The sequence below is a fragment of the Comamonas odontotermitis genome, from assembly GCF_040396735.1.
In the GTDB taxonomy this organism is placed as follows: Bacteria; Pseudomonadota; Gammaproteobacteria; order Burkholderiales; family Burkholderiaceae_C; genus Comamonas; species Comamonas odontotermitis_C.
On sequence record NZ_JBEBNZ010000005.1, the window covers coordinates 55,855 to 112,050 of the forward strand.

The 56,196-nt window shown below is 64.3% G+C and carries 54 protein-coding genes (2 of these 54 cut by a window edge); 17 read left to right on the top strand and 37 right to left on the bottom strand.

Annotated elements, in window-relative coordinates; all coding sequences use genetic code 11:
• From ACH2DG_RS07020 to ACH2DG_RS07030, 3 genes are all read right to left on the bottom strand, one after another.
• Positions 1-716: the 5' portion of a SpoVR family protein gene (locus ACH2DG_RS07020; protein ID WP_395025209.1), read on the bottom strand. It extends 913 nt beyond the left edge of the window; the window shows 716 of its 1,629 coding nt (coding positions 1-716); the start codon lies at positions 714-716; the stop codon falls past the left edge of the window.
• A gap of 11 nt (positions 717-727) precedes the next feature.
• Complete coding sequence (locus ACH2DG_RS07025; RefSeq protein WP_395025061.1) at positions 728-1,996, bottom strand: YeaH/YhbH family protein; 1,269 nt, start codon at positions 1,994-1,996, stop codon at positions 728-730.
• Positions 1,997-2,057: 61 nt separating this feature from the next.
• Positions 2,058-3,980: a PrkA family serine protein kinase gene (locus tag ACH2DG_RS07030; RefSeq protein WP_395025062.1), complete on the bottom strand. Its 1,923-nt coding sequence runs from the start codon at positions 3,978-3,980 to the stop codon at positions 2,058-2,060.
• 520 nt (positions 3,981-4,500) lie between these two features.
• On the opposite strand from ACH2DG_RS07030, the gene ACH2DG_RS07035 reads away from it, so the two are divergent.
• Entirely contained in the window at positions 4,501-6,453 is a 1,953-nt protein-coding gene (locus ACH2DG_RS07035) for a PhoX family protein (RefSeq protein ID WP_395025064.1), read from the top strand.
• A gap of 82 nt (positions 6,454-6,535) precedes the next feature.
• Here the strand turns inward: ACH2DG_RS07035 and trxC are convergent, their stop codons facing one another.
• From trxC to ACH2DG_RS07100, 13 genes are all read right to left on the bottom strand, one after another.
• Complete coding sequence (gene trxC, locus ACH2DG_RS07040) at positions 6,536-6,973, bottom strand: thioredoxin TrxC (protein WP_395025065.1); 438 nt, start codon at positions 6,971-6,973, stop codon at positions 6,536-6,538.
• A gap of 130 nt (positions 6,974-7,103) precedes the next feature.
• A complete protein-coding gene (locus ACH2DG_RS07045; RefSeq protein WP_395025067.1) occupies positions 7,104-7,943 on the bottom strand; it encodes an endonuclease/exonuclease/phosphatase family protein in 840 nt (279 codons plus the stop codon).
• An 83-nt stretch (positions 7,944-8,026) separates the two neighbouring features.
• Positions 8,027-8,419, bottom strand: coding sequence for a VOC family protein (locus ACH2DG_RS07050; RefSeq protein ID WP_395025070.1), 393 nt, complete (start codon positions 8,417-8,419; stop codon positions 8,027-8,029).
• Positions 8,420-8,455: 36 nt separating this feature from the next.
• Positions 8,456-9,283, bottom strand: a complete 828-nt coding sequence (locus tag ACH2DG_RS07055; RefSeq protein WP_395025071.1) for a carbohydrate ABC transporter permease — start codon at positions 9,281-9,283, stop codon at positions 8,456-8,458.
• Entirely contained in the window at positions 9,280-10,179 is a 900-nt protein-coding gene (locus ACH2DG_RS07060) for a carbohydrate ABC transporter permease (protein ID WP_395025072.1), read from the bottom strand. The genes ACH2DG_RS07055 and ACH2DG_RS07060 overlap by 4 nt, the downstream gene beginning before the upstream one ends.
• 110 nt (positions 10,180-10,289) lie before the next feature.
• The gene (locus ACH2DG_RS07065; protein WP_395025075.1) at positions 10,290-11,588 is read right to left on the bottom strand and encodes an ABC transporter substrate-binding protein; all 1,299 of its coding nucleotides are present in this window, start codon (positions 11,586-11,588) and stop codon (positions 10,290-10,292) included.
• An 82-nt stretch (positions 11,589-11,670) separates the two neighbouring features.
• Positions 11,671-12,693: an ABC transporter ATP-binding protein gene (locus tag ACH2DG_RS07070; RefSeq protein ID WP_395025076.1), complete on the bottom strand. Its 1,023-nt coding sequence runs from the start codon at positions 12,691-12,693 to the stop codon at positions 11,671-11,673.
• A gap of 137 nt (positions 12,694-12,830) precedes the next feature.
• The gene (locus tag ACH2DG_RS07075; protein WP_395025078.1) at positions 12,831-13,361 is read right to left on the bottom strand and encodes a DUF2905 domain-containing protein; all 531 of its coding nucleotides are present in this window, start codon (positions 13,359-13,361) and stop codon (positions 12,831-12,833) included.
• Between the two features lie 180 nt (positions 13,362-13,541).
• Positions 13,542-13,748: a hypothetical protein gene (locus tag ACH2DG_RS07080; protein WP_395025079.1), complete on the bottom strand. Its 207-nt coding sequence runs from the start codon at positions 13,746-13,748 to the stop codon at positions 13,542-13,544.
• 449 nt (positions 13,749-14,197) lie between these two features.
• Positions 14,198-15,130: an ABC transporter permease gene (locus ACH2DG_RS07085; RefSeq protein ID WP_395025081.1), complete on the bottom strand. Its 933-nt coding sequence runs from the start codon at positions 15,128-15,130 to the stop codon at positions 14,198-14,200.
• Positions 15,131-15,140: 10 nt separating this feature from the next.
• Complete coding sequence (locus ACH2DG_RS07090) at positions 15,141-16,196, bottom strand: ABC transporter ATP-binding protein (RefSeq protein ID WP_395025083.1); 1,056 nt, start codon at positions 16,194-16,196, stop codon at positions 15,141-15,143.
• A 1-nt stretch (position 16,197) separates the two neighbouring features.
• Positions 16,198-17,331, bottom strand: coding sequence for an ABC transporter substrate-binding protein (locus ACH2DG_RS07095; protein WP_395025085.1), 1,134 nt, complete (start codon positions 17,329-17,331; stop codon positions 16,198-16,200).
• Positions 17,332-17,576: 245 nt separating this feature from the next.
• Positions 17,577-18,545, bottom strand: coding sequence for a TauD/TfdA dioxygenase family protein (locus ACH2DG_RS07100; protein WP_395025086.1), 969 nt, complete (start codon positions 18,543-18,545; stop codon positions 17,577-17,579).
• 368 nt (positions 18,546-18,913) lie between these two features.
• On the opposite strand from ACH2DG_RS07100, the gene ACH2DG_RS07105 reads away from it, so the two are divergent.
• Positions 18,914-19,852, top strand: coding sequence for a hypothetical protein (locus tag ACH2DG_RS07105; RefSeq protein ID WP_395025087.1), 939 nt, complete (start codon positions 18,914-18,916; stop codon positions 19,850-19,852).
• 35 nt (positions 19,853-19,887) lie between these two features.
• Here the strand turns inward: ACH2DG_RS07105 and ACH2DG_RS07110 are convergent, their stop codons facing one another.
• Positions 19,888-21,027, bottom strand: a complete 1,140-nt coding sequence (locus ACH2DG_RS07110) for a class I SAM-dependent methyltransferase (RefSeq protein ID WP_395025088.1) — start codon at positions 21,025-21,027, stop codon at positions 19,888-19,890.
• Positions 21,028-21,039: 12 nt separating this feature from the next.
• Here ACH2DG_RS07110 and ACH2DG_RS07115 point away from each other — a divergent pair, with 12 nt between their 5' ends.
• The 7 genes from ACH2DG_RS07115 (at position 21,040) to ACH2DG_RS07145 (ending at position 25,951) form a co-directional block, all read left to right on the top strand.
• On the top strand, positions 21,040-21,816 hold the full coding sequence (locus tag ACH2DG_RS07115) for an SDR family oxidoreductase (protein ID WP_395025090.1): 777 nt from the start codon (positions 21,040-21,042) through the stop codon (positions 21,814-21,816).
• A 28-nt stretch (positions 21,817-21,844) separates the two neighbouring features.
• Positions 21,845-22,219, top strand: coding sequence for a dihydroneopterin aldolase (locus tag ACH2DG_RS07120; protein ID WP_184708877.1), 375 nt, complete (start codon positions 21,845-21,847; stop codon positions 22,217-22,219).
• 4 nt (positions 22,220-22,223) lie between these two features.
• Complete coding sequence (ttcA, locus tag ACH2DG_RS07125; RefSeq protein WP_395025091.1) at positions 22,224-23,222, top strand: tRNA 2-thiocytidine(32) synthetase TtcA; 999 nt, start codon at positions 22,224-22,226, stop codon at positions 23,220-23,222.
• Between the two features lie 122 nt (positions 23,223-23,344).
• Positions 23,345-24,022, top strand: a complete 678-nt coding sequence (locus tag ACH2DG_RS07130; RefSeq protein WP_395025093.1) for a hypothetical protein — start codon at positions 23,345-23,347, stop codon at positions 24,020-24,022.
• Between the two features lie 4 nt (positions 24,023-24,026).
• Positions 24,027-24,668 carry a histidine phosphatase family protein gene (locus ACH2DG_RS07135; RefSeq protein ID WP_395025094.1) on the top strand — a complete coding sequence of 214 codons (642 nt, stop codon included), beginning with the start codon at positions 24,027-24,029 and terminating at the stop codon, positions 24,666-24,668.
• A 45-nt stretch (positions 24,669-24,713) separates the two neighbouring features.
• A complete protein-coding gene (locus ACH2DG_RS07140) occupies positions 24,714-24,902 on the top strand; it encodes a hypothetical protein (protein WP_395025097.1) in 189 nt (62 codons plus the stop codon).
• A gap of 86 nt (positions 24,903-24,988) precedes the next feature.
• Entirely contained in the window at positions 24,989-25,951 is a 963-nt protein-coding gene (locus ACH2DG_RS07145) for a LysR family transcriptional regulator (RefSeq protein WP_395025098.1), read from the top strand.
• A 58-nt stretch (positions 25,952-26,009) separates the two neighbouring features.
• Here the strand turns inward: ACH2DG_RS07145 and ruvB are convergent, their stop codons facing one another.
• The 4 genes from ruvB to ruvA form a co-directional block, all read right to left on the bottom strand.
• A complete protein-coding gene (gene ruvB, locus ACH2DG_RS07150) occupies positions 26,010-27,089 on the bottom strand; it encodes a Holliday junction branch migration DNA helicase RuvB (protein ID WP_395025100.1) in 1,080 nt (359 codons plus the stop codon).
• Between the two features lie 27 nt (positions 27,090-27,116).
• On the bottom strand, positions 27,117-29,000 hold the full coding sequence (locus ACH2DG_RS07155) for a trypsin-like peptidase domain-containing protein (RefSeq protein WP_395025104.1): 1,884 nt from the start codon (positions 28,998-29,000) through the stop codon (positions 27,117-27,119).
• Between the two features lie 206 nt (positions 29,001-29,206).
• Positions 29,207-30,685: a trypsin-like peptidase domain-containing protein gene (locus tag ACH2DG_RS07160; RefSeq protein WP_395025105.1), complete on the bottom strand. Its 1,479-nt coding sequence runs from the start codon at positions 30,683-30,685 to the stop codon at positions 29,207-29,209.
• A 234-nt stretch (positions 30,686-30,919) separates the two neighbouring features.
• Positions 30,920-31,492: a Holliday junction branch migration protein RuvA gene (ruvA, locus tag ACH2DG_RS07165; protein WP_377779603.1), complete on the bottom strand. Its 573-nt coding sequence runs from the start codon at positions 31,490-31,492 to the stop codon at positions 30,920-30,922.
• 159 nt (positions 31,493-31,651) lie between these two features.
• On the opposite strand from ruvA, the gene ACH2DG_RS07170 reads away from it, so the two are divergent.
• From ACH2DG_RS07170 to ACH2DG_RS07180, 3 genes are all read left to right on the top strand, one after another.
• The gene (locus ACH2DG_RS07170) at positions 31,652-32,629 is read left to right on the top strand and encodes a PhoH family protein (protein ID WP_395025211.1); all 978 of its coding nucleotides are present in this window, start codon (positions 31,652-31,654) and stop codon (positions 32,627-32,629) included.
• Between the two features lie 54 nt (positions 32,630-32,683).
• Positions 32,684-33,142: an rRNA maturation RNase YbeY gene (gene ybeY / locus ACH2DG_RS07175; protein WP_395025106.1), complete on the top strand. Its 459-nt coding sequence runs from the start codon at positions 32,684-32,686 to the stop codon at positions 33,140-33,142.
• Positions 33,143-33,450: 308 nt separating this feature from the next.
• Positions 33,451-34,200 carry a sulfite exporter TauE/SafE family protein gene (locus tag ACH2DG_RS07180; protein WP_395025108.1) on the top strand — a complete coding sequence of 250 codons (750 nt, stop codon included), beginning with the start codon at positions 33,451-33,453 and terminating at the stop codon, positions 34,198-34,200.
• On the opposite strand, the gene ACH2DG_RS07185 is transcribed toward ACH2DG_RS07180, so the two are convergent.
• Entirely contained in the window at positions 34,178-34,648 is a 471-nt protein-coding gene (locus ACH2DG_RS07185; protein WP_395025109.1) for a transcriptional regulator, read from the bottom strand. The genes ACH2DG_RS07180 and ACH2DG_RS07185 overlap by 23 nt on opposite strands.
• 141 nt (positions 34,649-34,789) lie before the next feature.
• Here ACH2DG_RS07185 and ACH2DG_RS07190 point away from each other — a divergent pair, with 141 nt between their 5' ends.
• Positions 34,790-35,572 carry a DNA methyltransferase gene (locus ACH2DG_RS07190; RefSeq protein WP_395025111.1) on the top strand — a complete coding sequence of 261 codons (783 nt, stop codon included), beginning with the start codon at positions 34,790-34,792 and terminating at the stop codon, positions 35,570-35,572.
• Positions 35,573-35,587: 15 nt separating this feature from the next.
• Positions 35,588-36,826 (top strand): DNA methyltransferase, encoded by a 1,239-nt coding sequence (locus ACH2DG_RS07195; RefSeq protein WP_395025113.1) that lies wholly within the window; start codon positions 35,588-35,590, stop codon positions 36,824-36,826.
• 30 nt (positions 36,827-36,856) lie between these two features.
• On the opposite strand, the gene ACH2DG_RS07200 is transcribed toward ACH2DG_RS07195, so the two are convergent.
• The 12 genes from ACH2DG_RS07200 to ACH2DG_RS07255 all read right to left on the bottom strand — a co-directional run bounded on the left by ACH2DG_RS07200 (position 36,857) and on the right by ACH2DG_RS07255 (position 50,271).
• Positions 36,857-37,771 (bottom strand): LysR family transcriptional regulator, encoded by a 915-nt coding sequence (locus ACH2DG_RS07200; protein ID WP_395025114.1) that lies wholly within the window; start codon positions 37,769-37,771, stop codon positions 36,857-36,859.
• A 112-nt stretch (positions 37,772-37,883) separates the two neighbouring features.
• The gene (locus ACH2DG_RS07205; protein ID WP_395025115.1) at positions 37,884-39,059 is read right to left on the bottom strand and encodes an acyl-CoA dehydrogenase family protein; all 1,176 of its coding nucleotides are present in this window, start codon (positions 39,057-39,059) and stop codon (positions 37,884-37,886) included.
• A 183-nt stretch (positions 39,060-39,242) separates the two neighbouring features.
• Entirely contained in the window at positions 39,243-39,626 is a 384-nt protein-coding gene (locus ACH2DG_RS07210) for a cupin domain-containing protein (RefSeq protein WP_395025116.1), read from the bottom strand.
• Positions 39,627-39,708: 82 nt separating this feature from the next.
• Entirely contained in the window at positions 39,709-40,683 is a 975-nt protein-coding gene (locus ACH2DG_RS07215; protein WP_395025117.1) for a Bug family tripartite tricarboxylate transporter substrate binding protein, read from the bottom strand.
• Between the two features lie 185 nt (positions 40,684-40,868).
• Positions 40,869-42,347 (bottom strand): amidohydrolase family protein, encoded by a 1,479-nt coding sequence (locus ACH2DG_RS07220; protein ID WP_395025118.1) that lies wholly within the window; start codon positions 42,345-42,347, stop codon positions 40,869-40,871.
• 23 nt (positions 42,348-42,370) lie between these two features.
• Positions 42,371-43,378: a MurR/RpiR family transcriptional regulator gene (locus ACH2DG_RS07225; RefSeq protein WP_395025119.1), complete on the bottom strand. Its 1,008-nt coding sequence runs from the start codon at positions 43,376-43,378 to the stop codon at positions 42,371-42,373.
• Between the two features lies 1 nt (position 43,379).
• Positions 43,380-44,651 carry an amino acid deaminase gene (locus ACH2DG_RS07230; RefSeq protein WP_395025120.1) on the bottom strand — a complete coding sequence of 424 codons (1,272 nt, stop codon included), beginning with the start codon at positions 44,649-44,651 and terminating at the stop codon, positions 43,380-43,382.
• A 10-nt stretch (positions 44,652-44,661) separates the two neighbouring features.
• Positions 44,662-45,681 carry an ABC transporter ATP-binding protein gene (locus tag ACH2DG_RS07235; RefSeq protein WP_395025212.1) on the bottom strand — a complete coding sequence of 340 codons (1,020 nt, stop codon included), beginning with the start codon at positions 45,679-45,681 and terminating at the stop codon, positions 44,662-44,664.
• A gap of 2 nt (positions 45,682-45,683) precedes the next feature.
• Positions 45,684-46,748, bottom strand: a complete 1,065-nt coding sequence (locus ACH2DG_RS07240) for an ABC transporter ATP-binding protein (RefSeq protein WP_224153199.1) — start codon at positions 46,746-46,748, stop codon at positions 45,684-45,686.
• A 62-nt stretch (positions 46,749-46,810) separates the two neighbouring features.
• Positions 46,811-47,716 carry an ABC transporter permease gene (locus tag ACH2DG_RS07245; RefSeq protein ID WP_395025121.1) on the bottom strand — a complete coding sequence of 302 codons (906 nt, stop codon included), beginning with the start codon at positions 47,714-47,716 and terminating at the stop codon, positions 46,811-46,813.
• Entirely contained in the window at positions 47,716-48,666 is a 951-nt protein-coding gene (locus ACH2DG_RS07250; RefSeq protein WP_395025122.1) for an ABC transporter permease, read from the bottom strand. The genes ACH2DG_RS07245 and ACH2DG_RS07250 overlap by 1 nt, the downstream gene beginning before the upstream one ends.
• Positions 48,667-48,696: 30 nt before the next feature.
• Positions 48,697-50,271, bottom strand: coding sequence for an ABC transporter substrate-binding protein (locus tag ACH2DG_RS07255; protein ID WP_395025123.1), 1,575 nt, complete (start codon positions 50,269-50,271; stop codon positions 48,697-48,699).
• 135 nt (positions 50,272-50,406) lie between these two features.
• On the opposite strand from ACH2DG_RS07255, the gene ACH2DG_RS07260 reads away from it, so the two are divergent.
• The 3 genes from ACH2DG_RS07260 to ACH2DG_RS07270 all read left to right on the top strand — a co-directional run bounded on the left by ACH2DG_RS07260 (position 50,407) and on the right by ACH2DG_RS07270 (position 52,529).
• Positions 50,407-50,793, top strand: a complete 387-nt coding sequence (locus tag ACH2DG_RS07260; RefSeq protein ID WP_184708833.1) for a RidA family protein — start codon at positions 50,407-50,409, stop codon at positions 50,791-50,793.
• Between the two features lie 132 nt (positions 50,794-50,925).
• Positions 50,926-51,894 carry a 2-dehydro-3-deoxygalactonokinase gene (locus ACH2DG_RS07265; protein WP_395025124.1) on the top strand — a complete coding sequence of 323 codons (969 nt, stop codon included), beginning with the start codon at positions 50,926-50,928 and terminating at the stop codon, positions 51,892-51,894.
• Positions 51,891-52,529 (top strand): 2-dehydro-3-deoxy-6-phosphogalactonate aldolase, encoded by a 639-nt coding sequence (locus tag ACH2DG_RS07270; RefSeq protein WP_395025125.1) that lies wholly within the window; start codon positions 51,891-51,893, stop codon positions 52,527-52,529. The genes ACH2DG_RS07265 and ACH2DG_RS07270 overlap by 4 nt, the downstream gene beginning before the upstream one ends.
• 70 nt (positions 52,530-52,599) lie before the next feature.
• Here the strand turns inward: ACH2DG_RS07270 and ACH2DG_RS07275 are convergent, their stop codons facing one another.
• From ACH2DG_RS07275 to ACH2DG_RS07285, 3 genes are all read right to left on the bottom strand, one after another.
• Positions 52,600-54,354: a dipeptidase gene (locus tag ACH2DG_RS07275; RefSeq protein WP_395025126.1), complete on the bottom strand. Its 1,755-nt coding sequence runs from the start codon at positions 54,352-54,354 to the stop codon at positions 52,600-52,602.
• 117 nt (positions 54,355-54,471) lie between these two features.
• Positions 54,472-55,416: a LysR family transcriptional regulator gene (locus ACH2DG_RS07280; protein ID WP_395025127.1), complete on the bottom strand. Its 945-nt coding sequence runs from the start codon at positions 55,414-55,416 to the stop codon at positions 54,472-54,474.
• Between the two features lie 15 nt (positions 55,417-55,431).
• On the bottom strand, positions 55,432-56,196 hold the 3' portion of the coding sequence (locus ACH2DG_RS07285) for a quinone oxidoreductase family protein (RefSeq protein ID WP_395025128.1). Its footprint extends 210 nt past the window's final position; the window shows 765 of its 975 coding nt (coding positions 211-975); the start codon falls outside the window, past its right edge; its stop codon occupies positions 55,432-55,434.

Sequence of the window (56,196 nt, forward strand, 5' to 3'; positions counted from 1 at the left end):
GCCTCGCGCTGCTCGCGCTCGGCACGCTCGCGCGCCAGGGTCTTCTTGGAGGGGCGGCGGTAGCGGTCCACGCCCAGGTTGGCCAGGGCGTGGCATGAATCCAGCCACTGTTCCACGGTATCGAGCCCGTGCTTTTCCTCGCACTGGGCGATGAAGTCGCGGGCATAGAGCAGGTAGTCGATGATGCTGCCCGCATCCGTCCACATGCCAAACAGGTAGTTGCCCTTGAAGAAGCTGTTGTGCCCGTACGCCGCATGGGCAATCACCAGAGCCTGCATGGCCGTGGTGTTCTCCTCCATCAGGTAGCTGATGCAGGGGTTGGAGTTGATGACGATCTCGTAGGCCAGGCCCATATGGCCACGGCGGTAGCGCCGCTCGGTGGCCAGAAACTCCTTGCCATAGCTCCAGTGGCGGTAGCCCACGGGCATGCCTACGCTGGCATAGGCGTCCATCATCTGCTCGGCCGAGATCACCTCCAGCTGATTGGGGTAGGTGTCGAGGCCATAGCGCTCTGCCGTGGCGGCAATGGCTGCGTGGTAGCGCTCGATCAGCTCGAAGGTCCAGTCGCTCGGGTCGGGCAGGGGCTGGCCCGGGCGCTTGCCCGCAGGCAGGGGCGTGGCAGGCACGTCGCGCTGGGAGCGGTCGCTGGAGAGCGCCAGTTTCCAGTGGTGCGAGCCCTTGCGCCGCGCCAGCACCGGGTATTGGGCAGGGTTCATGCGAGAAGGGTTCATACCGTCACCCCCTCCTTCTTGAACAGATCACGAAACACGGGGTAGATATCGCCGGGCTCTGACACCTTGCGCATGGCGAAGTGCGGAAACAGCGGCAATAGCTGGCTGTATTCCTCCCACAGGCTTTGCTCTTCCTGCACCACCTGCACGTAGGAAAAGTAGCGCACCAGCGGCAGAATCTTCTCGGCCAGCAGGCTGCGGCAGTTGCCGCCATCGTCGCCAAAGTTGTCGCCATCGCTGGCCTGGGCCACGTAGATGTTCCAGTCGGCCACGGGGTAGCGTGTGCGGATGATCTGGTCGAGCAGCACCAGCGCGCTGCTGACCACGGTGCCGCCGCTTTCGGTGGAGTGGAAGAACTCGTCCTCCCCCACTTCGGCAGCCTGGGTGTGGTGGCGGATGAAGACGATGTCGATCTTCTCGTAGTGGCGCGTGAGAAACAGGTACAGCAGGATGAAGAAGCGCTTGGCCAGGTCCTTGCGCGCCTGGTCCATCGAGCCCGACACATCCATCACGCAGAACATCACGGCCTGGCTGCTGGGCTCGGGCACCTTGGTGCGGCTGCGAAAGCGCAGGTCCAGCGGATCGAGAAACGCCACCTTGCCCATGCGTGCCTGCAGCCCGGCAATGCGCTGCTGCAGCTCGGCCACGGCCTCGCTCGTGCCGTCATCCTGCGCCAGCAGGGACGCCAGTTCGTCTTCGAGCGCCTTGAGCTCGCGGTGCGGCGCCTTGGTGAGGGCAATGCGCCGGCCCAGTGCGCCGCGCATGGTGCGCAGCACGGCCAGGTTGTGCGGCGTGCCGTCGTGGCTGTAGCCTGCGCGGCGCGTCTTGTACTGCAGCGTGCTGGCAATGTGGGTGCGCAGCAGGCGCGGCAGGGCCAGGTCTTCAAAGAACAGCTCCATGAACTCTTCCTTGGTCAGGGTGAAGGTGAAGTCGTCCTCGCCCTCCCCGCTGTCGCTGGCCTGCGAGCCCTGACCGCCGCCCCCACCCTGGGGGCGGGCAATGCGGTCGCCCCGCACATGTTCGGTATTGCCCGGGTGCACGGTGTCGCGCACGCCGCCCTGGCCATGGCGGAAGACGGGCTCGCGGATGTCCTTGCGCGGGATGGTGATGTTCTCGGCCTGCTCGATGTGGCGGATGTCGCGCTTGGAGACGGCGCGGCGCACCGCCTCGGCAATCTGCTCCTTGTAGCGGCGCACGAAGCGCTCGCGGTTGCCCACCGACTTGTTCTTGCCTGCGAGCCTGCGGTCGATGATTTGCAATGCCATCTATGCCCCCCATGCATGGTCGGCCCGGCGCGTTCGGTACCGGCGCGCCGTTCCCGCTGCCTCAGCTGCTCTTGCGCACGCGCAGGTACCACTCGCACAGCAGGCGCACCTGCTTGGGCGTGTAGCCTTTGGCTTCCATGCGGGTGACAAAGTCTTCGTGCTTGCGCGCATCCTCGGCACTGGCCTTGGCGTTGAAGCTGATGACGGGCAGCAGCTCTTCGGTGTTGGAGAACATCTTCTTCTCGATCACCAGGCGCAGCTTTTCGTAGCTGGTCCAGCTCGGGTTCTTGCCCTGGTTGTTGGCACGCGCGCGCAGCACGAAGTTGACGATCTCATTGCGGAAATCCTTCGCATTGGCGATGCCGGCGGGTTTTTCCACCTTCTCCAGCTCGGCATTGAGCGCATTGCGGTCGAACACCTCGCCGGTGTCGGTGTCGCGGTACTCGCTGTCCTGGATCCAGTAGTCGGCGTAGGTGACGTAGCGGTCAAAGATGTTCTGGCCGTACTCGCTGTAGCTCTCCAGATAGGCGGTCTGGATTTCCTTGCCGATGAACTCGGCATAGTGCGGCGACAGGTACTCCTTGATGTAGCTGGTGTACTGGGTCTCCAGCTCGGCAGGGAACTGCTCGCGCTCGATCTGCTGCTCCAGCACATACATCAGGTGCACCGGGTTGGCCGCCACCTCGGTGCTGTCGTAATTGAACACCTTGGACAGGATCTTGAAGGCAAAGCGTGTGGAGATGCCCGACATGCCCTCGTCCACCCCGGCGTAGTCGCGGTATTCCTGGTAGCTCTTGGCGCGCGGGTCGGTGTCCTTGAGGCTTTCGCCGTCGTAGACCTGCATCTTGCTGAAGATGCTGGAGTTCTCGGGCTCCTTCAGGCGCGTGAGCACCGCAAACTGCGCCATCATCTTGAGCGTGCCGGGCGCGCAGACGGCGCTGGCCAGCGAGGATTCGCGGATGAGCTTTTCGTAGATGCGCACTTCCTCCGACACGCGCAGGCAATACGGCACCTTGACGATGTAGACCCGGTCAAGAAACGCCTCGTTGTTGCGGTTGTTGCGGAAGGCCTTCCATTCGCTCTCGTTGCTGTGGGCCAGCACCAGGCCGTCAAAGGGAATGGCGCCAAAGCCCTCCGTTCCCTTGTAGTTGCTCTCCTGGGTGGCCGTGAGCAGCGGGTGCAGCACCTTGATGGGGGCCTTGAACATTTCCACGAACTCCAGCAGGCCCTGGTTGGCCAGGCACAGGCCCCCCGAGTAGCTGTAGGCGTCGGTGTCGTCCTGGGCAAAGTTCTCGAGCTTGCGGATGTCGACCTTGCCCACGAGGCTCGATATATCCTGGTTGTTCTCGTCGCCCGGCTCGGTCTTGGCAATGGCCACCTGCCGGGAGATGCTGGGGTAGCGCTTGACGACCCGGAACTGGCGGATATCGCCACCGTATTCCTCCAGGCGCTTGACGGCCCAGGGAGAGAGTACGTGGCTCAGGCAGCGGCGTGGAATGCCAAACTGCTCCTCAAGCACCGGGCCATCCTCCATCGGATCGAACAGGCCAAGCGGCGATTCGTTCACGGGCGAGCCCTTGAGCGCGTAGAACGGCACCTTCTGCATCAGGTACTTCAGGCGCTCGGCGATGGAACTCTTGCCGCCCCCCACAGGGCCCAGCAGGTAAAGAATCTGCTTGCGCTCTTCCAGGCCCTGCGCGGCGTGGCGGAAGAAGCTCACCACCTGCTCGATGGAGTCTTCCATGCCATAGAACTCCGCAAATGCGGGGTAGCGGCGGATCACCTTGTTGGCGAACAGGCGCGAGAGGTGCGGATCATTGCGGGTATCTATCATCTCCGGCTCGCCGATGGCGGCCAGCATGCGGTGCGCAGCCCCTTCGTAGACCATCGGGTCGCGCTGGCACAGAACAAGAAACTCGTCGAGCGACATTTCCTCTTCGCGCAGGCGCACGTAGCGGGCGGCAGAGTTGCTGATGACATCCATACGACCTCCGTGGCGGCACCAAAGGGGCTGACCATGCCGCAAAGTTGCTAGGGACCCTCTGCAAAACTCCCTGCCGTGGTCTGGCCACGGTCTCGGGCGATCCGCATCCATCTCATTGGGAGAGGGTTTTGCAGAGCCTCCCTAGGCATTCGTTATCGTGACTTGGTTGTAGCACCTTACACCAGCTTTGACCAGTCCACCTGTCCTACACACGGATGTCCGCAATGGGGGCAGTATTTCTGGTTCCAGCGCCACCACCCGCTTGGGGCCTGAAAAGACGCCCGCGCGCCTTCGGATTTGCGCGCACAAGCGTCGCGCCAACGCACCACCAATGCCCCGCCAAAGGGCGCCATTCCTGCGCCAGACGGCACTCCCCCACCGTCATCAAATCGTTATGCAACTGTCATGAAGCTGCCATTTTGCGGTCGGATACTCGGTGCGCGCCACAGAGTACTTCGCCCCGCTTGTTGGGGCCTCTGTGGACTTTCCAATACACCACAAATCCCACGGAGTTACCGTTATGAGCGCAGTGTTGACATCGCGTCGTCGTCTCTTGCAACTATTGGGCGGTGCGCCCCTGCTGCCGCTCTCCGGCTCGCTGTCGGCGGCTGGCCTGCTGACCGCCTGCGGCGGCGGTGGCGATGACGACACGCCCTCCGCGCCCTTCAAGTCGGTCAGCTTCGTCAGCATGGCAGCGCCCACCCTGGCGGTGCCCGCCGCCATGGCCACCACCACCACCAACGCGGCAATGAGCATCCTCTACGCCGACAACAGCACCCGCGAAGTCAAGCTGGCCTACCAGCCCTTCTTCGTGACCGGTGACATGGTCTCCGATGGCAAGGGTGGCAAGATCCTGGCGGGTGGCTATGTGGACATCAACAACAAGCCCATCACCGACACCACGGTGGCCGGCAGCGAGCGCCAGTTCTTCTCCGACTCGCCGGACGGCACCTCCCTGCTGACCGTGCCCGATGCCAAGGTTGACGGCGTCAAGGGCAAGCCCGTGTTTGCCGTGGTGCAGTTCGAATACACCACCTGGGCGCAGGATGGCAAGACCGACATGTACGGCAAGCTGCCTTCGCCCATCGCCGTGCTGACGCTCGACCAGGACCAGGACAGCGGCAAGCTGAGTCTGGTGAAGTACCACAACGTGGACACCTCCAAGGTACATGGCCTGTGGATTACCTGCGGCGCGAGCCTGTCGCCATGGGGCACCCACCTGTCCAGCGAAGAGTACGAGCCCGATGCGTTCACAGCGGCCAGCAACGCCCAGTTCAAGGCCTACAGCAAGAACCTGTACGGCGATGAAACCAAGGCCAACCCCTACCACTACGGCCACATGCCGGAAGTGACGGTGAACAAGGACGGCACCGCGTCGATCAAGAAGCATTTCTGCATGGGCCGCATCTCGCACGAGCTGGTGCAGGTGATGCCCGACGCGCGCACCGCACTGATGGGCGACGACGCCACCAACAGTGCCTACTTCGTGTTCGTGGCCGACAAGGCCAAGGACCTGTCCTCCGGCTCGCTGTACGCGGCCCAGGTGGGCGCGGGCTTCTCCATCGACCCCGCCACCGGCAGCGCTGCAGGCCTCACCTGGATCAAGCTCGGCTCGGCCACCAGCGCCGAAATCGAGAACCTGGCGAACACGCTCAAGCCCACCGACATCATGTCCGTGGCGAGCAAGGACCCGCAAGACGCCAGCTTCACCAAGATCGTTGCCAACGGCAAGACCGAGTGGATCAAGATCAACCCCGGCATGGACAAGGCCGCCGCCTTCCTCGAAACCCACCGCTACGCCGCCTACAAGGGCGCCAGCATGGGCTTCACCAAGATGGAAGGCACCACCGTCAACGCCAAGGACAAGATCGCCTACTCTGCACTGCAGAACTGCGAAAAATCCATGGTGGCAGGTGATGCCGCCAACGTGCCAGGCAACGGCGTCTCCATCCCCAAGACCTTGAAGGCAGGTGCCGTGATGGCGCTGAACCTGCGCGGCGGCCAGAAGGACACCAGCGGCGCCGCCATCGACAGCGAGTGGATGCCCATCGACACCAAGGCCCTGCTGGCGGGCGAAGACATTGCCGCCGACGCGCTGGGCAACACCGGCAACCCCAACAAGATCTGCAACCCCGACAACCTCAAGTTCTCGGAGAAGATGCGCACCCTCTTCATCGGTGAAGACAGCGGCCAGCACGTGAACAACTTCCTGTGGGCCTACAACGTCGACACCAAGCAGCTCTCGCGCATCATGTCGATCCCTGCGGGCGGTGAGTCCACCGGCCTGCATGCGGTGGACGAGATCAACGGCTGGACCTACATCATGAGCAACTTCCAGCACGCCGGTGACTGGGGCGCCATCCACAACGTGGTCAAGGAAAAGCTCGATCCGCTGATCAAGGCCAACTACAAGAACAAGTTTGGTGCTGCCGTTGGCTACCTGACCGGCGCGCCACAAGGCATCAAGCTGTAATCCCACGCTCCGCCAGCCGCGCTGGAGCACCAAAAGGGCCATCTACGGATGGCCCTTTTTCCTTTGCATCGGCGAAAGCGCGTCAGATCACCGACTGCACCCAGCGCACGATATCGCCTGGCGGCAGGGCGCCCGAAATGCGCTGCACCTCCTGGCCGCCCTGGAACACCACCATGGTCGGAATGCTGCGGATATTGAAGGGCTGGGCCACATGCGGATAGGCTTCGGTATCGAGCTTGGCAAAGCGCACCTGCGGCTCCAGCTGCTTGGCGGCCTGGGCAAAACCGGGCGCCATCTGGCGGCAAGGCCCGCACCAGGGCGCCCAGAAATCCACCACGACCGGAATCTGGTTGCGCCCCACCTGCCTGGCAAAGCTTTCTGCATCGAGCTGCACCGGCTCGCCGGTGAACAGCGGCTGGTGGCAACTGCCGCAATCGGGATGCGCGCTCAACTGCTCACGCTTGACGCGGTTGGTGGTATGGCAATGGGGGCACACAATGTGCAGGCTGTCTTCAGGCATCGGCTGTTCTCCTTGGCCTGCATCGTACGGGCAGGCTGCACCCTTGCAACTGAAGGCGATTGCCGTATTTTCAAGCCGGGCCGCGTCAAGCCGCGCCACGTCAGGCCGGGCCGCGTCAGGCCGCGCCGCGTCAGGCCAGGGTCAGCAGCACTGGCTGGTGGTCAGAGAGTTGCGTGGCGCCGTCGCTGCGCCAGCCCTGCACATGGCTGCGCAGGCTGTCGCTGACCAGCGCAAAATCGCAGGCCACCGGCGCCGGGCCCCAGGTGCGGTCAAACACGCAGAAGGTGGCAGGCTGCGGCACATCGCCCTGCAGCACCTGCCAGCTGTTGTGCAGGGGGGCCGCCCCAGGCGCTACCAGGGCCGCATATTCGGCATCAAGCGGGCCCATGTTGAAATCACCGCACAGTACGGCGTGCGGTGTGTGCACCGGTGTGGTGTAGGGTGTAGCAGCAGGCGCACTGCCGGGCGGCGCGCCGCACTGCGCCAGTGCCTCGGCGTGTATGCCTTGCAGCGCCCGCACCTGTGCCATGCGCTGCGTGGCGCTGTGGTATTCGAGGTGCGTCGTCATCACCCGCACCAGGCCCAGGTGCGGGTCGCGCACCGTCACCACCAGGCAGCCGCGCGGCATGCTCACCACGCCCGCTTCCGCCAGCCAGGGCAGCCGGTGGTGGGCCACCTCGGCCACCGCCAGGCGCGTGGCCACCAGGTTGCCAAAGCTGCGGCGCTGGCCCTGCGCATCAAAACCATCGGTGGTTGCTGCAAAAAACAGCTGCCAGCCGGGCAGCAAAGCCTGGATCTGGGCCACCTGGTCGCCCGGGCCGCCTGCCAAGGCCTGGTGGCCCACTGCCACCTCCTGCAGGCACAACACGTCGATATCGCCCATGCCCTGCGCATGGCGGACGATGCGCGCCGGTTCGGCAACGCCATCGAGCCCGCAGCACCATTGCACGTTCCAGGTCAGTATCTGCATGCGCTCCAATACCTCGTCGAATGAAGATCAGACGCCCATCCATCAAGCGCCAAATGCTATAAAAACAGGGGTAAGCAACCGCACTACACGGGGTCGGCAGGTGCGCGCAGCTGAAACACATTGCCTTCGCAGTCCATGGCGTTGCAAGCCACGAAGCCGGGGCCCTGCCATTCGTCGTCAAACACCTGGCCGCCCAGCTGCGCGGCCAAGGCGCGGGCTGCTGCCATGGAATCCACGGTGGCGAAAAACTTCAGCGCCACATTGTCGCGCTTGGCGGGCGGTGTGGACACATGCACATGCTCGGCAATCGCCGCAGGAATGGCGTGGATCAACAGCTGCAGGTGCGCCGATTGCAGCACCACGATCTCATCCCTGCGGTGCAGCTCGCGCATACCGAGGATTTGCGCATAGAACTGCGCCAACAGGTCAAGGTTCTTGGCGTAGATCAGCACGCCAGCTGCTGCAGGTCCGGACATGGGTTGCTCCCAGAAAGATGCGCTGACTGTAACCGGCTATTTGATGCCTGCGCGCATGAAGCTTTGCACAAACTGCCGCTGGAACAGGATGAACCCCACCAGAAGCGGCGCCGAAGTCATCAAGGTGGCGGCGGTGATGGTGGACCAGTCCACCCCCTGCTCCACGCTGGAGAACACCTGCAGGCCCACGGTCAGTGGGCGCGACTCCACGCTGTTGGTGATGATCAGCGGCCAGAGAAAGTTGTTCCAGTGAAAGCTGACGGACACCAGTGCAAACGCCGTGTACACCGGCTTGGCCAGCGGCACGTACACCCGCCACAGAATCTGCAGGGTGCTTGCACCTTCCACGCGCGCGGCCTCGTCCAGTTCCTTGGGGATGCCCATGAAGGTCTGGCGCAGCAAAAAGATGGCAAAGGCCGACGCAAAGTACGGCAGGCCGATGGCAAGCAGCGTATCGACGAGACCCAGGCGGGCCATGGTCTGGTAGTTCTCCACCAGCAGGATGTCGGGCATGATCATCAGCTGCACCAGCACCAGTGCAAAGGCAATGTTCTTGCCGCGGAACTGGTAGCGCGCAAAGGCGAACGCTGCCAGGGTGGAGAGCACCAGTTGCGCGGCCAGGATGATGGCGACGAGCAAGGTGGTGTTCAGAAAGTAGCGCGCAAAGGGCGCCGCTTCCCAGGCATTGCGGAAGTTCTGCAGGGTCCAGGGGGCGGTCAGGTCGAACCGGATGGCGTAATCGCTGGGGTGGAAGGCCGTCCAGAACGCATAGGCGAGCGGCAGTATCCACAGCAGGGCCAGCAGCCAGGCAGCCAGAGTGTCGAACCAGGTATGGCGGTAGATCACGGCAGGTGCGGCGTTCATTTGTAATGCACCTTTTTGTCGAGTACGAAAAACTGGAACAGCGCCACACTCGCCAGCACCACGACCAGAACCACGGTGATTGCCGCCGCGTACGCGGTATCCCAGAACTTGAAACCCACCTCGTACAGGTGGTAGAGCAGCAAGGTGGTGGCGTTGTCCGGGCCGCCGCGCGTCAGGATGAAGACGTGGTCCACCAGCCGGAAGGCGTTGATGACCGCGTTGACCAGCACGAACAAGGTGGTCGGCATCAGCAGCGGCCACTGCACGCGGCGGAAGAAGTACCAGCGCGATGCGCCTTCAATGGCGGCCGCCTCCTTCAGGCTCGGGTTGAGCGTCTGCAGCGCGGCCAGGTAGAAGATCATGAAGAAGCCCGCTTCCTTCCACACCGCCACCAGGGTGACCGCGCCCAGCGCCGTGGACGGGCTGCCCAGCCAGTTGTGCGACGGCAGGCCCAGCGCGCCGGTGACCTGCTCCAGCAGGCCGTACTGCGGCGTGTAGAAGAACAGCCAGATATTGGCCACCGCAATCATCGGCAGCACCGTGGGCGTGAAATACGCCATGCGGATGAAGGTGCGGCCCGCGATGCGCTCGTTCACCCACACCGCCATCAAAAGCGCCAGGCCGATGGACGCCGGAATGGTGGCCGCCGCAAACCACAGGTTGTTGCGCACCGCCTGCCAGAACACCGGGTCATCGACCATGGTTTCATAGTTTTCCAACCCCACCCATACGGCAGCGCGCGCGCCTTTGGGGGTGGAATGGAAGCTGTCGATGAAGGTAGCCACCGCTGGCCAGTGGGTGAAGGTGACCAGCAGCACCAGCGCAGGCAAAAGCAGCAGCCAGGCGTGGATGCTGCGCTGGCCCGAGCCGGCGGCGGAGGAGGAAGATGCACTCATTCCAATCGATTTCTTTTTCTACGTGGTGAAGCTATCGCACCGCACGGGCATGCACACAAACGCTGGGGCGGCAATGCCGCACCAGGGCCTGCATGCACGCCCCGCGGTCATCACTGGTAGCTGCGCAGGATGCGATCCGCTTCTTTCTGCGCATCCTTCATGGCCTGCGCCGAAGTCTTGGTGCCATTGAGCGCAGCCTGCACGGCGTCGTTCAGCGCCTTGGTCACGCGCTGGTTGTCATGCGTCGAGAACTCGGCCACCGACACGGGCAGCTGGTCGCGCGCCACCAGCGCCTGCGGAAACTCCTGGCCGTACTTCTTGAGGGCTGGCGTGTCGTACGCGGCAGGCGACACGGCCACGTAGCCGCTGTCCATGCTCCACTGCGCGGCGCGCTCGGGCTGGGTCACCCACTTGGCAAATTCGAACGCGGCCTGCTGCTGCTCCTTGGGCGCCTTCTTGAAGATGTAGAAATTGCCGCCGCCGGTGGGCGAGCCGCCCTTGCGCACATTGCCTGCGATCTGGCCCACGCCGAAATCGAACTTGGCGTTGGCCTTCAGGTTGGTCAGGTTGCCGGTGGTGGTGATGATGATGGCGGCCTTCTTTTCCATGAAGTCCTTGGGGGTGGTGCCCCACTCGACCACGCCCTTGGGATGCACGCCTTCCTTGGTCAGGTTGACCCAGAACTCCAGTGCCTCGATGACCTTGGGATTGTCGAAGGTGACCTTGGTGCCCGCCTCGTTGGCCAGCAGCACGTCGTTGGGGGTGGTCAGGGTCTGCAGCATCCAGTAGGCAAAGCCGGTGGATGGAATCTGGATGCCGTACTGCGTGACGTTGCCGTTGGCATCCTTCTTGGTGAGCTTCTTGGCAGCCTCGTTCAGCTCCTTCCAGGTGGCGGGGGCCTTGTTCGGATCCAGGCCCGCTTCCTTGAAGGCGTCCTTGTTGTAGTACATCACCACCGTCGAGCGCTGGAAGGGCACGCCCCAGGTCTTGCCGCCGGTCTGGCTGTTGGCCATGAAGGCCGGGTAGAAGCCCTTGAGCCAGGCCTTGTCGGCATCGGTCTTCACAAAATCGTCAATCGGCGCAATGGCGTCTTCGTCGATCAGCGTGAACATATCGGTGGACAGCAGCACCGAGGTGGCTGGCGCCTTGCCCGATTTGTTGGCCGTGAGCGCCTTGACGATGGTTTCCTGGTAGGTGCCCGCATAGATCGGCGTGATCTTGTACTGGGGGTGCGCCTTGTTGAAATCCGCTGCATAGCCGTCGATCACCTTGGTGATCGGGCCGCCCACAGCCACCGGATAGTAGAACGGCACTTCCAGCGGATCGGCAGCATGGACGACCGTGGCGGTCAGGCCCAGCATGGCGGCGCTGGTGGCGAAAATGGTTTTCAAGAAGGTATGGCGTTGCACGGGATCACTCCTGTTATCGGCAAAAAAGCAAAGGGCGAAAGACCAAAAGGGTCAGAAAAAGGGAACCGGAAGCTGGGTGGCCTCACTGCATGCGCCGACCTTCGGCGTCAAAAAAATGCATGTCCTCCACCTGCCAGGCCAATGGCATGGCCTGGCCGGTACTGGTGTGGTGCTGGCCGGGGGCGCGCACGGTGATCTGCTCGCTGCCGATGGCGCAGCGCAGCACCACATCGGCGCCCAGGTATTCCTGCCCGGCAAGCTGTGCGTTCACGCCGCCCTGGCCCAGCGCAACGGCTTCGGGCCGCAGGCCCAGCCAGGCAGCGCCCAGCGGCGCGGCCAGGCGCACATCGCTGCCGGCAATGGCGCAGTCGTCGAGCTTGAGCAGGTTCATGGCAGGCGTGCCAATGAAGCGCGCCGCGAACGTGGTGGCGGGCCGCGCATACATGTCGCGCGGCGCGGCGCATTGCTCCACCCGGCCCTGGTGCAGCAGCACCACCTGGTCGGCCATGCTCATGGCTTCGGCCTGGTCGTGCGTCACATAGACCACGGTCAGGCCCAGGCGCTGCTGCAGTTCGCGCAGCTCGGCGCGCATCTCCTGGCGCAGCTGTGCATCCAGGTTGGAGAGCGGCTCGTCCATCAGGCACACATGGGCCTGCGCCACCAGCGCGCGCCCAAGCGCCACGCGCTGCTGCTGGCCCCCCGAGAGCTGGCCCGGCCTGCGGTCCAGCAGGTGCGACAGGCCCAGCAGATCGGCCGCGTCCTTGAGGCGCTTGTCGGCCTCTGCCTTGGGCACCTTGCGCACCGACAGGCCAAAGCCGATGTTCTCGGCCACGCTCAGATGGGGGAACAGCGCATAGTTCTGGAAGACCATGGCAATGCCGCGCTGCGCAGGGGGCAGATGGGTGACGTCCTTGCCCCCGATCAACACTTTGCCGGACGTGGCACTTTCGAGCCCCGCAATGATGCGCAAGGTGGTGGATTTGCCGCAGCCCGACGGCCCCAGCAGCACACAGAAACTGCCCGGCGCGATCTTCAGATCCACGGAATGCAAGGCCGTGGTGTTGCCCCAGGACTTGGCAACCTGCGTTAACTCAATGGATGACATCGCCCCAGTGTATGAAGGTACGATGACAATTTGTTTACAAACTTTCCCGCATATTCGTGCGATATCAAGGCGCCTGTGGTCGCACGAGAGGACTGGTTGCGTTACATCTATGACAGTTTTGCAGCGCAGGGCCAGCTTTACAGATAACGCGCAATCCCCGCCGCCAACATGCTCAGCAGCACGGTGGTGGCAATCGGCAGCCAGATCTTTCGGCCGAAGACCGTGATCTCGAAATCGCCCGGCAGGCGCCCAAGGCCGATCTTGCGCAGCAGTGCAGAAAAGCCGTTGAGCAGCAACAGCGCAAGAAAGACGACGATCAGCCAGCGGAACATGGCAGCCAGTGTAGAGCTTTCGCAGCCTTGAGAGCCGCTAACACAACCCAGCAAATCGCGGATTTGCGGTTGAGACGAGGCGCCCCCGACGAAGCAACGACGTATCAAGGGTTGTGTAGCGGCTCTACAGCGACGTCCCATGAACCAACCAACAGCCTGGGCGTTCATATTCGCAATCAGAAGAAACACAGCAGCTCGAGCAAGACAGGGAAATCGTACCCTCTCAAGCTTGTGGCAAATGCCGATGATCACGTCTGCTTCAATATGACAAAAATAATTTATTGAAGAATTTGATGGATTAAGAACATTAATAAAAATATTGGCAAATAGTGCCATCACATCTGCCTGCCAATGGAGGCCTGCCACGCGAGAGCGCGCCGTGCACTGGTTCGACACGGGCAACAAAAAGTTCCAATGAATTTTGTCAAACGACTACTCGCACACAGAACGCTGCATAGCGCAACACGCGACTCAGCATGCTTCGGAAATTACCGATGGATAGACTTGCTCCAGCTTCTAGTTGGATGGATTGCTGGATCCGTCACTTCCATTCAATAAACCAAAGGCCCGAACAATCATCGCCTTTGGAGTATCGAAGTTCGGCGCACTCTCTGTATGGCAATTGAGGCCGTAACGGAAATATCCATCCGTGAAATACACAGGGAGGTCACCGTAATTTTTGATGGCCTGCTCCATCGCACGAATCACGTCAGACGCTTTCATTGTTTCTCGATTCAATAAATTTGACATGGGTCTCTTTTCAAACTCATCTTCACTTATGAGATTTTCAAAGAGGCCACTCAGTCTTTTCTTGATGCTAATCAGTGCCGAGATTTGGTTTTCAATTTCTTGCGTTTTGTTTTCCTCTCTTCACAGACCAGCAATGCGCTCAAAGTAGCGAGAAATCACAACAGGTTTCCCACTGCACTCTTCTGCCATTTCAAACGAGGTGCATGTCGATGAAGCCCGCCACCACGGTCTTGCCCTCTGACGGTCAAGGCGGAGGCAAACTCGGTTTCCCGCGCCCGGTGAAGACTGTGGCGTTGGGGAACAGGCAGGAAGGCATCGCGGAGGCGGTCATTCGGAAAAGTGCAAAAAAGCGGACAAGGTGCTGAAGTAACACAAGATACTCAAGCAACCGTTGTCCGCGAATCCACCACCCGATAATTGTTCTACCGCTGCACGCCCCAGCGCCTGACGGTGACCCGCTCCAGCTGGTGAAAGCCCAAGGTCTCCACCAGGAGGCCGATGATGATCACCAGCGCCAGCCCGGCGAACACCTGGTCGGTGTAAAGCTCGTTGCGGCTTTGGAAGATGTACCAGCCCAGGCCCCCCTTGCCCGACGAGGCGCCGAACACCAGCTCCGCCGCGATCAGGGTGCGCCAGGCAAACGCCCAGCCAATCTTGAGCCCCGACAGGATGGACGGCAGCGCCGCAGGCACCAGGATCTGCAGCACATAGCGCACACCCCGCAGGCCATAGTTGCGGCCCGCCATGCGCAGGGTGTCGGGCACGGCCTGAAAGCCCGCATACGTGGCCAGCGCCAGCGGCCACAGCACCGAATGCACCAGCACCACCAGCAGGCTGCCCTGCCCCAGGCCGAACCACAGCAGCGCCAGCGGCAGCAGGGCAATGGCGGGCAACGGGTTGAACATGCTGGTCAGGGTGGTGAGCAGATCGCGCCCCCACTGGCTGGAGACGGCCAGCACCGTGAGCAGCAGCGCCCCCGCCACACCCAGCAGATAGCCCTGCACCAGAATGCCGAGCGACACCGCCGCCTTGGCCAGCAGCTCGCCATTGGCCAGGTCGCGCACCAGGGTGGCGGCGGTCTGGGTGAAGGTGGGCAGCAGCAGGTCATTGTCCTGCCAGCGGGCAGCTACCTCCCATACCAGCGCCAGCACGGCCAGGATGATGGCCTTGCGCAGCAGCGGGTGCTGCAGCAGCCGTGTGGCCAGTGGCAGTGCGCGCGCCTGGATGTCGGCGGGTGCAGCAGGCAGCGCATGTTCGGCTTCGGGCCGGATGGGCGGCTGCTGTGGGCCGCTGCCGGATGCGGAAGAAGGCGCGCCACCGGCAGGGGCGATTGCGGCAATCGTGACGGATGTCATGGGAGTCCTTTCATGCCGCGCGGCGCAGGCCGCCATCTGGAACATTTGCGATGTTTTGGGCCGCTGCCACATGACTGGCGCGCGCCTCATCATCAATATCTAAAGCAAGCTCTTCTTCAAACAACAGGCGGTGAATGCGCTGGTGTGCGGCCTGGAAGGCGGCGCTCCCGCTGCTGGCCAGATCAAAGCTGTGGGCGTTGATCTCGGCGCGCAGGCGACCGGGGTGCGGCGAGAGGATGGCAATGCGGTTGCCCACCACCAGCGCCTCTTCGATCGAGTGGGTGACGAACACCAGGGTAAAGCGCAGCTCGTCCCACAGCGCCAGCAGCTCCTCCTGCATGCGGCGGCGCGTCAGCGCGTCGAGCGCGGCAAAGGGCTCGTCCATCAGCAGCACCTGCGGGTGCATGGCCAGCGCGCGCGCAATGGCCACGCGCTGCTTCATGCCGCCAGAGAGCTGGTGCGGGTGCACATCGGCAAAGCGGGTCAGGCCCACCTTGTCCAGGTACCAGTCGGCGCGCTCGCGGGCTTCCTTCCGGCTGGCGCGGCGCGAGGCGAGCAGCGGAAACATCACGTTCTCGCGCACGGTCTTCCACGGCGGCAGCTGGTCAAATTCCTGAAACACCATCACCCGGTCCGGCCCCGGGCCATGCACCGGTGCACCGCCCAGGCGAATGGCGCCCTCGCTCACCGGCACAAACCCCGCCATGGCCTTGAGCAGGGTGGATTTGCCGCAGCCCGAGGCGCCCAGCAGCACAAAACGGTCGGCCCCGTGCACGCCAAAACTCACCTGGTGCGTGGCCCGCACCACGCGCTCGCGGGTGGCGTAGTCGATGCTGACCCGGTCCACCTCCAGCAGGGCTTCACTGCGCCGCAGCTCCGAGCCCGCTTGTGGATAAGTTTGTGCAGAAGCCGAGAGGCGGCCCGCCAGCTCCGCCTCTGCTTGGCTGGCAAAAGGCTCGGCCGCGCTGCGCAGCCAGGCAGAGGCTCCCACGGCCACATCGCTGTCCTGCCCGCCTGCATCACGCCCCAGACCACCCAGATTTCCAAAAGCAAAGTTTCGCCACATATCAGCTCCCTCCGGCAATGCGTGGGTCGTCAAAGAAGTAATCCTTGGCGGCTTCCGGCCGGGTCTTGATGACGCCGACCTTGTACAGAAACTGGCCCAGGCCCACCGTGTTCTGCGGCTGGATGGTGAACTGCACCAGCGGATTCTTCAGAATCTGCAGCACCAGGGCCTTGTCCACCTTGCCGCCGCCACCGCTCTTCAAGAAGATGTCGGCCGCCTTGTCGGGGTTGGCCTTGATGAACTGGGCCGATTCATCGAGCGCATCGACAAAGGCGCGGTAGGTCTTGGGGCTCTCCTGGCGGAACTTCTCGGTCGCGTACAGCACCGTGGACGAGGCGGGGCCGCCCAGCACGTCGTAGCTGTTCAGTACGATGCGGGCGTTGGGGTTGCCCGCCAGCTCCAGCTCCTGGAAGGGCGGGTTGCCAAAGTGCGCGCTGATCTCGGTGCCGCCCTTGATGATGGCAGCCGCCGCATCCGGGTGCGGCAGGGCCACCTGCAGCTTGTCGAGCCGCTGGTATTCCTTGTCGCCCCACAGCTTGGCCGATGCGTACTGCAGCACGCGCGACTGCACCGAGACGCCGACCGCCGGTGTGGCAATGCGGTCCTGGTCGGTGAAATCGGCAATCGTCTTGACGGCGGGGTTGTTGCTGACCAGGTAATACGGAAAGTTGCCCAGCGAGGCCACGCCCTTGACGTTCTGCCTGCCCTTAGTGCGATCCCACAGCGTGAAGAGCGGCGCAACCCCTGCCCCCGCAATATCGACGTTGCCGGACAGCAGCGCGTCGTTGACCGCCGGCCCGCCCGAGAACTGCAGGTAGTTGACCTTGATGTCCACGCCCTGGGCCTTGCCGTGCTTCTCGATCAGTTGCTGATCCTGCGCCACATTGAGCAGCAGGTAGACGATGCCGTACTGCTGGGCAATGCGCAGCTGGCCTTCAGCCGCCTGTGCCACACCGGTGCCCAGCCCCCACAGCAGGGCCGTGGCGGCCAGCACGGCGGCCGCGTTCTTGCGGGCACCGCGCAGGGCACGGCGGCGACTGGCGGCCGGAGATAGCTGCGCGCCGGTCGCTATGGTTTTTGAATGTGCTTGCTGGGGTTGGCGGGCAGTAGGCGCCCATTGGTTGTTGAATTTCATGGCTTAAAAACGATGCGAGGGGTGAATGGCCCCGGCAGGCGCACCTTGCGAAGTGCGTGGAGGCGCGTGCCGGGGGCAGGGCGTCAATCGCCGCGAAGAGGCAGGAGGTGAAAGCCGTTGATGGGCCGCAATGGCCGCGCTTTCCGTCTGGGATCAATACGCGGCAGCCATGCACAACGACATCAAAAACAGGAGCTGTCCGCACTTTCTGGATGGGCGAGACAGGTGGTTTTCATTCAAATGATTCATACCGGCACATCGCCTTCGATGGTGGTGCGGTAGAGCTTGCGGCGCTGCCCTTCGGGCACGCCGGTGGCCAGGTGCAGCACGGCGCGGTTGTCCCAGAACAGCAGATCGTGCGGCTGCCAGTGGTGGCGGTACACAAACTGCGGCTGCGTGCTGTGCGCAAACAGCTCGGCCAGCAGCGCGTCGGACCGGGCCTGCGGCAGCCCGACGATGCGAGTGGTGAAGTGCTCGCTGACAAAAAGCGCCTTGCGACCGGTTTCGGGGTGCGTGCGCACCACCGGATGAATGGCAGGCTTGACCTCGGCCACCTGCTCGTCGCTGAGTTTGGGGCGGAACGGGTTGCGCGCACGCAGCTCTTCGTACTTGAGCAGATAGCTGTGCTCGGCGAGCAGCCCCGTCAGTTGCTGCTTGAGCGTATACGGCAGCGCATCATAGGCCGCCACCTGGTCGGCAAACAAGGTATCGCCGCCCACCTCTGGCAGCTCCTGCGCGTGCAGGAGCGAGCCCAAGGCCGGCTTGGGCTTGTACGACAGATCGGAGTGCCAGTACGCCCCCGCATCCCCCAGGCCCGTGGGCTGGCCCCCTTCGATGATGTTGGAGACGACCAGAATCTCGTCATGCGCATCGAGCTTGAAATTGCGCAGCACATGGCGCTGCAGCGGGCCAAAGCGGCGGCTGAATGCAATGTGCTCAGCCGGGGTGATGCGCTGGTTGCGGTACACCACCACGCTGTGCTGCAGGTGCGCCTCGTGCAGGCGGGCAAAATCGTCGCTGCCAAGCGGCTGGGCCAGATCCAGCCCCACCACCTCCACCCCCAGGCGGCTGCTGGCGCCATCGGGCTGGCTGATGGGGCGCACTTCAAACGCGGGACCGGCAGCGCGCGCTGGTGCCTGGCGCAGGGCCGAGTCCGGCACCGGACGGCGGAAGGAGAACGGGTGAGCGGTCAGGGCATCGAACAGGGCAGACATGGCGGCTTCCTCAAGGGGGGCGGTGGCAAATCCATCGCGGTGATGCCACTGTAGAAGCCGCTCCATAAAAGCAAAACGAATAAAAATGGCTATCTTTATGCAAATTTTGCAGAAGACGACCCTACCCCGGCCTGCCTCGTCATCGCCCTTTCATGTTGGGCCGCCATACTGGAGGCTGCCGGTGCGCAATGAGCCATTCTGTACGGCACCAGACGCCCGCCTCGCCTGCTCCGCGTGCGGCTCCGGCGCCGTATGTCAGGGCTCTGCACCGGCAGCCAGCGAATGCTTACCAATTTTCGTCAAAAAGATAAGAAAATTGCCACTCATAACGACATAATGCATTTCATTCCACCAAGAATGCGTGTGTTATGACGAATTTCACCCCATCTCCGCTTCCATCGACGACCCAGAGTCGACGCCAGTTCGTGCGCCAGATGGCTGCGGGCGCATTGATGACCGCAGGGGCGGGCATGGGGGCTGGACAGGCGGGCGCCGCACAGGAGCGCCTGTTTGCCAATCCGTGGTTCAAGACCATGCAGCGCAGCCTGGGCGACAACACGCAGGTGGCCCTGCTGTGGTGGACGGTGGCCACGCACGTACAGCGCGCAGCCCATACCATGGGTTGCGCCCTCGGACAGCAGCGGCTGGCAGATATGGAATGGGAAACCCTGTTTCAGGTCAGCATCGACCAGGATGCCCGGCAGTTCCATCTGCTGCCAGCCATTCAGCAAAGCTATGTACAGCCCTGGGGTCTGGCTGCAGAGGCCGCCTGGAACACACTCGACGCCACCTTGCAGGCCCGCTGGACAATGTGGCTCAACTCCGATCTGGCCGCGCCTGTCTTCAACAGCCTGCGTGCCGAGGAAATCACCCTCTCCTGGGGCCAGCCCAGTTGGCCGATCGATCCGAGAAGCGGCATGGTGGTGGCTGCCCCGATGCTGGCGGCAGCCCATGCGCTGCGCCAGTTGGGCATGCACCATGCCGTCACGCAGGTGATCCGCCAGCTCGATGCCGGCGTCGCACAGGCCTGGCTGCAATTGCAACCCGGGCGCCAGCTAACGGTGGACGACCGCCGCTGGCTGCACCCGCTGGCATCGGCATTGCAGCAACTGGCTCCGGTCATCACCGAAGGCCTGGCGCAAACCGCCAACCAGCAGTGGCCCCAGCGCATCGACTGGCTGCAAGGCCCGCTGGGCATGGTGCCTGCACAATGCAACTTTGTGGCGCGCGGCGTCGTGGCCGCGCCCATGCTGTCCGCCGATTTTGTGCCCACCACGCTGGGGCGCTACTGCAGCAGATTGGGATAACACCCTCCGCCCGGGCTCGGAACGTGTTGATGTTCTCAGAGCCGGTGCATCCGGTCGCCCTGCACAAAGCCTGCGGCGTCCCAGAATGGCACGCCCTTGGCCAGCATGATGGCCTTGAAGAACTCGCCCATCTCGTGCTCCAGCATCAGCTTGGCGGCCTTGCTGCGGGCGATGACGTCGAGCTTCTCCATCTTGGCGGCCAGCCCGCAGTTGATGAGGAAATGCGCCTGGCTGGTGTAGCCCAGCACGTCAAAGCCCGCATCCTGCGCAGCCACGGCAATGCCGGTGAAGTTGACGTGGGCCGTGAGGTCCTTGAGGCCGATCAAGGCGAGTGGGTCGCTGTCCACCTGGTGCAGGTGGTGGCAGACCAGGGTGCCCATGTGGCGTTGCGGGTGGTAGTACTCGCTCTCGCCAAAGCCATAGTCGATGAAGATGGCCGCGCCGCGCGTCATGCGGTCGCCCAGGGTGGCGACAAAGGCTTCGGCCTGGGGGTGGATTTCGGTGAGGTAGTCGGCACCGGCGGGCAGATCGGGCTCCACGGGCGGGCGCAGCGCGGTGGGGCGCTCGGCCCAGCCGAAGCTGATGGCGTCGCCCTCCTGCGCAGCCACCACCACGCCCCGCTCCAGCCATACGCCCTGGCGGCGCAGCAGCAGCTTGACGGGCATGGCATCGAGCACCTCGTTGCCCACCACCACGCCTTGCAGTTGCGCAGGCAACTCACTGGCCCAGCGCACCTTGTCGCCGAAGCGGGCCAGCCGCTCCTGCTGGCGCGCGCGCAGGCTGCCCGACAGATCGACAATGGTGTAGCCCGTGCAGGCATCGCCCAAGGCGGACAACATCTGCTCGGCCAGCGCACCGGTGCCTGCGCCAAACTCCCACACCTCGCTCGTCTGGGTATGGGCAAAGGCATCCTGCACCTGCGCGGCCACCAGCTCGCCAAACACGGGCGAAAGCTCGGGCGCGGTGACAAAGTCGCTGCCCTCCTCGGGCATCACACCGAATTTGCTGCGCGTGTTGGCGTAGTAGCCCAGGCCCGGCTCGTACAGTGCCATGCGCATGAATTCATCAAAAGCCAGCCAGCCGCCAGCCTGGGCAATAGCCTCAGCCACGCGTTTGGCGAGCACAATCGTTAAACTAGAGGGTTCTGTATTCACCCCCGTATTGTCGCTGTTCATACAGTGCCTGCCATGTCTTTGCCTTCTTCGACCCCACGCACCGTACTGGTCACCGGCGCTGCCAAGCGCCTGGGGCGGGCCATTGCGCTCGATCTGGCGGCCCACGGCTGGCAGGTGGCCGTGCACTACCGGGGATCGAAGGCAGACGCTATTGAAACTGCAGCTGCCTGCGCAGCCCTATCGGGCACCAGCGGCCATTTTGATGCAGATTTTGAGGACGAATCGGCCGTGCGTGCGCTGCTGCCCCGGGTGGTGGATGAACTCGGGCCGGTCGATGCCGTGGTCAACAGCGCCTCGCTCTTCGAGCACGATACCGCCGCAGACTTTGGCTATGCCGCACTGGAGCGCCACATGCGCAGCAACACGGGCGCGCCGCTGGTGCTGGCCCAGGTGCTGCACCAGCACATCGCCCAGCGTGGCGGTGATGCGCAAGGCGTGGTGGTGAACCTGCTCGACCAGAAACTGTGGAACATGAACCCCGACTTTGTCAGCTACACGCTCAGCAAGGCCGCGCTGGAGGCAGCAGGCACCCTGCTCGCGCAAGCGCTCGCGCCGCTGCTGCGCGTGGTGGGCGTGGCCCCGGGCCTGACCCTGACGAGCGACTACCTGACGGACGACAAGTTCGAGGCCCTGCACCGCATGAGCCCGCTGGGCCGCTCCTCCACCCCGGACGATGTGGCAGCCACCGTGCGCTTTGCGCTGGAGAACCGGTCGATCACCGGCACCACCTTGCTGGTGGACGGCGGCCAGCACCTGATGCGGTTTGACCGCGATTTTTCGATGATGTGACGGCAACAACGCCACAACGTCTGCTTTTATGACAACATTTGACACCGGGTTGCAAACCCTGACGCTGACTGGCCTGCGCTTTGATGCCAACCTGGGCATCCTCGCGCATGAAAAGGTGGAGCCCCAGCCCATCCAGGTCGATGCCGAGCTGAACCTGGGCCAGCAGCCGCTGGCCCCCAGCGACGACGACATCATGCATGTGCTGGACTACCGCAAGGTGCGCCAGATCATCATCGACGAATGCACGGCTGAGCACGTGAACCTGCTGGAGACCTTGATTGGCAAGCTGGCACAGCGCCTGATGCTGCTGCCCAATGTGCGCGGCGTGCGCATCAAGATTGCCAAGCTGGAGATTTTTGACGATTGCGAAGTTGCAATCCGCACCGAAACCGGACAATGGTGACCCCATGAACGCACCCACTGACACCGCACCACTGCAAGCTGCCGCCAGCCAGGGCTGGAATTTTGACGACGAGGCCGACCAGGCCGAAGGCCAGGCGGGCGATGCCGTCTCGAACGAAAAGCGCCTGAAGATCCAGCGCGAGAACCACAAGCTGGAAAAGCGCCTGTGCCGTGAAGTGGCCCGCGCCATTGGCGACTACAACATGATCGAGGACGGCGACAAGGTGATGGTCTGCATGTCCGGCGGCAAGGACAGCTACACCCTGCTCGACATCCTGATGAAGCTGCGCGCCCGCGCACCGATCAAGTTCGACATCGTGGCCGTCAACCTCGACCAGAAGCAGCCCGGATTTCCCGAGCATGTGCTGCCCGAGTACCTGAAAAGCGTGGGCGTCGATTTCCACATCGAGAACCAGGACACCTACAGCGTCGTCAAGCGCGTGGTGCCCGAGGGCAAGACCACCTGCGGCCTGTGCTCGCGCCTGCGCCGCGCCATCCTGTACAAGGTGGCCGACCAGCTGGGCTGCAACAAGGTGGCCCTGGGCCACCACCGCGACGATATCGTGCAGACCTTGATGCTCAACATGTTCCACGGCGGCATCATGAAGGCCATGCCCCCCAAGCTCGTGAGCGACGACGGCAAGCACGTGGTGATCCGCCCGCTCGCCTATGTGCCCGAGAAGGACACCGAGCGCTGGGCGCAGTACCGCGATTTCCCGATCATCCCCTGCAACCTGTGCGGCAGCCAGGAAAACCTGCAGCGCCAGATGATCGGCGACATGCTGCGCGAATGGGACAAAAAGCACCCCGGCCGCGTGAACAACATGTTCCGCGCGCTGCAGCACGTCATCCCCACCCATCTGGCCGACACCAAGCTGTACGACTTCCAGAACGCCAAGCCCACGGGCGTGGCCGATGAAAACGGCGACAAGGCGTTTGACCATGACGAGTTGCCCGCAACCCCCAGCCTGCCCGGCGGCGTGCAGGTGATCCAGCTGGGCTGACACACCATGGCCTTGCAGCATCCACGGTCACCCCGGACGGACAGATGCTGCGCCCTGTACCAGTCCTTTCGCATGCGCTGCGCCCTCCGGGCCCGGCGCATTCGCGTTTTGAAGGAGGCGATATGAACTTGTCCCTACCAGGAGGCCGCAGCGGCACCCTGCATCGCAGCGTGCTTGCCTGCACATTGCTGCTCTCGGCCCTGTGGCTGACCGGCTGCGCCAGCGTGCGCAACGTGGAAAGCGAAGTGCAGAGCTATTCCACACTGGCCGGGTTGCCCCAGCCCCCCACCTACCGCCTCCAGCTGCTGCCATCGCAGCAGGCGCAGGGCGCCGCCTTTGACAACGTGGTGCAGCAGGCGCAAACCTCGCTCGCAGGCGTGGGCCTGCAGCGCGATGATGCCCAGGGCACCCTGGTGGCCCAGATTGCTGCCGAAGCGCGCTACATTCCTGACAGCTGGCTGCTGCCCGGCAGCCCCTATGCACCCTATGGCCCCTACGGCGGCTTTGGCTGGGGCGCCGGGTTTGGCTGGCGCGGCGGCATGATGTGGCGCGACACCGGCCCCTCGCTGCACTACCGCGCCGTGCAGCTGACCTTGCGCGATTTCCAGACGCAGCAGGTGGTGTACGAAACCTCGGCCCGCTACGAAGACGTGTGGGTGGACGACAAGGTGATCTACCGCATCCTGTTCGATTCCGCACTCAACGGCTTTCCCAAGCCGCCCCCTGGCGTGCGCAAGGTGACCGCCACCGTGGGAGCACCCCCTGCAGGCAACGCCGCACCAACGGCAGTGAAACCCTGACGATATGAACGCCACCCGGATCATTGCAATTCGCCACGGCGAAACCGACTGGAACCTCGGCGCCCGCATCCAGGGCCACACCGACATCGCACTCAACGACACGGGCCGCAGGCAGGCCCTGCAGATGGCGGCCGCCCTGGCCGACGAGCCGCTGCACCACATCTACAGCAGCGATCTGCAGCGGGCGCTCGCCACGGCGCAGGCCCTGGCGGACACCAACGGCGCCCTGCTGACCATCGACACACGCCTGCGCGAACGCTGCTTTGGCAGCTATGAAGGCCAGCGCTTTGCCGACATCGAAGTCTCCGACCCCGAAGCTGCACTGCGCTGGCGCAAACGCGATCCGGCCTTTGCACCGCCCAGTGGGGAATCCCTGCAGGATCTGCAGGCACGCGTGGCCCATGCCGTCGACGCCCTGGCCCGGCAGCACATGGGCCAGCAGATTGCCCTCGTGGCCCATGGCGGGGTGCTCGACACCCTGTACCGCCTGTCCACGCGCCAGGGCCTGCAGGCTCCCCGCACCTGGGAGCTGGCCAACACCAGCATCAACCGCCTGCTCTGGACCCCCGACAGCGGCCTGGCCCTGGTGGGCTGGGGAGACACCAGCCACCTGCAGCAGACCGGCCTGGATGAACTGGCCGGGTGATGCAGCCGGATGACGCGGTCAGGGTGAGCCCTTTTACACACGCTGATGGCGGCGAAGCAAGTATTAACAATTTTCAATGAGGGGTGCGCCCAACCATTGCTTTTGCGCGCATCAGCATCATTTGCGATTCAAGAAGAGATTCCGACGGAAATACCGCAATTTATCTCCAATGGCGATATGAAAATCGATGTATATTTGCAATTGAACGCAGGAATAACACTCGATTACTTTTGACAAAAACATGCTGCTTGCACCGGGAGGCCTCCAGTGCCACCATGCCGCAGCATGCCTGCTTGTCGTACTGAACCGATCTGGCATTTATGACCGACGCTGAACCGCCTCGTAAATCTGCACCAACGCCCTCGCTGCGCCAGTTGAGCTGCTTCAAGGAGGTGGCCAATCACCGCAGCTTCAGCCGAGCTGCGCAGGCGCTCTCCATGAGCCAGCCCGCGTTGTCATCGGCGATCCGGGAGCTGGAGAACCTGCTGGGAACACCCTTGTTCGACCGCAGCACCCACCATGTGCGGATGACACCCGCAGGCGAGGCCGTGCGCCCGCAGGTGGAGTGGATGATCAACAACTTCGTGCAGGGCGTGCAGGATCTGCAGCAGTTGCTCAAGTACCAGGCCGACACGGTACGCGTCAGCTGCATTCCGTCGGCCATCCATCTGCTCGCCCCATGGCTGGCACTCTGGCAAAAGGAAAATCCGATGGTTGACCTGCAGTTGCAGGATCTGCGCAACGAGGATTTGCTGCAGTCGGTGGCCAACGGGGGCTCGGACATCGGCCTGGGCCTGGAGTTCACCGTGCCCTCGACCGTGGATACCCAGTTCGTCACCGAAGACGAAGTGATGGCCGTGATGCCTGCCAGCCACCGCCTGGCCAAGATGCCCGAGCTGCGCTGGACGGACCTGAACGACGAGCCGCTCGTCATCCTCTCGCGCGGCAGCACCTATGAAATGATCGTGTCGGTGCTGGAGCAGCAGGGCGTGGGCATCAGCCACACCGAAACCCTGACCTACACCGAATCGCTGTACGCCCTGGTGCGCAGCGGCCTGCGCATCGGCCTCATTTCGCGGCTCTACACCCAGTGCCACGTCGACAACGACCTGGTCACCATGCCACTGAAAGCGCCCCTGCTGTCGCGCCGCATCTGCCTGATGACGCGCAGCGCCCATGGCAACCGCCGCCCGGTGGTGCAGCAATGCTGGGATTACCTGTGCAGCAACATGGGCAGCAGCGTGCCCAGCCCCAAGACCGGCAAGCGGGGCAGCGGCCTCTGAAAACAGGCTGCGGGCAGCGCGGCAACGCCCGCCCCCTGCGCAGGGCGCCGCCCGGCGCCTATACCAGCGAGCCCTGACCGCCCTGCCCTGGCGCATCTCCCCCAGCCAAACCCAGGTGGCGGTAGGCGGCCTGCGTGGCGATGCGGCCACGCGGCGTGCGCTGCAGAAAGCCTTGCTGGATCAGGTAAGGCTCAATGACATCCTCGATCGTGCCGGGCTCCTCGCCAATGCTGGCCGCGATATTGTCCAGCCCCACGGGCCCTCCGTCGAAGCGGTGAACCACCGCCTCCAGCAGCTTGCGGTCCATGATGTCGAAACCCAGCGGGTCCACATCCAGCATGGCAAGCGCACGGTTGGCCATGTCCTGTGTGATGCGCCCATTGCCTTTGACATCGGCATAATCGCGCACCCGGCGCAGCAGCCGGTTGGCAATGCGCGGCGTGCCGCGCGAGCGCCGCGCAATTTCCTGCCCGCCTTCATCGTCAATCGGCGTGTTCAGCAGGCCTGCGCTGCGCATCACGATCTTTGTCAGCTCGGCCGTCGTGTAGAACTCCAGCCGGGCCACGATGCCAAAGCGGTCGCGCAGCGGATTGGTGAGCATGCCGGCGCGCGTGGTGGCGCCCACCAGGGTGAAAGGCTGCAGATCGAGCTTGATCGAGCGGGCCGCCGGGCCTTCGCCGATCATGATGTCGATCTGGTAATCCTCCAGCGCGGGGTAGAGAATTTCCTCCACCACCGGAGAGAGGCGGTGAATCTCGTCGATGAAGAGCACATCGTTGCGCTCCAGGTTGGTGAGCAGCGCCGCGAGATCCTTGGGCTTTTCCAACACGGGGCCGCTAGTCTGGCGCAGATTGACGCCAAGTTCTGCCGCAATGATGTGCGACAGGGTGGTCTTTCCCAGACCGGGCGGACCAAACAGCAGCACATGGTCCAGCGCCTCGCTGCGCTTCTTGGCTGCACCGATGAAGATCTCCAGCTGCTCGCGCGCCTTGGCCTGGCCTACGTACTCGTCCAGCAGCTTGGGGCGCAACGCGCGCTCCAGCGCTTCTTCCTGTGATGAGGTCGGGCTCGCAGAGATCACCCGGCTGTCAGGCGGTTTGGTGAAAGAGGTGTCGAAAGAATCGGTGTGGATGGTCATGGGTCAGCAGCATGCGCCGCGATCCGGTCACGGCGCAGCCCACACATAATAAGCCAGTCCGTCGTACAAAAGATCCGGATTGCCCAGCCAGGCATCGCGCTGTGCAAGGTCGGCCGCATAGTGGTGGGCGCCGGTGCTGTACTGGTAGGAGCGGTAGACCGGCACCGCGCCATCGCCGCCTTGCGCGGGGACCCACCAGACAATGCCCTCGTCATACCAGCCTGGATGGTACTGCTGCACAAACTGGCGCTCGGCCTCGCTGGTGGTGTAGAAATGGGCCACCACCTCGGGGTTGAAATAGCGGTACACCGGCAGCATCCGGGGACGCTGCTGGACAGATGCGTAGAACGCAATCCCCGTGTAGTGGAGCGCGTCCGGCAACTGGGCCATCACCGCATCGCGCTCCTGGGCGGAGATCGTGTAGAAATCCGCGCCGGACCTCGGAATATGGAAGCGGTAGACCGGCGCCGCCATGCTGCTGTCCAGCGCGGTAAGGGTGCCCAGCCATGGCGAGAAGCTGCCGGCAACGGCCTGGTCCAGGCGCCCGTACACCACCCCCTTGGCGGGACACCAGTTCTCGCCTCCCGTGAGGGTGCCCACCACGCGGCCATCGACGAACAGCGCCGATCCACTGCTTCCCCCTTCTATGCCGCCGCTGTCCACGGCCAGGCGGTAGAACCCGCCATCGCTCACCGCCTGCGGGGCGCAGCTGAGCGGCGGGCGCGCAACGGTGTAGTCGATGTAGCAGGACGCCAACTCCTGAATCCGCCCCTTGGTAATCATCAGCAGATCGCCGTGCGGATGGTGGAGCCCTGCCGCCGCCGCGCCCAGGGGAACGGCAGACGCATCCCAACCTGCAAACAAGGCCCCGGGCGGCGGGGCATCGTTGAGCCGCAGCAGCGTCATGTCATTGGCAAAGCTGGTCGCCAGCCAGCGCGCGCCGCCATAACGCTCGGTATGGCTGTCAGCCAGGCTCTCGCTGTTGCAGGTCTGCGAGTAGTAGAACCACATGGTCTGCAGCGTGGAGGCTGTCGCCTGATCCCTCGCACAGTGTGCGGCTGTCAGCACATAAGGCGTTTGGTCCTGCTGGGGGTTGTTGACCAGGGTGCCAGTGCACTGATAGGTGTTGGTGCCGTTCACAAACACCATGCGGATCACCGCGTCCCGCTGGTCCAGCAAGGCAGCCTGGCAGTTCACATCCTGCTGGCAACTGTTGGAGAGCCGCTTGGCGGGATCTGCCTGCGCTTGCGCCAGCGGCGCAGGAGGCACCACCACTTGCGACACCCACGGAACAGCGAGTGCCAGCTGCGCGTCGTTTACCGTCGCGGGCAGCAGGATCTCCAGTACCGGCGTCGGGCCCAGATCCGGCGTCCACCACGTACGCACACCGGTGGCAGGGTCGAGCGGCAGGCGCTCCAGCAGGGCTGCTCCGGTTACTTCATAGCTGGCGGCGGCCTGCGGCGAGGCATACATGCGAAACACCGCCGCCTCGGGCAACGCAGTAAACACGACCCCCAGCCGCAAGCCATAAGCGCCATCTGGCGCCCATTGCAGAGCCGCCGCCCGGCCCCCATTGGGCAAACGGTTCCATGCCAGCAAATTGCGCGTCTGGTCTGGCGTCTGCAAGCTGGCAAGTGGTCGCCCTACACCAATCTGCCGTGCGCCATCCGTTTGCAGCAACTCTGCCTTGGCTGCATCCCAAGGCGGCATTTCGACCTGGGCCACCCGGCTCGCCGCCAAAACGGCTGCATGCCTGAGCACGCCGAGCACGCCAGCACCCTCCTGCGGCTCCATGCGGAGCGCATCCACCTGCACACCGGCCTGGGCCGACGATGCCGCCATACCCAGCCAACACAATGCCGCCAGCAACGCGCCGCGACGCAACCTTAAAAACACTGCACAAAAGGACATCATGGCCTCCTCCTCAGTGCTCGTCACAGTACTAGCGCAACGCCCTCCCCTATCGTGAACAATTTTCCCATAGATGGCAATCTAGACCCACCTCAAATAAATAGCAAACACTCACACCAATAGAAAAGTAAATCTGGATACGAAAAGAAAAAAGGACCTGTAAACAGGTCCTTTTGACATTGATACCTTGTGATTGACGGCGGCACTCAGCCTGCCAGCCAGCTCCAGATCTTGCTGTTGAAGACCTTGTCGAAGCGGCCATAGTTGTCCGTGCCATTGAGCGCGTTGCACGCACTGGAGCCGCCATACAGGGTGCCGATGACCCGGCCATTGCTGAACAGGCCCGATCCGCTGCTGCCGCCTTCGGTCACGCCCTGGCTCCAGCGCACGGAGTAGAAATTGCTCTGTGCATCGCCTGCGGGGCACGAGACGCTGGTGCCTCCGGCCGAGACGCAGTTCGTGTAGCCATTGATGGCGCCCACGCTGTACTTCAGCAGATCGCCGTCCGGGTGGTGCAAGCCGTAGATGGCGGTGCCTTCCGTGGCGGTGTTGCGCGCATCCCAGCCTGCCAGCGTCACGCCTGCAGGTGGCGTGTCATTGAGCTTGAGGAAGGACGAATCCGTGCTGGCCGTGGCATACAGCAAGGTGGCCCCGCCATTGCGGCTGGCAAAGGTGCCCGGAATGCCCGAGTTGCAGCTGCTCGAACGGTAGAACCAGTTGGTCTGCAGCGTCGATGCCGCAGTCTGCGTCGAGATGCAGTGGTTTGCCGTCAGGAAATACGGGGTGAAATCCTTCTTGGTGTTGTTGACCAGCGTACCGGTGCACACATACGAAATGCCGTCGGCAGCGACGTAGACCATGCGCGCCACGGCGTTGCGCTCCAGCTGGTAATTGCTGGTGCAGCTGGCATCCAGATTGCAGGCGCCGGCCTTCTTCTCCACGTCGGCCATCTCTGCCTCGGTTGGCAGGGACAGGTTCTGGTAGATGTGCGAGACCGAAGGGATCGCAATGCGCACCGCCTCGGCACCCGTGCCCGCAGGCAGCACGACTTCCAGCGTGGCATTGCCTGCGCCCACATCGGGGGTCCACCAGGTGCTTGCAGCCTGGCCACCCTCGCCTGCCTTGCGGTTCTGCGCCAGCAGCGCATTGACGGAGGCGCCGCTCACCTGCACCACCGCATCGGGGTGCTCGTCGCTGTAGATGCGCAGTTGCGCGGCATCGGGCAGGCTGTCGACCAGCACGCCCATGCGCAGTCCATATGCGCCTTCGGACGCGATATGCACGGCGGCAGCGGTGCGCCCGTCCGGCAACGGCTGCCATTGCAGCGCCGCCTGGGTCTTGGCGACCGACGTGGTCTGCGCCACCGCGCGCGGCACGCCGATCTGCATGGCAGGCTGGCCCAGCCCCGCCTGCTCGGACTTGGTGGTGTCGAGCTGCGGCAGCGCGATGCGCGTGCTGCGCAGCGTCACACCCAGGGGCTGTGCCTGGGTTTCGGCCTGGGCCTGGGCCTTGGAGCCCGGCAGCACGATCGAATCCAGCACAAAGGCAGTGGGGCTGGTGGGTGTTGTCGGATTGCCACCATTGTCGTCGCTGCTGGAGCCGCCACCGCACCCCGCGACGGCCATCGCCGCGGCAATGCCGCAGGCCCACGCCAGGCCGCGCATTGCGTGCTTGGAATTGTTCATGGTCTTGCTACCTCTCGTTGTTGCCATATCAATGGAAATCTGTGCCGAACCCGCAGGCTCGCGCGCCGCTTCGGAACGTGTTTACGATCTCCTCGCGCCGCGACAGTGATTTTGCCAGCGCCCGGCGAGGGATGGGATGCGAGGGGCGCGCCTAGCGGCGCAGCGTGCAGCCAATAGCCCACCTATTGGCAAGCGCTGCAACGATGCAGACCGCCCGCAAAATCACTGTTCCGGTCATTTTGCCAGGGCCTTGAGCGCCTGCTTGATACCCTCTGCCACCCCGATGTCGGCGGGCAATACCTTGAGCGCGGCTGCCGCATCCTTGTCACTGTAGCCCAGCGCGATCAGCGCCTGCAGGATATCAGCCTGCGCGTCGTTCACCGCCACCGCCTTGGCGCCGATGTCTGCGCCCAGCTTGCCCTTGAGCTCCAGCAGCAGGCGCTCGGCGGTCTTCTTGCCGATGCCCGGCACCTTCACCAGGCGCCCGGCCTCCTGCAGCGACACGGCCTGCGCGAGGTCGTTCACCCCCAGGCCGCTCAGGATGGACAGCGCCGTGCGCGGGCCCACGCCCGATATCTTGATCAGCTCGCGGAAAGTCTGGCGTTCCTGCGCCGTGCCAAAGCCGTAGAGCAGCTGCGCATCCTCGCGCACGATGAACTGGGTCAGCAGCACCACTTTCTCGCCCACGGCAGGCAGGTTGTAGAAGGTGCTCATGGGCACCTGCACCTCGTAGCCCACGCCGTTGCAATCCACCATCACTTCGGGGGGGTTCTTTTCCACCAGGGTTCCGCTCAATCGGCCTATCATTCGTATCTTTCCTTGTTACGGCTCATGCAAACCAGGCTCCGGCAGGACGGCTGCCTGATGACAACGGACAATGCGCTGCGTGTGCATTCTGGTTTGCGTGAATTCCGCCTGTTTTGTGCCAGGGCACAAGCATACTGATTTTTGGATGGAACCCACCGCGTGATCCTGCGCCACACCTTTACGCCCCACGACAACAACCGCCTGTCCAACCTGTGCGGTCCCGCCGACGCGCACCTGCGCCAGATCGAAACCCATCTGGCCGTGAAGATTGCGCACCGCCACGAGCAGTTCAAGATCGACGGCCCCAAGGCCGCTGCGAATGAGGCGCTGGAGCTGCTGCAGGCGCTGTATGAGATGGCGGATGGCCCGATCAGCGAAGACCATATCCAGCTGATGCTGGCGGGCGACGCCGAGTTGATGACCGCGCCCGAAGGCGCCATGGTGCTCAATACCCGCCGCGCCGACCTGCGCGCGCGCACCCCCAACCAGAACACCTACCTGGAAAACATCGCCGCGCACGACATCACCTTCGGCATCGGCCCTGCCGGTACGGGCAAGACCTATCTCGCCGTGGCCTGCGCGGTCGATGCGCTCGAGCGCAGCAACGTGCAGCGCATCGTGCTCACGCGCCCCGCTGTCGAGGCGGGCGAGCGCCTGGGCTTTCTGCCCGGCGACCTGTCGCAGAAGGTCGACCCCTACCTGCGCCCGCTGTACGACGCCCTGTACGACCTGATGGGCTACGACAAGGTGCAAAAGGCTTTCGAGCGCAACGCCATCGAGATTGCGCCGCTCGCCTTCATGCGGGGCCGCACCCTGAACAACTCCTTCATCATCCTCGACGAGGCGCAGAACACCACGCCCGAGCAGATGAAAATGTTCCTCACCCGCATCGGCTTTGGCGCCAAGGCCGTGGTGACGGGTGATGTGAGCCAGATCGACCTGCCCAAGGGCCAGATGAGCGGCCTGATCGATGCCGAGCGCGTCCTCAAGCGCGTCAAAGGCATTGCCGTGACCCGCTTCACCAGCGTCGATGTGGTGCGCCACCCGCTGGTGGCCCGCATCGTGGACGCCTACGACAAGCAAAACCGCCCGGCGCGCGCGCACAGCCGCGGAGACCGAGAACTCACACATCCATAGCTGGTAGCGCAGCCCCCTCCTGCGCCAGCCGCCAAAAATATCCAAAAAACAACCATGGCATTGAACCAACTCACCCTCTCCCTGCAATTTGCCCGCTTTGACGGCGTGGCCGAGCACCGCGCCGCGCTCGGGCGCAGCCAGGTCACGCGCTGGATCCGCCACGCGCTGGCCGATGACGCCGAAATCACCGTGCGCATCGTGGGTGCCGAAGAAGGCCAGGCCCTCAACCGCGAATACCGCAAGAAGGACTACGCCACCAATGTGCTGACCTTCGACTACCAGCAGGAACCCACCGTGCTGGCCGATCTGGTGCTGTGCGCACCGGTGGTCGCGCGCGAAGCCCAGGAGCAAAACAAGACGCTTGAGGAGCACTACGCCCACCTGCTGGTGCACGGCACCCTGCATGCCCAGGGCTGGGACCACGAAACCAGCGAGCAGGACGCGCAGGAGATGGAAGACTACGAAACCGCCATCATGCAGGAGCTGGGGTTTGAAGACCCTTACAAGAAATAAAGTAGAAAATAGAAGAATCTGGCCTGCAGCGCATGCCTGTCAAGCGTATCAACTCCTGATTCTGTAGCAAATGCAGGCCTGCGGCTTGCAGTATTCAGCCCGGGTATCGGTAAGCAGTAATGACTTTTGCGCGACCAATCCAATGGTTGCAGCGCGGCATTCGCACCTAGAATCCTCCTAAAACAGCCTGCACCCTCCGCCGTCATTCCCCAAGACGGCGCTGGGAAGCGGCCCGCTGCGCACGGCAGGTGCCTGCCAGGCATGTGGCACAAGGCCCCTGCGCAGCCTCTACAACAGGAGACTCCCCCATGGCCGATATCGCAATCCTGCTGGCCGCTGCCTTTGTGGCTGGCGCACTCAATGCCGTAGCCGGTGGCGGCAGCTTTCTCACCTTGCCGGCACTCGTGTTCACCGGCGTGCCCCCTGTGGTGGCCAATGCCACGGGCACGGTTGCACTGCTGCCGGGCTACGCGGCAGGTGCCTGGGGCTTCAAGGATGACATGGCATCGCCGCCTGGCCTGTCCATGAAGTCCGTGGTCGTACTGGCACTGGCAGGGGGGGCGCTGGGCGCGGCGCTGCTGCTGTTCACCCCCGACGCCACCTTCCGCAAGATCGTGCCCTGGCTGCTGCTGGCTGCCACGGCCATGTTCGCCTTTGGCCCGCAACTGCGCGCCTGGGCTTCGCGCCGCAATGGCGGTGGCGCGGGCACGCCGTCGGCGATGAAGGCCGGGCTGGGCATGCTGGCGGTTTCCATCTACGGGGGCTACTTCAATGGCGGTCTGGGCATTCTGCTGCTGGCCTTGCTCGGCCTGCTGGGCCAGACCAACCTGCACGCCATGAACGGCACCAAGAACCTCGTCTCCGCCCTGCTCACCGCCATTGCCGTGGCCATCTATGCCGCAGGCGGCGTGGTGCAGTGGAAGCAGGCGCTGATCATGATGGTGGCGGCCACGCTGGGCGGTTACCTGGGCGCGCGCGTGGCACGCAAGATTCCGCCCTCATGGCTGCGGGGCGGTATCGTAGCCACCGGCCTCGTCATGGCTGCGCTTTTTTTCTGACAGCGGCGTCTGCCGCCACTTCATAGGCGGGCGAAGGCTCGGCGGCCATCACCTCCGCCTTGCCATGCACCTTGGCGAACGTGAGAATCACTTCGCGCACCACCTTGCGCTGCGGCGGTGGCAACTGCAGGAATGCATCAAAAGCCTCGCGCTCCAGATAGCCCACGCCCACATCCCAGCGCTGCCGGTATTCCTGCGCCGAGCGGCGTACCTCTTCCCCAAAACGCAACACTTCCGGCTCGATCTTGAGCAGGCTCGCCAGCACCACCAGCTTGTCCTGTGCAGGGATGGATTCGCCCTTGAGCCACCGCGACACCGCCTGAAACGTGACGGAGCGCCCCCAGTAGTGGGTGTTGAACAAGGTCAACAGCACACCGGGCCTCGGCTCCAACCCTGCCGCCTGCATTGCATCGCGCAGCCGTTGGGCAAATTCAAGCTTGTTATCCATCCTCCGAAATTAAAGTTCTGTAGAATCCAGATTCAACTTCTTGTTGCTAAATATATTGAATTATCACTTTAATCGATCGATCGTGTGCCCTCGGTCATTCGAATCCCCACTCGCATGCACGCAAGGCGCCGCCCAGTCCCCATGCCCCAGTCACTCATCGAACAGCTTCCAGACATCATCGCCCAGGGACGCAGGCAGGCGCAGCGCATTCTGGAAAGCCTGGACACCTGCGAGCGCGTTCGCCTTCAGACGCGCGAAGTGGTGCGGCCAGATGGCAAAGGCGCCCGCGCGGGCACCCGTCCACCCGGCCCGCAATGGATGAACCGCCTCATCCATGGCGACAACCTGCTGGCCATGGCAGCGCTGCTCGCAGGCGACGAGGAGACCCCCAGCCTGCGCGGCAAGGTGGACCTGATCTACACCGACCCGCCTTTTGACAGCAAGGCCGACTACCGCACCAGGACCACCTTGCCTGGCATGGAACACGAACACCGTCCCACCGTCATCGAGCAACTGGCCTTCTCGGACCAATGGAGCGATGGCACGGCCGCCTACCTTGCCATGATCACCCCGCGCCTGATTCTGATGCGCGAGCTGCTGGCCGACACCGGCTCGATCTACGTGCACCTGGACTGGCATGTGGGGCACTACGTCAAGATCGTCATGGACGAAGTCTTTGGCAAGGACGCCTTCCTCAACGAAAACATCTGGCACCGCGCGGCCACCGTCGGGCGAATGGGGGCAGACCACCAACGCAAGTTCGACAGCGTCACCGACGGCATCTACCTGTACAGCAAGAGCGGCCGCCATACCTTCAACCAGCTGCGGCGCGCACTGAGCAGCCAGCAGGAATCTGCCTACAACAAGGTGGAAGCGGCCACCGGCCGCAGGTTCAAGCTGGTGACACTGGGCAACTACTGCTAGGCGACCATCCAAAGCATGCATGCACAAGGCCTGATCCACGAAACACCGTCAGGCAGCCGGTACAAGAAGTACTACCTGGACGAAGCCAGCGAGGTGGTTGGCAACCTCTGGACGGACATCAGCACATCCACCGCTGCGCGCGCGAGCGAAAGCGTTCACTACGCCACCCAGAAACCCGCCAAACTGCTGGAACGGGTCATCCAGGCCTCCTCTGCCGAAGGCGCGCTCGTCTTTGACGGATTCGGCGGCTCGGGCACCACCGCAGCCGTCGCCCAAAGGCTGGGGCGCCGCTGGATCAGCGTTGATATCGGCAAGCCCGCGTGCATGGTCACCCGCAAGCGCCTGATGGGCCAGGGTGCTGAACCGTTCGCCTGCCAGTCCATCGCCAGCTACCCGGTGGAAGCCGCCCGGGCCCATTTTGGCAAGCGCGATTTCTGCGCGGACGAACTCTCGCAGATCGTGCTGTCGCTATACGGTGCATCCGCATTGCCACCTGACCTGCATCCGCAGTACCGGCTGGGGCAGATTATGGGCCGCAGCGCATCGGACGAACAGGTGTGCAGAACACTGGTGCTGGCCAGCGCTCCCAGCCAGACAACGGAAGCGGCCACATTGCAAACGGCCCAGTCCCTGCGCGATCACCTGCCCGGCAGCTGGAACGGCTGGGGCCGCTGGGATCGAGTAGTGGTGCTGGGCTGGAATTTCGAGCCCTCGATCAGCCAGACGATCACCACGCTGAACGACAACCGCCTTGAGGTTCTGGCAATTCCCCCCGATCTGCTCGACTGCCTGCACAGGAAGGGCAGCGTGGAGAGGTTGCGCGGCCAGGTGCGGTTCTCGTCGCTGGCACACCTGACATTGCACCCGGTGGAGTGCCAACCGCAAGGCCTGCAGGACATTTTGTCCGTGCGCCTGAAAGACTATGTGCTGCTCTCGCCGCAAGCCATCCCCCTGCAAGGCGCCAACCGCACCAAGCTCCAGGCCGTGGCCCGTGGCGAGCCGCTGGCCCTGATCGAGTACTGGGCCGTCGACCCCAGCTATGACGGGCGGGTCTTCCGGCCCGCCTGGCACGACTATCGGGGCAATACCGCCCATGTGGCCCGCATTGCCAATGGCAGTGACGCGCTGCGCGTGAGCACGCAAGCCGTGTTGACCGTGCCTGCACAGGCCTCGCCGCGCGTGGTGTGCGTGCGGGCGGTCGATGTGTTGGGGTTCGAAGCAGAAGTCACCACCACACTGGGCGCGCCGCGCTGAGCCTGGGCTGCTGCAATGCCGCAACCACCGCTATTGCGCTGTCGGCGCCGGCCCCTTGGCAGCAGGCCCGCGCACCACATCGATGAATGCCTGCAGCGGCGCCGATACCGCCTGCGGATGCCACACAAAGGCCCCTGCCGTATGCGCGGCCAGGCTGTTGCTGCTTTGCAGCGGCACAAAGCGCACGCCGGCCATACCCGCGCGCTGCAGGCACGAAGGCACCAGCGCCACGCCCTGGCCGATAGCCACCAGGGCAATCACCGTGAGCCACTGGCGCACCGCATGGCTGGTGCGGGGGTGAATGCCAGCGTTGTGCAGGCAGGCGATGACATTGTCGTAATTGGCGGGGCTGACCTCGCGCACAAACATCACAAAGCGCTCATGCGCGAGGCTGCGCAGGTCAATGCTGGCCTGCTGCGCCTGGGGGTGCGCCTCGGGCAGGCAGCACACCAGGGTGTCGGGGGCCAGGGGCCACAGCGCCAGCCCCGGCGCGGGCGTGATGATGTTGACGAAGCCGCCCTGCAGCTGGCCGCGCGCAATGGCGGCCTGCTGCTCGGTGGTGGACATTTCGTGCAAGGTGATGTCGATATCGGGGCGCTGGGAAGCAAAGGTCTGCATCACGCGCGGCAGGTCGCGGTAGATCATCGAGCCGGTCACGCCAATGGCCAGCTGCCCCTGCTTGCCCTGCGCCACGTTGCGCGCCACATCGGCGGCGCGCTGTATCTGGCCCAGCACCAGCCGCGCCTCGATCAGGAAAGCCGCCCCCGCATCGGTCAGCCGCACCTGCTTGGCGTCGCGCTCCAGCAGGCGCACGCCCAGGTCTTCCTCCAGCGATTTGATAGCGACCGACAGCGGCGGCTGGGTGATGGCCAGGCGCTCGGCAGCCCGGCCAAAATGCAGCTCTTCGGCCAGCACCACAAAGTAACGCAGCAGATGGGTTTTCATCTGCGTATCATGCCCCAGCCTGTGCAGCCCCGCTGGTTTTCGCCGAGCTGGGGGCCCTGCGGCGCGCGTATGCATCGTGACCGCCTCGCCCGGTGTACCCGTCATGGATCCATCAATACGACTTGGGCAGACCCAGCACCTTCTCGGCAATGAAGCACAGGATGAGCTGCGGGCTCACTGGCGCGAGGCGCGGAATCCAGCTCTCGCGCATGTAGCGCTCCACATGGAATTCCTTGGCATAGCCCATGCCGCCATGCGTGAAGATCGCCGTCTCGCAGGCGCGAAAACCTGCCTCGGCACCGAAGTACTTGGCCGCATTGGCCTCGGCGCCGCAGGGCTTGTGCTGGTCGTACAGCCAGGCGGCTTTCATGGCCAGCAAGAAGGCCGCTTCCAGCTCGATCCAGCGCTCGGCCAGCGGGTGCTGAATGCCCTGGTTCTTGCCGATGGGGCGGTTGAACACCTCGCGCTCGCCGGCGTACTTGGCAGCGCGCGAGAGCGCGGCGCGCCCCAGGCCGATGGCCTCGCAGGCAATCAGGATGCGCTCGGGGTTCATGCCGTGCAGGATGTATTCGAAGCCTCGCCCCTCCTCGCCAATGCGGTCTTCCACCGGAATGCGCAGCCCGTCGATGAAGAGCTGGTTCGTGTCCACGCACTTGCGGCCCATTTTGGGAATCTCGTGCACTTCGATCTTGCTGCGGTCAAAGTCGGTGTAGAACAGCGACAGGCCTTCGGTGCCCTTGCATTCCTCCACCGGCTTGGTGCGCGCCAGCAGCAAGATCTTGCTCGCCTCCTGCGCGGTGGAGATGAACACCTTCTGGCCGTGCACCAGGTAGTGGTCGCCTTCGCTGTCCGTGCCGCGCACGGCGCGGGTCTTGAGCTTGAGCGTGTTGAGGCCGGTGTTGGGCTCGGTCACGCCAAAGCAGGCCTTGTCCTTGCCCGCGATCAGCGGCGGCAGCATGCGCGCCTTCTGCTCCTGCGTGCCGTACACCACGACCGGGTGCAGGCCAAAGATGTTCATGTGCACGGCAGAGGCCCCCGAGAGGCCTGCGCCCGTGGCGGAGATGGTGTGCATCATCAGCGCCGCCTCGGTGATGCCCAAACCCGCACCGCCAAACTCCTCGGGCATGGCAATGCCCAGCCAGCCCGCATCGGCCAGCGCACGGTAGAAGGCCTCGGGAAACTCGCCGTCGTCGTCGCGGGCATGCCAGTAATCGGCATCAAACGGTGCGCAGACTTTTTCGATGGCATCGACGATCTGCTGCTGCTCTTGGGTCAGTGCGAAATCCATGGTGTGTTCCTCAATATCCAGTCATTGATTCAATGCCGCCCACAGCGCTTGAAACCGGCGCGTTGAGATCGGCGGGACGGCCAGCGAGGGCTGCCCCAGCAAGGGCCGCCCCGCAGCAAAGGCTGCCCCAGCAAAGGCCGTCGTCCCCCTTGGGGGAGGCCGCGTAGCGGCTCAGGGGGTATTTCATTCAGGCCGACGGACGCGCGCCGGGTTTTCGCCATAAGGCGGGCTGTAGATCACCAGCAGCTTCGCGGGCGTGTCGCTGGTGGTCTGGAAAATGTGCATGGCATCGGCCGGAAAAAAGCAGGTATCGCCCGGCACCATCTCGAACGATTCGCCCTCGACCTCGACATGCGCCGTACCCTCGAGCAGGTAGCAGGCCTGCTCCATGCCCGGGTGGGCATGCGGCAGTGCGCCGCCGCCCTTGGCGATTTCGCCCAGCACCACCTCCATGTGCTGCGCGCCCACATTGGCGCTGCTGACGAGGCGGCGGTTGAAGGTGCCGGTGTGGTTGGCCGGGCTGTACGCCGGCACATCGGCAGCGCGGATGAGGTATTTGGAAACCATGGTGATGACAACCGATTTACTACAAAATCAATAGCTAATGGCGCTTGATGGCAATGCGCCAAGGGCTGTTTTCATTCAAAGATCACTGCGCAGGAATGTCTGCCTGCTTGACCAGCTTGCCCCAGTACTGCAACTGGTCGGCCACATAGGTGGCGAACTCCTGCGGCGTCTTGGTGGGCCAGACCTCGAAGCCGATCACCGCCAGCTGCTTCTGCACCTCGGGGTCGGCCAGCACGGCCTGCAGCTCGGTGTTGATCTTGTTCACCACGGCAGGCGGCGCGCCCGCAGGCGCAAAGATGCCGTTCCACGAAGTGATGTCAAAACCGGGCAATGTTTTGCCGATGGGTGGTACACCCGGCAGTTGCGACGAGCCCTTGGCCGCCGTCACGCCCAGCGCGCGCACCTTGCCCGCCTTGAGCATGCTGCCGCCAGAGCCCAGATCCACCACATACATCTGCACCTGGTTGCCCATCAGGTCGGTCAGCGCCTGCGGGCTTGATTTGTACGGCACGCCCACGATGTCGGTCTTGGTCAGAAAGCGCAGCGTCTCGGACGCCACAAGCGACGTGCTGTTGGGCGTGGCGTACGAAATCTTGCCCGGATGGGCCTTGGCGTAGTCGATCAGCTCCTGCACCGACTTGGCGGGCGAATCCACATTCACCGCCAGCGCGAACGGCAGCTCGCCCACGCGGGCGATGGGCGTGAAATCCTTGATCGGGTCGTACTTGAGGTTCTTGACCAGCCAGGGATTGGCCGAATGCGAGGTGTTGGTGGTCATGAACAGGGTCTGCCCATCCGGCTTGGCCTTGAGCACTGCCGCCGCCGCGATCTGCCCGTTGGCGCCCGCGCGGTTGTCCACAATCACCGGCTGCCCCAGCCGCTCGCCGAGCTTCTGCCCCACGGCGCGCGCCACCGCGTCGGTGCCGCTGCCTGCCGCGAACGGCACGATCATGGTGATCGGAGCACTCGGGTAGCTCCCCTGGGCGCGGCTCACCGGCGCAGCCACAGCCGCAGCCAGCGCGGCGGCTGCCCATACCATTGTCTGGCGTCGTTGCATCGTGTTGTCTCCTGTGCAGTTGTGCTTGAGCCTCTGTGGGCTTCATGCATGGTGCAAGGTTTGACGATTCGCGTCCAATGTTTTGTACGGATGGTTTGATTCGAAAATCGAATGATCAACCAAGCGTGCTGCCCGCATAGAAAAGCGCCCTCATGGGGCGCTGCTGCATTCGGGTAGCCAGCCGGTCAGGCCGTGCCGCGGCGCACAAAGCGGCCGCCGCGCTGGGGCAAGGCACCATCTTGCTCGGTATAACTGAGCACCCCGTTGACCCACACCGCCTCCACCCCCGCGCTCAGTTGCTTGGGGTCTTCAAACGTGGCGCGGTCCTGGATGCGCGCCGGGTCAAACACCACCACGTCGGCCGCCTTGCCTGCAGCCAGCACGCCGCGCCCGGCCAGACGAAAGCGCTGGGCCGACAGCCCCGTCATCTTGTGGATGGCCTGCGCGAGGCTCAGCACGCCCTTGTCGCGCCAGTACATGGCCAGCACGCGCGGAAACGCACCCCACAGGCGCGGGTGTGGGCGCTCGTCGTTGGGCAGGCCGTCCGAGCCGATCATCGACAGCGGATGGGTGATGACGCGCTGCACGTCGTCCTCGCGCATCTGGAAATAGCAGGCGTTGCCGGGCTTGAGCTGCACGCAGGTGTCGTACTCGCTCTGCCCCCACGCTGCCGCAATATCGCGCAGGTAGCGGCCCGCCACCTCGGGGTGTGTTTCGCTGCGGGTGATGAGGATGTCGATCACGCCATCCACCAGGTCTTCGCGCAGCACGGTAGAGCCCGCCGTGTACGGGTACACGTCCATCGACAGCTCCTGCTGCTGCGCCAGCTTTTCGGCCAGCGGCAGGGTCTGCAGCGTGCGGCCCCAGTTGGCCGAGCCCGCGCACTTGTGGTGCGACAGCACCAGCGGCAGCCCCGATTGCTGGGCCGTGCCTGCCGCCTCCAGCATGGCCTCCAGAATGCCTTCCAACTCATCGCGGATGTGCGTGGCGTACACGCCGCCGTGGCGGGCCGCCTCCGTCGCCACGGCCACCAGCTCCTGCATGTCGGCCGCATAGGCTTCGCGGTAGAAAATGCCGCTCGACAGGCCCAGCGCCCCCGCCTCCATGGCTTCGCGCATGTCGGCCGCCATTGCAGCGCGCTCGGCCTCGTTGGCTGACCGGTCCAGATCGGCCATGTGCTTGATGCGCAGCGCCGTGTGCCCCAGCAAAGCCGCAATATTGATGGCAGGCTGCGCCGCATCCACAGCTGCTGCATAGTCTTTCATGGTGGAAAAGCGGAACTGCCGATCACCCAGCAGCGACAGCGGTGCCATCGGCGCATCGGTCACCACCGGCGCCAGCGAAATGCCGCAGTTGCCGGCAATCACCGTCGTCACCCCTTGCGAGAGCTTGGGCAGCATGCCTGGGTTGTTCAGCGCGGCAGCGTCGTCGTGGGTATGCACATCGATGAAGCCCGGTGCAATCACCTTGCCGGTGCAGTCGATGGTCTGCGGGTCTTCTTGCTGCCAGGCCGCCATGGCCTCGGCCATGGCCGGATCGGCGGGTGCATCTTTCGCAAGCACGCCCACAATGCGATCGCCTTGCAACCATACGTCGCCCACAAATTCGGCGCTGCCGGTGCCATCCACCACCAGGCCGTTCTTCAACCACACTTTGCGATCCATGCTCTGCTTTCCAAAAGCTCTCTTCAATCCTGCTTGCGCGCCTGCTTGCGGCCCTGGCCGCCGTCCTTTTGGGCGCTGGCGCTTTTCTTGCGCGGCACGGGTGCGGGCTCTGCGCCCAGCGCTGCGCTGCGGCGCTGCTGCGCGGGCTGCTGAAAACCCATGTATTCGTAGCTGTCGAAACCATGGGTTTCGAGCAGCCGCTTGTACTGCTGCATGCCGGTGATGACGCGCGGGCCCAGAATCTGCGCCAGCCGCACCATCAAAATCTCGATCACCACCAGGTGCGCCAGATAGGCCTCGGTGCCCACGCGCATCACCGCGTCCTGCGGCACGGTGACGGCCAGCACATGGTCGGCCAGCTCGGCCAGCGGCGTGCCCGGCTGGGTCAACGCCACCACCGTGGCGCCCTGCTGGCGGGCAAACTGCGCGGCCTCCAGCGTGAAAGGCATGCGCCCCACGTGCGAGATGACAAAGGCCACGCCCTTCTTGCCCAGCGTCGAGGCAGACACCAGTTGCTGGTGCGCATCAAAGATCGCGTTCGATGTCAGCCCCAGGCGGAACAGGCGGCTTTGCAGCTCCTGCGCCATGAAGGAGGATGCTGCCCCCACCGAATAGCAGTCAATGCGCGTGGCCGCTGCCATCTTGGCCGCCACCTCGTCGATCAACGCGGCATCGAGCTTTTGCCCCAGGTTGGCAATCGCGCCCGCTGCGGCATGCACGATCTTGCTGACCACATCGCCCGTGGAGTCGTCCTCGCGCACACTGCGGTGCAGGTGCGAGCCCGAGACCGCCAGCGTCTGCGCCAGCGCCACCATGAATTCGCGCACCGAGTCATAGCCAAAGCGGCGGCACATGCGCACGATGGTGGGCATGGACACATGGGCCTGCGCGGCCAGCTGCTCCACCGTAGCGAGCACGGCAGCGCCCGGATCCTGCAGGATGACATCAATCACCTGGCGCTGCGCCAGCGGCAGCGCGGATTGCTGCTGCTGCAGCACCTGCAGGGTGAGAACGGGCCGTGAGGAGGGCATTTCAGAACCTTGTTTCGATGGCATCCACCAGGTTCCAGGCGTCGTCCACCACGGCAATCCAGCGCCACTTGTCAAATGTGGTGCAGGGGTGCGAGATGCCCAGCGACACGCGGTCGCCCACGGCGGGCGCGCCCTGTGCCGGATCGAACCGCAGGTAGGCGTGCTGGTCGTTGAGCGCGCTGATCTTCCAGCCGGCAGGCGCGGCCTGCGCCGTGGTGCTGCCGCGCACGGCAAGGCGCTGCACCGACGGCATCTCCAGGTCGTACGAGATATCGCGGCGGCCGCAGGTCAGCAGCGCCAGGCCCGGCTCGGGCACGGACTGCACCACCGACCAGACCTCCAGCGCCGCCTGCAGCGAATCCTGCAGGCCTTCGCGCTGCTCCACCAGCTTGAGCAGGCGCTGGTAGTTGCCATGGTCGTGGGTGATGTAGCAGCCCGAGCGCAGCACGCCCATGAAGCTGCGCGACAGGCCCGCGCCTTGCAGCAGCGGCACTACCAGGTCAAAAATGGCCGAGCCACCCGCGCTCAGAATCGGCTGTGCATCGGGCAGCAGGCCCTGCGCATCGCAGGCCTTGGCAATATCCACCACGCGGCGCACCATCTCGGCCACCGCTGGCACATCATGCGCAGAATTGCATTGGGCCAAGCCCCCTTCGTAGCATTCGATGCCGCCCAGGCGCGCCGCAGGCGATGCATGCACGGCCTGCGCCAGCGCCACGGCTTCGTCCAGCGTGCGCACGCCGGTGCGCTGGCCGGGAATGCCCACTTCAATCAGCACATCGAAGGCGCGCTGGCTGCCACGGGCCTTGGCCCAGTCTTCGATGCAGCGCAGCTGTGCAATCGAATCGACGAGAAACCACACCCGCAGATCGCTGTGCCGGGCCAGCAGGGCATCGAGCCCATCCAGATCGGCAGGCGCCACCACCTGGTTGGCGATGATGGCGCGGCGCATGCCCGCTTCCACCCCGACCGACAGCTGGTAGATCGTGGCAAAGGTCAGGCCCCAGGCGCCGCCTTGGAGCTGCATGTCAAACAGCTGGGGCGACATGGTGGTCTTGCCGTGCGGCGCAAACTGGATGTTGCGGCGCGCGGCGTAATCCTGCATCCAGCGCGCGTTGTGCTCCAGCGCCGACCGGCGGATGACGGCCAGCGGGTACGGCAGGTCATCGCGCAGCACATTCCAGCCGCGCGCGGCCAGTTGTGAGGCCTGCGTGGGCGCGGCCGTCAGTGGATAGCTCTTGCAGCGGTGGTCCACAACAAAATCGGGTTGCATCTCAAACTCCTCAGTCTTGTACTTTCCAGCAGGCCTGCAGGTGGCCCGTATGGCTGCCGCCCACGGCACGCAGCTGCATATCGGCCTGCGCACATCGGCTCTCCGCCTGCGGGCAGCGGGTACGGAACACGCAGCCACTGGGCGGATTCTTGGGGCTGGGCAGGTCGCCGGACAGCAGCGAAATTGTGCGGCGTTGCGCCGGATCGGGAATCGGCGCAGCCGCCAGCAGCGCCTGTGTATACGGATGGCGTGGCCGGGCGTACAGGGCCTCGGTGGGAGCAACCTCCACCACGCGGCCCAGGTACAGCACCACCACGCGATCACACAGGTATTCCACCACATCCAGATCGTGGGAAATGAACAACAAGGTCAGCCCCAAACGGTCTTTCAGATCGCCCAGCAGGTTGACCACCTGTGCCTGGATCGACACATCGAGCGCCGACAGCGGCTCGTCCGCCACGATGAAGCGCGGCTGCACGGCCAGCGCGCGGGCAATGCCGATGCGCTGACGCTGCCCGCCCGAAAATTCGTGCGGAAAGCGCTCGGCATGCTCGGGCCGCAGGCCCACCTGCTCCAGCAGCTCCTCGATGCGCTTTTGCCGCGCCGCGCCAGTCGCCATGCCGTGGGTGGACAAGGCCTCGCCCAGCACATCGCGGATGCGCATGCGCGGGTTCAGGCTGGCATACGGGTCCTGAAAAATGATCTGGATATCGGAGCGCAGGGGCCGCAGCTCGCGCTGGCTCAGGTGCGCCAGATCCACCACCTTGCTGTCCTTGCGGTACTGCAGGCTGCCGGCGGTGGGCTCGATCAGGCGCGTGAGCAGGCGGCCAATCGTGCTCTTGCCCGAGCCCGACTCGCCCACCAGGCCGAGGGTTTCGCCTGGAAAGATGTCGAACGAAACGTTGTCGACCGCGCGCACCGGGTGCGCGCCCGAGCCAAATTGCTTGCTCAGCTGCTGGATGCGGACCAGCGGTTGCGCGGCGGCGGCTTCGGGCGCGCCACCAGCGGCACGGTCCAGGGTATCGGTCATGCTCATGCGCTTTCTCCTGCGCGGATGCAGCGCACCTGGCGCGCGGGCCAGCTGTCTGCGTTCAATACGTCCAAGCCCGGCATGGCGGCTTCGCAGGCGGGCAGCTTCAGGCTGCAGCGTGGTGCAAAGGCGCAGCCGGGAGGTGGGCTCAGCAGGCTGGAGACCTGGCCGGGAATGGCGTCAAGCCTGCGCTTGGGCACGAAGGCGGGCTTGCCGCCTGCGCGCATGGCAGAGGCGGCAGCCTCCAGCTCACGCTTGCGCGCCATGCCCGGCAGGCAGCCCAGCAGGCCCTGGGTGTAGGGGTGCTTGGGCGCGGCAAACAGATCGTGCACGCTGGCGGTCTCGACAATGCGGCCGGCATACATCACCGCAATCGCATCGGCGTACTGCGCCACCACGCCCAGGTTGTGGGTCACAAACAGAATGCTCATGCCCGTCTCCTTCTGCAGCCGCCCCATCAGCGCCAGAATCTGGGCCTGGATCGTCACATCGAGCGCCGTGGTGGGCTCGTCGGCGATCAGCAAGGTCGGGTTGCAGGCCATGGCCAGCGCAATCATCACGCGCTGGCGCATGCCGCCTGAGAGCTGGTGCGGATACTCATGCACGCGCTGTGCCGCAGCCGGAATCTCGACCAGCTCCAGCATGCGCTGCGCGTGCTTCAGGGCCCCGGCCTTGTCCAGCCCCATGTGCAGGCGCACCGATTCGGCGATCTGCTCGCCCACGGTGAGCACCGGGTTCAGGCTGGTCATCGGCTCCTGAAAGACCATGGCCATTTCATTGCCGCGCAGCGCGCGCAGGGCGGCATGGTCCAGCCGAAGCAGATCGACCGTGCGGCCATCGCGCAGCACAAAGTGCGCCTCGCCCTGCACCTGTGCGTGCGAGGTCTTGGCGTGCAGGCCCATCAGCGACAGGCTGGTGACGGATTTGCCCGAGCCCGACTCGCCCACCAGGGCCAGCGTCTGACCCGGCATGATGCGAAAGCTCACGTCCGAGACGCTTTGCACCCGGCCGCCATCGGTGGCGAACGAGGTCGACAGTGAGCGCACATCGAGCCGTGGCGTGGCCATGGCGGGCTGCTGAGCGCTGGCTGCGTGGGCTGCAGTGGCAGTGGTTTGCGTGGCGGTGCTCATCATGATTTCTTCTTCAGCTTGGGGTCGAGCAGGTCGCGCACACCGTCGCCCAGCAACTGCAGCGACAGGGCCGTGAGCACAATGGCGATGCCAGGGGTCAGGATCGTCCAGAACGCCTTGTCGGCGTATTCCAGGCTACCGGCGATCATGGTGCCCCAGGTGGGAATCTCGGGCGGCACGCCCACCCCCAGGAACGACAGGCCCGCCTCGGCCAGAATGGCGTAGGCAAAGATGAAGGTGACCTGCACCAGCACCGGCGAGAGCAGGTTGGGCAGGATGTGGCGCCACAGAATCATCGGCGTGCTCACGCCCAGCGCCTTGGCCGCATCGACAAACAGCAGCTCGCGCAGCACCAGGGTCGATGCGCGCACCACGCGCGCCACACGGGGCGTATAGACGATGGTGAGCGCGAGAATCACGTTCCACAGCGATGCACCCAGGATGGACACGAGCGCAATGCCCAGCAGAATGTCGGGGAAGGCCATCATCGCGTCCACCAGGCGCATCAGCGGCGCGTCAAGCCTGCGAAAGTAGCCTGCCAGCATGCCGATGAGGGTGCCCAGCACCACTGCGCCCAGCGCGGTGAAGAAGCCGATCATCAGCGAATAGCGCGCGCCGAAGATGATGCGCGCCATCACGTCGCGGCCCAACTCGTCGTTGCCCGCCCAGTGCGCCCACGACGGCGCATGCAGGCGCATGCTGATGTTCATGTCGTTGGGGTCGGCATCGGTCAGCAGCGGGTAGCACACGGCAGTCGCCACGATCAAGAGCAGCACGATGGCGCTGGCCAGCACGATCTTGCGGGCAAACAGGCGCTTCAAGGTTTTCACCCATGCAGCGCTCGCCCAGCCTGCGCCAGCAGCTACGGAAACAGGAGTGGATGCGGAGGAAGTTGGTGCGTTCATCACTTGCTCTCCAGGCGGATGCGCGGATCGACCACGGTGTACAGCAGGTCGATGGCCAGGTTGATGAACACGTAGATGGCAGCGATCACCAGCAAGGTGCCCTGGATGACCGGGTAATCGCGCCGCAGCACGGCGCGCACCACCAGATTGCCCACGCCCGGCAGGTTGAACACGGTCTCGGTCACCACGGTGCCGCCGATCATCAGCGCGAGCGTGAGGCCCAGCACGGTGACGATGGGCACCAGCGCGTTGCGCAGCACATGCTTGCACAGCACCACGCCCTCGGCCAGGCCCTTGGCGCGGGCCGTGCGTACGTAGTCTTCACCCAGAATGTCGAGCACCGAGGCACGGGTGAAGCGGATGATCAGCGCCGAGTTGAGCACGCCCAGCACCAGCGCGGGCAGCAGCAGGTGCTGCAGGCGCTGGGCCAGCGTGGAATCCGGGTCGCCATAGCCCGACGCCGGAAACCAGCCCAGGTGCACGGCAAAGATCTGGATCAGGATGAGCCCGAACCAGAAGCTGGGTATGCTGGCGCCCAGCATGGCCACGGTGCTGACGACCTGGTCCGCCCAGCTGCCGCGCCACACGGCAGCGGCCATGCCGCAGGGCACGCCGATCAGCGCCGCAATCGATACCGCAAACAGCGCGAGGAACAAGGTGGGCTCGGCACGTTCGAGCAGCGCATGGGTGACCGGCATCTGCAGAAACAGCGACTGCCCCAGATTGCCCTGCAGCACCTGGCCGATCCACAGCACGAACTGGGTGGTGAGCGGCTTGTCCAGCCCGTACTGCACGCGGGCGGCAGCAATATCGGCAGCAGTGGCCTGGTCGCCCAGCAGCAGGGCCACCGGGTCACCCGACGCAAGGCGCGTGAGCAGAAACACCAGCACGGCGACGATGGCGAGCACCACCAGCGCGCCGCCCAGGCGCTTGAGTAAGAAATGCAGCATGGAAAACCTCGGGGCCTCTGGGCGCTCTGTTTACTTGGCGAGCGACGTGTTCCAGAAGAACGGCCACGGCATGGCGGTATAGCCTTGCAGCTTGGACGAGCGCGCCGACAGCGCGTTGAACTTGCCCACTTCCACAAACGGCACTTCGTCGTAGATCAGGCCCTGCACCTTGCCCCACAGCGGTCCGCGCTTGGCCACATCAGGCTCGCTGTTGAACGCGGTGAGCGCCGCCTTCTTGGTGTCGGTTTCCCACCAGCCGGGGGCGCCGCTGCCCATTTGCGGAGGCGAGAGCATGGGTTCGGGGAACAGGCCCGAGTGCGTCACATACACATCCCACAGCTTGGCGTCGTTGCGGCGCTGCACCAGCGTTGCCCAGTCCACCACCTGCAGGTCGGTCTTGAAGCCTGCGCGCTTGAGGTGCTCGGCCATCACCAGCGCCATGTTGTAGTGGAACTCGTACTGGCGGCTGGCCATGATGCGGATCGGCTCGGCCTTGTAGCCCGCCTTGGCAGCCTGGTCCTTGGCCACTTGTGGATTCTTCTGGTTGTACTGCTTGGCGCCGGCATCCGAGTAATACGGCGTGCCCTTGGGGAAGAAATTGGGCTCGGCGGTGAAGAAGCGTTTGTCGCCAAAACCGGCCTGCAGCATCTCGGCCGGGCCCATGGCCGTCTGCACCGCCTGGCGCAGCTCCTTCTTGGCGAGCACGCCTTCCTTGGTATTGAAGACGATGTAGGGGAAGCCGAAGTTCTGCGTCACGATGGGCACCACGTTGGGCGCGCCCTTTTCGATGCGACCCATCGATTCGACCTGCAGCAGGTCGGAGTACTGGAACTGGCCCGACAACACGCCTTCCACCCGCGTGGTGGCATTGGGCACGGGCACAAAGCGCAGTTCATCGAGCAGCGCCTCGCGCTTGCCTGCATAGCCGCTTGCGGGCTCGCTGCGGGCTGCATATTTGTCAAAGCGCGCCAGCACGGTGAACTGGTCTGGCTTGCGCTCCTTGAGCTTGTAGGGGCCCGTGCCGATGAAATCCTTGAGCACCGGCGCAATCGCCTCCTTGGGCATGATGCCTGCCATGCCGCTGGGCATGGCCAGGTGCGCCAGCAGCGGTGCGTACACGGCCTTGAGCTTGATCTCGACCGTGTTGGCATTCTTGGCCGCCATGCTGGCAATTTCCTGCCCTACGGCCTTGCCGCGCGCCGACACGTCCATCCAGCGCTGCAGCGATGCGACCACGTCGTCGGCCGTCATGTCCTTGTCGTTGTGGAACTTGACGCCCTTGCGCAGGGCGATGGTGTAGGTGAGGCCATCGGCCGAGATGGTGGGCATGCCTTCGGCCAGCATCGGCTTGATGTTCCACTGCGCATCAAAGGTGTAGAGCGGCTCGAACACGTGCTGCATGATGGTGCCCACCAGATCGGTGGAGCTGACCATGGGGTCAAGGCTCTGCGGCTCGCCGATCATCGCCAGGTTGGCCGCACCGCCCTTGGCGCCCGCCTGTGCCCACGCGCTGCCCGTCGGCAGGCTGGCGCAGCCTGCCGCCACCAGGGCGGCGGCCAGCAGTTGGCGACGTGATGTCCGGGGAAGCAGTGCGAAGGCGTTCATGGTGCGGGCTTTCATCAAGGGCGTTTAATAAGGAAAATTCTTTACATCACAACCCCTAAAAACCGGCTTTTCGTCAAAACATTGACAGTTTTTGGTGTTGTTGATGTAATATCTTTACACAAAGGAGATGAAACCATGCCAGTAGTTACCCTAGGCCAATCCCCCGTCGCGTCCGACCGCCTGGCGCGCCCGCTCTCGCCCGCCGTGCGCGCTGGCGACTTTGTTTTCGTATCGGGCACCGTGCCGACCGACGACCAGGGCCAGGTCGTGCAAGGCGGCATCGAAGCGCAGACGCGCCAGGTCTTCAAGCGCCTGGAAGAGGCACTGGCACTGGCTGGCTGCACGCTGCAAGACGTCGCCAAGGTCAATGTCTGGCTTGACGATCCGCGCGATTTCGGCAGCTTCAACCGCGTGTACATGGAATGCTTTGGCGAGCACCGCCCCGCGCGCTCCACGGTCGAATCGCGCCTGATGATCGACGCCAAGGTCGAGATCGATGTGACGGCGTACAAGCCGCTGTGATGTGCCACGGGCAACGCGGCCCACGAGCGCTGTAAGGGTCTTACACGCGACGCCGCTTTGCAGCACCCACTTCTACAATCCGCACCAGCGCCTGCACCGCACGCTGGTGCGTTGTTTTTCTGAGCTCGCCCCATGCCTCGTCCACCCACCTTCACCGCCCGCACGCCGGGCGACACCCGCCCGCCCCTCATTGCCATCGACTGGGGAACCACCTCGCTGCGCGGCGTGCTCATCGATGCGCAAGGCGACATTGCGCAGCAACGGGCCTTGCCGCAAGGCATTCTGCAGGTAGAGCCCGGTGGCTTTTCCGCTGCCTTTGACAGGCACTTTGGCGACTGGCTTGCGCTGCAGCCCGATATGTGCCTGCTCTCGGGCATGGTCGGCAGCCGCCAGGGCTGGCAGGAAGCCGCCTATTGCCCCTGCCCCGCAGGCTTTGGCGCGCTGTGCAGCCAGCTGCTGTGGCTGGAAGCTGCACATGGCATTCCCACCGCCATCGTGCCGGGCATGAGCGTGGTGCCGCAGGCCGGTGTGGATGCAGCGCATGGCGTGCCCGATGTGATGCGTGGTGAAGAGATTCAGGTGATGGGCGCGCTGCAGCTGATGGGGCAGGACAGCGGCCTGCTGGTGCTGCCCGGTACACACAGCAAATGGGTGCAGGCACAGGGGCGCGGCATCACCGGTTTCAAGACCTTCATGACCGGCGAGCTGTTTGCCGTGCTGGCCCAGCACTCCATTCTGGGCAAGACGCTGGACAGCAGCGCGCCGCTGGATGAAACCGCATTTGCACAGGGCCTGGAGCGGGCGCGCAGCAGCGATGCGCTCAGCCACCTGCTGTTCGGCACGCGCGCCCTCAGCCTGTTTGGGGCGCTGAGCCCTGCGCAATCGGCCAGCTACCTGTCGGGCCTGTTGATCGGCCAGGAAATGGCCACCATGCAACCTGCCGCCGGTACGCGCGTGGCGCTGATCGGCTCTGCCGCACTCGTGCAGCGCTATACGCTGGCATTGCGCCACGCGGGCTGCGAAGCCGTGGCCTTTGGCGATGAAGCCACCTGGGCTGGCCACCAGGCCATCTACCACTATCTGACAGGTACCCCATCATGAATCTGCTCACCCGTTTTCAGGCACTGCAGGCGCAACTGCCGCTGATCGCCATTCTGCGCGGCCTGCAGCCTGCCGAGGCTGTCGAAGTAGGCGCCGCGCTGCACAGCGCAGGCTTTGGCCTGTGGGAGGTGCCGCTGAACTCGCCCGATCCGCTGCGCAGCATTGCCGCCATGCGCGCTGCCTATCCCGATGTGCTGGTGGGCGCGGGCACGGTGCTGACGGCGCAGCAGGTGCGCGATGTGCACGCTGCGGGCGGCCAGCTGATCATCTCGCCCAACTGCAACCCGGCGGTGATCGATGAATCGGTCAAGCTTGGCCTCATCAGCCTGCCCGGGGTGCTGACACCCACCGAGGCGTTCACGGCGCTGGCGCATGGCGCGCATGGCCTGAAGATCTTCCCCGCCGAGCTGGCTTCGCCCGCTGTCGTCAAAGCCCTGCTGGCCGTGCTGCCGCAAGGCACCGGCATCTACCCCGTGGGCGGTATCTCGCCCGACAACATGGCGCCCTGGCTGCAGGCAGGTGCAGCCGGTTTTGGCATCGGCTCGTCGCTGTTCAAGCCCGGCAAGACGGCGGCACAGGTGGCCATCGATGCGCAGGCGTTTGCCAGCAACTACCGGGCGCTGCGCAAGGCCTGAACCTGCGAATTCCAATAAAAAGGCCCGCTGCGCTGGTAAAGCGCGCGGGCCTTGCTTCAAAAGAAGTGGATTACTGCATCGACTGCAGGTTGCCGATACGCACCAGCATTTCGGTGAACATCTGCATGTCGGCCTGCAGGTCAGGCAGCTCCTTGTATTCGAGCGCGTTGTGCGCGGTGTACTTCTTGCCGGGCATGGCGGGGCCAAAGTTGATGGCGTTGGGCATCAGCTTGGCGGTGGTGCTGCCAGCGGTGGGCACCGGCTTGGCGTCCAGCCCCGTGGTGTCGCCAAAGATGTTCAGCAGGGTTGTCAGCCACGCGCCCTTGGGGTCGCGCGCCATCCAGTTGCCTTGGGTGTAGTCGATCTTCACCGGCACCTTGGCAGCGGCACTCCAGTTGGCAATGCCCTTTTCCACTTCGGCCTTGAGCTGCTCGGGCGTCTTGCCGCGCGGCATGCGAGCGTTGGCCGTCACCTCCAACTGGCCGCCTGCCGCCTTGATGAAGTTGGGCGAGATGGTGAGCGGGCCCATGAAGTCATCGGCATACGCCAGCCCCAGGCCCTTGCCAAAATAATCCAGCCCGAACACGCCGTTGATGTAGCGCACCGCATCGCTGTACTGATTGCGCGCCAAGAGCGGTTGCGCGCCGTCCGCCATCAGGCTTTGCTGCAGGAACATCGCCAGGCGCGGCACCGGGTTCACGCCTTCTTCGGGGCGAGAGCCGTGTGCCGAGCTGCCGGTGACCTTGATGTCGATCTTGTTGGCGGCAGGCGCAATATCGATGCTGAACTTGCCGTACTGCTGGGCCTGCGCCACATAGGCATCCTTGGCGGCCTGCAGTTTCTGCGCGACGGCTGCCAGTGCAGCGGCGTTACCCGCCTCGATGCTGGCCGTCGCGGTCTGCGCAATCGCGTTCGACGAAGCCGCGCCCACCATGGCGGTGATTGCGGGCTGCTGGCCATCGGTCTTCACATCGGCAAAAAAGGCCTTGATCGCGCCCGTGCCCTTTTCGGCCACCACGGCCGGGTATTTGCTGTCGAGCACGATGTTGTACTCGGGCAATTGGGTCTTGGCGCGGTAGTACTTCATCGCGTCGCCACCGGTTTCCTCGGTGGTTTCGATCATGAGGCGAATGCCGCGCTGCAGCGGCAGCTTGGCGTCCTTCACCGCCTTCATGGCAAACAGCACGGTGGCAATCGATCCCTTGTCGTCAATCGTGCCGCGCCCGTACAGTTTGTCGCCAATGCGGGTGACCTTGAAAGGATCGAGCTGCCTGCCATCGATCACCCATTCCGCAGGCACCACCGGCACCACATCGGCGTGGGTGAGGATGCCGAACTCCTGGCCCCCGGCCTGCGGCGCCGTCGCGGGCAGGGTCACTTCAAAAATGCGGTTGTCCACGTTGCGGTACTGCAGGCCAAAGTCCTTGGCCATCTTTTCCACCAGGGCGCCAAAGTCGATGATGGCCTGGCTGTCGTGTGGTGCAACCTTGGCGTCGCGCACGGTCGGCAGCGCCACCATTTGCGTGATGCTGCCCAGTACCTGGGTTTCCTGCGTCAGCCGCGTGTACAGCCCCAAGAGGCGCGCCACATTGGTCAGGTCGTCGCCTTGCAGCGCCTCACCAGCCACGTAGCGTTGCACAGCACCTGCCACGCTCGCATCCTGCTTGGCAGCGTTTTGCAGAAACTGCGGGAAGGTCGCGGGCGTCTTGATCGCCTCGGCGGCAATCGCATCCAGTGCGGGCTTTTTCAGGGTGTCGGCCTGGGCTGCGGCACAGGCCAGCGCAATGCTGATGGCAAGCGCGGTGTGGCGAAATACGGTCTTCATAGGATCGGTCTCTTATGGGAAAACGAAAGAATAGCGGCTTTGCACTGCCCATGAAGGAAAAATGCCCGGTTTTATCCGCTGCGTGCGGTGCCCCATCGCCGCAGCGCGCGCCACACCTCAGGCAGCCACGCTGCGCCAGGGCATGGCCGCAAACGCCTGCGCCAGCCATTGCTTGAGCGCCCCCATGGCTGCCGTGCTGTATTGCGCCGATGGGCGCACAAGGTAGATGCCGCCCGGGTCGCCAAGCATCCACTGCTGCAGGATGCGAACGAGTGCGCCAGTTTGCACGGCGGGCATCAGGTGCCAATCGCTGCCCGAGATGATGCCCACGCCCTTGAGCGCCGCGTGCAGCAGCGCCTCGTTGTCATTGCTCGTCATGGAGCCGGTTACGCGCACCGACTCTGCCAGCCTCGCCCTGCCCTTGGCAGCGGGCTGCACCAGTGTCCATTCCGGAAAGGAGCGCAGCCCGGTGTAGCCCAGGCAGTTGTGGCGGGCCAGGTCTGCCGGTGTCTTGGGCGCTTCGTGGCGCGCCAGATAGCTGGCAGAAGCGCACAGAATGCGGTGCTGGTCGCACAGCCGCGTGGCCACCAGCCCGCTGTCAGGAAGATGGCCGATGCGGATGGCGGCATCAAAGCGCTCGCCCACCACATCCACAATTCGCTCGCTGTACTCCACCTCCAACGCAACCTGCGGATGGGCCAGGGCAAACTCTGCCAGCATCGGGCTGATCCAGCGCCGCCCCATCGTGGCGGGCATCGACAGGCGCAGGCGGCCCCGTATGTCACGCGCGCCCTGCGCTGCCTCCTGCTCGGCTTCGCGGATCAGGCCCGTGGCCTGCCGCACCTTGTCGACCAGCAGCCGGCCTTCGCTGGTGAAGTGCAGCTGCCGCGTGGTGCGCTCCACCAGCCGCACGCCCAGCCTGCGCTCGAGGGCCTGCATGCGTTTGGAGAGCACCGACGGGTGGCGCTCCAGCGCACGCCCCGCTGCCGCAAACGAGCCCTTGTCTGCCAGCGCAAGCAATGTAGCCAACTCATCGGCGTGCTGGCTGTCGAGCATCTCCATGGCGTCCTTCCGCTATCAGGGTTTGAGAATGATCGCGCCTTGCGAGCGCCCTTGCTCCAGATCTGCATGCGCCTGCGCTACCTCTGCCAGCGCATAGCTTTTCCAGATGCGGGGCGTGAGTATGCCATTCGACACGGCGCTCAGGACATCCTGCGCGCGGCTCTGGTATTCCTCCGCCGTGGCCGTATGGGCTGCCAGTGATGGGCGGGTGAGAAACAGCGAGCCCTTGGCGTTGAGCGTTCCCACCTCGATTGCAGGCGGCAGGCCCGACGTCGCGCCCAATGACACCATCAGCCCGCGAGGGCGCAGGCAGTCAAGCGATGTGAGAAAGGTCGCCTTGCCAATGGAGTCGTACACCACATCCACCTTCTGACCCTGCGTGGCTTGCGCCACCTGCGCGGCCAGCGTCTGCGCATCGAAAACAAACACCTCGTCGCAGCCTGCCGCCCGCGCGCGCTCCACACTGGCCGCCTTGGACACCACGCCCAGCACATGTGCGCCCAGATGCTTTGCCCACGCGCACATGAGCTGCCCCAGGGCACCTGCCGCACCATAAATCAACACGCGCGAGCCCTGGCGAACCTGCCCGGTGGCCTTGAGCAGGTACTGTGCCGTGATGCCCTTGAACAGTACCGCCGCAGCGGCATCGTCGCCAAGAGCATCAGGCAGTTTGACCAACCGCTCTGCCGGAAACAGCCGCGCACTCGCGTATGCGCCCAAAGGGCCGGTGGCATAGCCCACGCGGTCGCCCACCTGCAAGCCCGTCACCCCCGCGCCAAT

Coding starts and splice junctions, on each gene's coding strand:
- ACH2DG_RS07025 (WP_395025061.1), bottom strand. CDS start 1,996: ATGGCATTGCAAATCATCGACCGCAGGCTCGCAGGCAAGAACAAGTCG.
- ACH2DG_RS07030 (WP_395025062.1), bottom strand. CDS start 3,980: ATGGATGTCATCAGCAACTCTGCCGCCCGCTACGTGCGCCTGCGCGAA.
- ACH2DG_RS07035 (WP_395025064.1), top strand. CDS start 4,501: ATGAGCGCAGTGTTGACATCGCGTCGTCGTCTCTTGCAACTATTGGGC.
- trxC (WP_395025065.1), bottom strand. CDS start 6,973: ATGCCTGAAGACAGCCTGCACATTGTGTGCCCCCATTGCCATACCACC.
- ACH2DG_RS07045 (WP_395025067.1), bottom strand. CDS start 7,943: ATGCAGATACTGACCTGGAACGTGCAATGGTGCTGCGGGCTCGATGGC.
- ACH2DG_RS07050 (WP_395025070.1), bottom strand. CDS start 8,419: ATGTCCGGACCTGCAGCAGCTGGCGTGCTGATCTACGCCAAGAACCTT.
- ACH2DG_RS07055 (WP_395025071.1), bottom strand. CDS start 9,283: ATGAACGCCGCACCTGCCGTGATCTACCGCCATACCTGGTTCGACACT.
- ACH2DG_RS07060 (WP_395025072.1), bottom strand. CDS start 10,179: ATGAGTGCATCTTCCTCCTCCGCCGCCGGCTCGGGCCAGCGCAGCATC.
- ACH2DG_RS07070 (WP_395025076.1), bottom strand. CDS start 12,693: ATGTCATCCATTGAGTTAACGCAGGTTGCCAAGTCCTGGGGCAACACC.
- ACH2DG_RS07075 (WP_395025078.1), bottom strand. CDS start 13,361: ATGGCACTATTTGCCAATATTTTTATTAATGTTCTTAATCCATCAAAT.
- ACH2DG_RS07080 (WP_395025079.1), bottom strand. CDS start 13,748: ATGAAAGCGTCTGACGTGATTCGTGCGATGGAGCAGGCCATCAAAAAT.
- ACH2DG_RS07085 (WP_395025081.1), bottom strand. CDS start 15,130: ATGACATCCGTCACGATTGCCGCAATCGCCCCTGCCGGTGGCGCGCCT.
- ACH2DG_RS07090 (WP_395025083.1), bottom strand. CDS start 16,196: ATGTGGCGAAACTTTGCTTTTGGAAATCTGGGTGGTCTGGGGCGTGAT.
- ACH2DG_RS07095 (WP_395025085.1), bottom strand. CDS start 17,331: ATGAAATTCAACAACCAATGGGCGCCTACTGCCCGCCAACCCCAGCAA.
- ACH2DG_RS07100 (WP_395025086.1), bottom strand. CDS start 18,545: ATGTCTGCCCTGTTCGATGCCCTGACCGCTCACCCGTTCTCCTTCCGC.
- ACH2DG_RS07105 (WP_395025087.1), top strand. CDS start 18,914: ATGACGAATTTCACCCCATCTCCGCTTCCATCGACGACCCAGAGTCGA.
- ACH2DG_RS07110 (WP_395025088.1), bottom strand. CDS start 21,027: ATGAACAGCGACAATACGGGGGTGAATACAGAACCCTCTAGTTTAACG.
- ACH2DG_RS07115 (WP_395025090.1), top strand. CDS start 21,040: ATGTCTTTGCCTTCTTCGACCCCACGCACCGTACTGGTCACCGGCGCT.
- ACH2DG_RS07120 (WP_184708877.1), top strand. CDS start 21,845: ATGACAACATTTGACACCGGGTTGCAAACCCTGACGCTGACTGGCCTG.
- ttcA (WP_395025091.1), top strand. CDS start 22,224: ATGAACGCACCCACTGACACCGCACCACTGCAAGCTGCCGCCAGCCAG.
- ACH2DG_RS07130 (WP_395025093.1), top strand. CDS start 23,345: ATGAACTTGTCCCTACCAGGAGGCCGCAGCGGCACCCTGCATCGCAGC.
- ACH2DG_RS07135 (WP_395025094.1), top strand. CDS start 24,027: ATGAACGCCACCCGGATCATTGCAATTCGCCACGGCGAAACCGACTGG.
- ACH2DG_RS07140 (WP_395025097.1), top strand. CDS start 24,714: ATGGCGGCGAAGCAAGTATTAACAATTTTCAATGAGGGGTGCGCCCAA.
- ACH2DG_RS07145 (WP_395025098.1), top strand. CDS start 24,989: ATGACCGACGCTGAACCGCCTCGTAAATCTGCACCAACGCCCTCGCTG.
- ruvB (WP_395025100.1), bottom strand. CDS start 27,089: ATGACCATCCACACCGATTCTTTCGACACCTCTTTCACCAAACCGCCT.
- ACH2DG_RS07155 (WP_395025104.1), bottom strand. CDS start 29,000: ATGTCCTTTTGTGCAGTGTTTTTAAGGTTGCGTCGCGGCGCGTTGCTG.
- ACH2DG_RS07160 (WP_395025105.1), bottom strand. CDS start 30,685: ATGAACAATTCCAAGCACGCAATGCGCGGCCTGGCGTGGGCCTGCGGC.
- ruvA (WP_377779603.1), bottom strand. CDS start 31,492: ATGATAGGCCGATTGAGCGGAACCCTGGTGGAAAAGAACCCCCCCGAA.
- ybeY (WP_395025106.1), top strand. CDS start 32,684: ATGGCATTGAACCAACTCACCCTCTCCCTGCAATTTGCCCGCTTTGAC.
- ACH2DG_RS07180 (WP_395025108.1), top strand. CDS start 33,451: ATGGCCGATATCGCAATCCTGCTGGCCGCTGCCTTTGTGGCTGGCGCA.
- ACH2DG_RS07185 (WP_395025109.1), bottom strand. CDS start 34,648: ATGGATAACAAGCTTGAATTTGCCCAACGGCTGCGCGATGCAATGCAG.
- ACH2DG_RS07190 (WP_395025111.1), top strand. CDS start 34,790: ATGCCCCAGTCACTCATCGAACAGCTTCCAGACATCATCGCCCAGGGA.
- ACH2DG_RS07195 (WP_395025113.1), top strand. CDS start 35,588: ATGCATGCACAAGGCCTGATCCACGAAACACCGTCAGGCAGCCGGTAC.
- ACH2DG_RS07200 (WP_395025114.1), bottom strand. CDS start 37,771: ATGAAAACCCATCTGCTGCGTTACTTTGTGGTGCTGGCCGAAGAGCTG.
- ACH2DG_RS07205 (WP_395025115.1), bottom strand. CDS start 39,059: ATGGATTTCGCACTGACCCAAGAGCAGCAGCAGATCGTCGATGCCATC.
- ACH2DG_RS07210 (WP_395025116.1), bottom strand. CDS start 39,626: ATGGTTTCCAAATACCTCATCCGCGCTGCCGATGTGCCGGCGTACAGC.
- ACH2DG_RS07215 (WP_395025117.1), bottom strand. CDS start 40,683: ATGCAACGACGCCAGACAATGGTATGGGCAGCCGCCGCGCTGGCTGCG.
- ACH2DG_RS07220 (WP_395025118.1), bottom strand. CDS start 42,347: ATGGATCGCAAAGTGTGGTTGAAGAACGGCCTGGTGGTGGATGGCACC.
- ACH2DG_RS07225 (WP_395025119.1), bottom strand. CDS start 43,378: ATGCCCTCCTCACGGCCCGTTCTCACCCTGCAGGTGCTGCAGCAGCAG.
- ACH2DG_RS07230 (WP_395025120.1), bottom strand. CDS start 44,651: ATGCAACCCGATTTTGTTGTGGACCACCGCTGCAAGAGCTATCCACTG.
- ACH2DG_RS07235 (WP_395025212.1), bottom strand. CDS start 45,681: ATGACCGATACCCTGGACCGTGCCGCTGGTGGCGCGCCCGAAGCCGCC.
- ACH2DG_RS07240 (WP_224153199.1), bottom strand. CDS start 46,748: ATGGCCACGCCACGGCTCGATGTGCGCTCACTGTCGACCTCGTTCGCC.
- ACH2DG_RS07245 (WP_395025121.1), bottom strand. CDS start 47,716: ATGAACGCACCAACTTCCTCCGCATCCACTCCTGTTTCCGTAGCTGCT.
- ACH2DG_RS07250 (WP_395025122.1), bottom strand. CDS start 48,666: ATGCTGCATTTCTTACTCAAGCGCCTGGGCGGCGCGCTGGTGGTGCTC.
- ACH2DG_RS07255 (WP_395025123.1), bottom strand. CDS start 50,271: ATGAACGCCTTCGCACTGCTTCCCCGGACATCACGTCGCCAACTGCTG.
- ACH2DG_RS07260 (WP_184708833.1), top strand. CDS start 50,407: ATGCCAGTAGTTACCCTAGGCCAATCCCCCGTCGCGTCCGACCGCCTG.
- ACH2DG_RS07265 (WP_395025124.1), top strand. CDS start 50,926: ATGCCTCGTCCACCCACCTTCACCGCCCGCACGCCGGGCGACACCCGC.
- ACH2DG_RS07270 (WP_395025125.1), top strand. CDS start 51,891: ATGAATCTGCTCACCCGTTTTCAGGCACTGCAGGCGCAACTGCCGCTG.
- ACH2DG_RS07275 (WP_395025126.1), bottom strand. CDS start 54,354: ATGAAGACCGTATTTCGCCACACCGCGCTTGCCATCAGCATTGCGCTG.
- ACH2DG_RS07280 (WP_395025127.1), bottom strand. CDS start 55,416: ATGGAGATGCTCGACAGCCAGCACGCCGATGAGTTGGCTACATTGCTT.